Origin of the sequence: Photorhabdus khanii NC19 (genome assembly GCF_000517265.1) — a bacterium.
Classification (GTDB): domain Bacteria; phylum Pseudomonadota; class Gammaproteobacteria; order Enterobacterales; family Enterobacteriaceae; genus Photorhabdus; species Photorhabdus khanii.
Genome location: NZ_AYSJ01000011.1, coordinates 148785 through 206455, shown reverse-complemented (window position 1 = coordinate 206455; position 57671 = coordinate 148785). Strand labels below are relative to the sequence as shown.

Sequence of the window (57671 nt, the reverse complement as noted above, 5' to 3'; positions counted from 1 at the left end):
CCGTACTATCCGTACTAGTAGATCTCTGGATGGCTGGGTCTTTAAACCTATTATTCGGATTGTTGTCTGGTGGTGTCCAGAAAGCAACATTATGAATCCAATTGCAGGTGTCTTGCATTTCAATTGAGGGTACCCCGTTTTCCCACTTACTTTCCAATTCAAATTTCTCTTCGGGTTTACGCTCCCATGAAAATCCGGTCCCTAGGCAGTTTACTGTGTAAGTCAGGTCGTTCACGTTAGATTCCATAACATTTTTGTCTCCCTTGAACCAGTAGATGTCTGGATTGACAACGATAGCATCCGTATAGAGGGTCACTGTGGCTTTCCCTGGAGATCTATCTTTACGTTTGGCAACCATCTTACAGGTATACTTACCTGTAACCACATGTGGCACCTTGAAGAGTCTGTATTGTGCTCTAACCCAGAACATGCCGTCTTTTAGCATCATCTCTTTTCCTATCGGTTTTGGAAAATTATGATCTATTACTGTCGGAAAGACATTCAATAAGGTACTGGTACCCACTTCTGGGTAACGAATTGGCTTACCGTTGTTGTCTTTCCCATTTATCACCGGATTCCCGAGAGCTTTGATTGCCCAACTTGGGTTCCAATTGGGTGTAGCAGCGGCAAATACCGAGGTGGAAAAGAGCGCCCCTACAGACACGCACATCATCCATACCGGCCACTGGCGGTAATGTGCCGTTATCCGGCCAATATCCTGCTTCATTCTGTTGATGAATGTGTTACCCGCATTCATGGGATATTCAGATGGGGATAGCTCCCCAGTTGTTACGTGAGAAATTTTCATTTATTGCTGTAATCCCGTCCCGGTCAAATGACATCGACCTTTCAGAGATTCCCCTTTTTCCGGTTATTATTTTCTGCATCGGGTACCCGTGCAGGTCGTTACTACACGTTATCTGTCTTAATGACAGGTTTTGTTCAATTAGCCTCTGGACTCCGGCTCTTATTCACCTCCTGTTTATCGGAGGAAACCCAAGTCAAATACCACTTTGCACTGACTGTCCGCATTACCTTATGTTGCTTTCCGAGCCTTTATACCCGTCATCTTTCAAGTTGCCTCTTTGTTGGCTGCACTCACTCACCCCGGTCACATAGTTATCTATGCTCCCGGGGATTCGCTCCCTTGCCGCCGCGATGCATCTTGAAATCCATAGGGTATAGGTATATTTGCCTACCATTTTCTGCTATTACTATCGCCGCTAGATTTATTAGCAATTGCTGGCTGATACACATGGGATAATTCAATATGACTATTGTTTATTGAGTTGAGGCCGGAATGGAAAACTATCTCGGCCAATGTAACCTTGGGTATTTGTATCCCAAAAACTCAGAGGGTAGCGTGTAGAATAGCGATGTGCTGCTAAATCTACTGTTGTGTCAGTCTTTAGTATATTTTTAGTGGTTCATACTAAAAAATACTTAATAGGGCAATTAATCGTATTCACCGTATGCTTTAGTATCCTCGTCATTTCTGCCTCCCCAAGCGACTACACTACGGTCTGCTCGTAGGGCTGTGAAAGCAAAACTTGTTGAGTTTAGGCAGACAATATCCTTCATATTGCTCTCCTAATTAAGGTTATATTGGATTTACCTTTTACCCACAGGGGAACCTATGCCATAAAACCTATCCCTTGCGGGTTAAACTGAATTTCTACTGACATGAATAATATTAGACATTATTTAAGTAAAAATCTAATAGAAAAAAGTTATCGGCTGATAACCTTAGGTTAATGCTACACCTGATTGTTGGTAGTGGTTTTTAGATTATTTTCTACAGATAGATCACAAGAGTGGTAATAATGAGATTTAGGCAGAGGAATTTAGCGGGGATATACATCTTTATGACTATTATTACGTGAACGAGTAACTTAATTTGGTAATAACAGAGGGCAGGTAAGCTAATATTTCAAATTAATGAGACGCTGAAATCGGCTAATATAATGAAGGATCACCAGCTTGCCCGCGTTATCGGGGATGCGGGCTGGAATAGCTTCCTCATGAAACTGGAATACAAAGCCGCAGCGGCGGGACTCGTCGTTTCTGCCCATGGAGGCCAGCTAAATCCGTCATAAAGACGGTGGCGGCCTGAGAAGTGAGAAGCCTCACCGTTTTTTACGGCGGGGAGCAGTCACTGATTGACAATCAGCATTATTTCCCAAGGTGATCACACCACCATTTTGCAATATATAGCAATTGAAATAAAAATATTGTAAGAGTGGCATGAATAAGTAAGTCGATAATATGGATAAGTGTGAATGAGGCAAGTCAGGAGGAATTAATTTCCGAATAGTGATATTTAAATGATTTATGTAAAAACTGACCGTTACGGAAACGGATTATCTATTTTAATATATTTCATATTAATAAGAAACAGGGTAAATGATAGCTCAGTATATTTATCCGTATTCATTGAGTGCTCAACCGGGGATAACTCCCCGGTTGTTCTGTTAAAGATTTTTATTTATTGCTGCTACCTGCCTTCTCATTCCGGATAGGTTATCTGGGTTATTACAGGGATCTGGCTTCTCCAGGTTAGCTATTAGGTCTCAGGATGGCTGGGTCTTTAAACTGACCATTTGGATTGTTGTATGGTGGCGTCCAGAAAGCAACATCATAAATCCAATCGTTAGTGTCTTGCATTTTAATTGACGGTACCGCGTTTTCCCACTTACTTTCCCACTCAAATTTCTCTTCGGGTTTACGCTCCCATGAAAATCCGGTCCCTCGGCAGTTTGCTGAGTAAATCAGGTCGTTCACGCTAGATTCCATAACGTTTTTGTCTCCCTTGAACCTGTAGAATATATAATTTACAACGTTAGCATCCATCTTGAGGATTGCTGTGGCTTTCCCTGGACGTCCATCTTTACGTTTGGCAATCATCTGACAGATATACTTACCTGTGACCACATGTGGGACCTTGAAGATGCTGTTTTGTGCATTTATCCAGAACCTGCCTTGTTCCAGCGTCATATCGCCTCCTATCAGCTCTGGAAAATTATAATCTAGTACTGGCGGAAAGACATTGAATAAGGTACTGGTACGGAATTCTGGGTAACGAATTGGCTTACCCCTGTTGTCTTTCCCATTTATCACCGGATTCCCGAGAGCTTTGACTGCCCACACTGCGTTCCAAGGGGGTGTAGCAAGAGTATAATAATACTCTGATGGGGATAGCTCCCCGGTTGCCATATTAAAAATTTTCATTCTTTGTGATAACCCTGTCCCGGCCAGATTGTATTGGCCTTTTAAGGGCCCTCCTTTTTCAGATGATTATTCTCTGCATCGGGTCACCCGTGCAGGTTGTTATTACACGGTTTCGTTCATGTAAGAGTATTGCTGGAACTCATGTTTGAGGAGAAATCGTCTTGATTCATATTACTCTCCTAACTTACGGTTATATCGGATTTACCTTTACCTACAGGGAACCTATGCCATAAAATCTATCCCTTGCGGGTTAAGCTGAATTTCTATTGCTACGAAGACATAAATAAGATTAGCAATTATTTTTAAAAAAAGATAATAGGAAATAGTTATCGGCTGATAACTTCAGATTAATGCTAAATTAATTTTTTGGTAGTTGATTTCAGATTATTTTTTTATCTATAAGTGGTAAGGGTTGAAATTATGAGACTTGAGCTACAGAATTTAGGGAGGATGTACATCTTTATGACTATTACTATGTGAACGAATAACTTAATTTAGTAATAATTAATGGGAAGGCAGGAAATAAGGCGTTGTTAAGTTTTTGTCGTAATACCCGTTCTATGTGGTTTTTAATATTTATTTCCCAAGCTGCTTGGTTAAATTGTTGTTTTTTTAATCTTTATTTGAAAGTCGATTTTGGTGATAACCGAGGGCGGGTAAGTTGGTATTTTAAATTAATACATGACAGGCTGAGTTATTATCTTTGTTTCAGCCATTGGTTAATGGTTTACAATAACAAAACAATACTTAATAGATTGATTAACTGTTTGGATTAAGTTGTTTTGAAGCTAAAACGCAGTTCACAATTACACGCTTTGGCGTAGTTCAATAGTGTTTTAAGTGTTGGGCTTCCATTTCCTTTTTCAAGCCTGGAGATATTCGCTTCTTTCGTTCCCATACGCTGTGCAACTTGATTTTGCGTTAAACCAGCAGCGTGCCGTATTCGTAATAGAGTATTAATTAGCTCGAATTTTGGCTCTAGCGCATCATACTCAGCTTTTACATCTGAGTTAGCTAATGCTTTGGATTTTAGATGAAATGTCACCGGCGCAAGAGCGCACTTTTATGGCTATCTTTGATGCTCAACTGGCAAATGACGATGGTTCAGAGGCGCGTGCTCACCTCAATGCGGGTGAACCAATTTATTATGCAGAGTTTGACACTCCAGCAGGAATGGTTATTAAGGAATACCCAGGTGGCCGTAGGGAACTGGTTAGTTTTATGAGTGGTACAGAGCAGGTAGTTGAGGTTCTGGAAGCATGATGCATCGGCCTCAGCTCTGCACAGAAATTAAAAAAATCGTAATTGATAAATAACAAGCAATCATAGAGGTTAACATTGTATTTCGAATTGCTGAGGGTTATCTGGTAGTTGAATAGAGATAATTCGTTATTTGGGGATTTTAGGCATTTATTCTTCGAACCGCTTCGCAAAGTTATTATCTCTGCCTTGGACACTATCTCTTTATCCTCTATTTTGCCGTTATGCATGGATAGCCAGGGAGCACGGATGCTTAATTTATTGATATTGATTCTGTTCATTGTTTTCAGTTCACCGATAGTTGCGGCTGAAATTTTTGTTTCGAATACAGAAAAGAATTGCCCCGAATGGTCGCAGGACAAATTACAACGTGAAACTAAAAGCTTGATGCAACAGATGGCTCACTGGGATCAGCTCTATCGTCAGAAAGGGATCAGCGAGATCGATGATGAGGTTTATGATCAATTAATGGCGGAGCTGACTCATTGGCAATTCTGTCTGAAACAAGCACCCCATTCAGATTTTCCTGTGGAAGTTTTTCCCGATAATAAGCTTGTTCATCCGGTTGCTCATACCGGATTAAGTAAACTGAAAGACGAGCAGGAAATTAACCGATGGTTGCACGGTAGATTACCTGTCTGGTTACAGCCAAAGATTGATGGTGTAGCGGTAACATTGGTTTATCAGAACGGGAAACTCGTTTCATTAATCAGCCGGGGCAATGGTGCCGAAGGGGTAAATTGGACAGCAAAAAGCCGACATATTCCCGATATTCCGCAGAATATAGAAAATGCTCCACCTGATTTGGTATTGCAAGGAGAACTCTTTCTGCATAAAGAGGGGCATAGACAGCAATTATTGGGGAGTGATGGCGCTCGTAATCGGGTTGCGGGTTTGATGATGCGTAAGGACCATTCGTCAGAATTAAAGCAAGTCGGTGTATTTATCTGGAGTTGGCCGGATGGCCCTGCGGAGATGGAAAGTAAATTGCGCAAACTGGCAGATATGGGGTTTCCATTGGCGCTTCGCTACAGTCATAAAATAGAGGAACCAGAGCAGGTGCAGAAACTGCGGATGCACTATTTTGAACAACCCATGCCTTTTGCTACAGACGGTATCGTGCTGAAACAGGAAATTGAACCTAAAGGAAACCAGTGGCGGTCTGGATCTAACAGTTGGGCTGTGGCATGGAAACACCCTTTACGCCATCAGGTCACACAAGTCAGGGAAGTTAATTTTACTATTGGCAGAACGGGCAAAATCTCAGTGGTGCTTGGGCTGGATAAGGTGAAACTGGATGATCGGCAGATAAGTAGAGTCAATATTGGTTCTGTTCGTCGTTGGCGACAGTTGGATGTATTACCGGGGGATCGGGTGACGCTTACATTGGCAGGTCATGGTATCCCGAAATTAGCTCAGGTGGTATGGCGGATCAAAGAGCGTCAGGATATTCAGCCACCGGATAAGCAGCGTTATCATGCGCTGAGTTGTTTGACGTTAACGGTGGGTTGTGAACAACAATTTAATGCACGACTGAAATGGCTGGGTGAAAATCTGCAAATGACAGGTGTCAGTAGCGGCAGTTGGGCAATGTTGACCGAACAGAAGTTAGTCACTGATTTAACCGGTTGGTTAGCACTTTCAGTTCAACAAATTGCTGCCTTACCGGGAATTGGAGATAAACGAGCACAGGCTATTTATTCACAATTCAGCAAGGCAAAAAATCAGCCTTTTTCCTATTGGATGAAAGGGATTGGAGTGCCTTATATGGATAAGTTGCCTGACGATGTTGTTCACTGGCTGCAACTGGAGCAGAAATTAGCCGGAACACAGTTAAAACAGCAACTTACTACCGGGCAATTTAAAAAGTTGTCTGATTTTGTCAATGACACGCAGATTAAAGCAATCGCGGAAAAACTGTCAGTGGCAAGGATAACAGGTTTTGACCGGGAAAACGGGGTGGTGGTTAACCCCGCTGATATGGCTCAGTGATCGGAGTGTTCGTAATTAAAGACCGGTAATCCAAGACGGTAGCGAATAGCAACCAATCTTGCTGTCAGACCGGCGATCAGGGTAATCAGAACAATGCCGTTTTGCGGTAACGGTGTGTGCTGTAAGCCAATATATAACCAGGCGGCGGTAAAGGAGACACCCGCATAGATCTCTTTCTGGAAAACCAACGGAATGGTGTTACACAACATATCGCGTAACACGCCACCGAAAACACCGGTGATAACTGCCGCAATGGAAGCAATGATTGGGCCATAGTTCATATCCAACGCAATCTGTGCGCCAATAATGGAGAAGACAATCAAGCCAATGGCATCAAGGATCAGAAACAGGCGGCGTAAATGTTTCATCATCGGCGCAACCCAAGTGGTGATTACGGCGGCACAGGCAACGGTGACGATATATTCAGGGTGCTTAACCCAACCGAGGGGATAATGCCCTAGTAGTATATCTCGAACGGAGCCACCGCCAATCGCCGTTACGGAAGCAATAATAATCACGCCGAACATATCCATTTTACGGCGGCCGGAGGCTAAAGCCCCGGTCATCGCTTCAGCTGTAATACCAATGATATAAAGAACACTTAGTAACATAGAAATGAAATGTACGTAGCATAAAAAAGTAAGAGTAATGTCGAAGTGGTAAAGTCTCGACTGAAATTTTTTAGTTCCATCCATTTCGGATTAATATTATTTATCCGAAAAAACCTGATGCAAGGATAATAAAATGGCCTTTCAGGAACGGCAAATCACGTTAGATAACCGTAGCTACCAGCTTACTAATATTAATGTCTGGACACCAGACAGTCAGTGGTTAGTTTATGATGTGCGTCCTCATGGTGCTTCTTTTACTGGTTTAACGATAGAAAAAATTCATGTACAGAGTGGAAAAACAGACATTATCTATCAGGCAAAGGAGGGCGCTCATGTTGGCGTAGTGACAGTCAGCCCAACAGAACCTGTCCGATATGCGTTTATTCATGGGCCAGAATTCCCAGATGAGCAATGGCACTATGACTTTCATCACCGTCGGGGCGTAATTGTCAGTGAGGATTCTCCGGGAAAAGCGGTTACGCTGGATGCAATGGATATTACTGCCCCTTATACCCCGGGAGCGTTGCGCGGAGGCAGTCACGTTCATGTGTTCAGCCCAGATGGTAGCCGTCTGAGTTTTACTTATAATGACCATGTTATGTATGAGCTTGATCCGGCACTTGATTTGCGCAATATCGCCGTGTCTGTGCCCCTCAAGTCGGTTGAGTCACCTAAACATCATCCCCGTGAATATGATGGTAGTTATTTCTCCGTTGTCGTCAGTAGTACAACGCCTCAGCCGGAACCGGGTAGTGATGAGATTAACCGCGCCTATGAAGAGTGTTGGATAGGTTGGGCCGGATATCGTAGAGCTGATGGCAACCGGCAGCGCTGGGCGTTGGCATTTATTGGCGATACCCTTTCTGCAACAGGGGAGAAAGTACCGGAAGTCTATGTCGTTGATCTGCCTGAACGGGATGTTGATTATGCAATAGCCGGGGAAAAACCGTTGGAAGGCACGGAAACAACGTTACCCGCGCCGCCTGCGGGTGTAATGCAGCGTCGTCTGACATTTACTAGCCACAAACGTTGCCCGGGGGTGGTGAATAATCCGCGTCACTGGCTGCGTGTTTCACCGGATGGTGAACAGATTGCTTTTCTGATGAAAGATGATAATGGCATTGTGCAATTGTGGACAATATCGCCAAATGGTGGCGAGCCCCGTCAAATAACGCAGAATCATTGTGGTATTCAATCTGCTTTTAGTTGGGATCGGAGCGGTCAGTATGTTGCTTTTATTTGTGATAACAGTGTGATGCTGTGTGATGTGCGAAATAGCCAAATGCGGCGTTTGACAAAGCGTACAGAGAAAGCGCCTTCTGCGGATGCGGTTGTGATTTCACCGGATAGTCATCATATTGCCTTTATGCGTGCAGTCGATGGTTATATGCAAATTTTCCTGGTGGAAACCGGGATAAAATAAATACATTTGCTACCAGTTGGTTATCCTCTGGTGGCAATAAATAAACCAAAACGAATGATTAGTTAGCTTTAGTCTGATTTTGATTTTGCGCTTTGTCTATTTCCTCAATTCGCTCTTTTGGTGAACTTGCTGACTGATCCTCGTCGGATTTTATATAGTCATAAGGTAATAAAAGGGTATCTAATAGCGCAGAAAAAGGCAGATCAATCGCTAGCAGTGGTTTCATCACCCAGCCAGTGTCATCATCTTTTAGCATTTCAATATTCGCCTGAGCACCGGAATAATAACCACGGATAGGTCCTGAATGCGTCATGATGCTTGTACATCCGCTGATTAGCAGACATCCTAATGTGACGCAAAATAGAATTAATTTATTACTTTTCATCGGTTCAATTGATCTCGTATGGTCAAACAAACAGCCGGAATATTCCGCTTTTACTAAGTGACTCTGTTAGCCTATCGGATATTAGGATCTTAGTTAAGGGATTCGATATCAGTTACTATAATCACGATATGCAACATTGACCATAGCATTAATACCTGAGAATAGTGAATTTTTTGTGTCACACTTATTTTTTTATTCTTCTGATGAATAAGAAACGAATTAGGTCATCGTAATGATTTGTGTAGCCTATTTATTCAAACAATTTTTAATCTTAATAAGGCTAAGGTGATTTGGCTTTTTGTCTATCCATCATGGTTTTTCAAAAGGAATCGTCTTCCTTGCTGTGACAATAATCCCTTTTTGATAAAGGATGCAGGTTATGTGACAGTATTGCCGTACCACCGTCAGCATGCACCATGGGATTAAAGTCCAAATATAGTAATATGGAGTGAGCGGTTTTCTGGTAGGTTACGCTTGTTAAGAAATCTGTCCCATAATGGGACTATCATATTCCACATGAAGATAATCTCTGTTTCGATACTGAAAGCATTTTGGGAATCTACCTAACACTACCAATGATTCGGAAACTGAATAAGCAATTTGGCATATCGGCTGAAAGTCTCATTAATGCATAATGCACTTTTGCATTAGCTATCAGTAAACACACAAAAACCGGTCTATTCAAGCCATTAGATTGAGAACTTTCTGATTAAGATAGAGGCTGCTTAAGGAGAGCGGGTAGATAAGGAGTGTTTCTTTCTCTTCTTACGCACAAAGCATTCTGCAAATTCTGATAATAATCATGTAAAAAGTCCTCGTTGTCATTTTGCTCCCGCATTTCAATGCAGGAGCTTTTTTGTCTTCAATATCAGGCGACTTTCTGATGCGCCAGTTCAATCTCTTCCGCCAGAATTGCAATCCCTTTTTCGATACTTGCCGGATCAGGCACGTAGTTCATACGCATACATTCGTGAGCATGTGGCCAGTTTTGTTCCAGTCCTGGGAAGAAATAGTGGCCTGGAACCATCAGTACGCCGCGCTTTTTCAACCTGTGATAAAGCGTTTCTGTTGTTATTGGCAGGTTTTTAAACCACAGCCACAGAAAAATGGCACCTTCTGGTTTATGGATAAGACAAAGTTCTGGCGGCAGGTAACGACGAATAATATGAATGACGTCCTGAACCCGTTGTTGATAGAACGGGCGGATAACATCCTGTGACAGGCGAAGAAGATCATTGCGTCGGATCATTTCCAATGCCATTGCTGGGCCAACGCCGCCCGGTGCAAGGCTGATAATGCCGTTCATATTACTGACGGCGTTGATGATTTTATCGTTAGCGATAATAATCCCGCAGCGGGAGCCGGGCAGCCCTAATTTGGATAAACTCATGCACAGAATAATATTGGGATTCCACAATGGCGTCGCTTCGCTGAAAATAATACCAGGGAAGGGGACGCCATAAGCATTATCAATTAGCAGTGGGATTTGATGTTGTTGAGCCAGATGATCCAGCCGTTGTAACTCTTCATCAGTGATAACGTTACCGGTTGGGTTAGTTGGGCGAGAAACACAGATCAGACCAATATCGTCGGTAATATTGAGATGGTCAAAATCAACACGGTATTTGAACTGACCTGCCGGCAATAATTCAATATTGGGTTTATTGGCAACAAATAAGCCTTCATCCAGCCCTGAGTCGGAATAGCCAATATATTCCGGTGCCAGTGGAAATAGTACCTTACGGGTAGATCCATCTTCACTGCGCCCAGCCAGCAGGTTAAACAGATAGAAAAATGCGCTCTGGCTGCCATTGGTCAGGGCAATATTTTGTGTACCAATTTCCCAGCCAAGTTTTTCGCGCAGCATCTCTGCCAGCGCTCGAATTAGCGTATCTTTACCCTGGGGGCCATCATAGTTGCATAGTGTTTCCGTGAGTTGACCGCTTGCGGCCATCTCAGTCAGTAATTGCTGAAAATAGCCATCCATTTCCGGGATATGTGCCGGATTACCACCGCCCAGCATAATTGCTCCGGGTGTCCTCAACCCTTGATTAAGGTCATTCATCAGGCGGGTTATACCTGCGTCTTGTGTAAACTTGTTACCGAATTGAGAAAAAATCATAGCCGTGTTCGTTGTCGGTGTGTTATTTAAATTAGAAGAAATAACACCATACCCTTCGCATTATCGGGGTGCAATCTGGAAAATTATGACTATTAATTATTTAATATTGCATTTAATTTAACATTTAAAATAAAGAGCTAAATGTTTGGTTAATATCCAGCTTTATTATTGGCATTAATCTTGGGGCTATTGTAATTCACTGAATTTATTTTCTACATAAACAGTCAGTTATATGGTCATTGACCAAGCCTGTCGCCTGCATAAATGCATAGCAAGTGGTACTGCCGATAAATTTGAACCCTCTTTTTTTCAGTGCTTGTGATAACTCATCTGAAATATCTGTTTTTACCGGCACCTCTGTGATGGTTTTCCACTGATTAATAATCGGTTTGTTATCAACAAAACGCCAGATAAAGGTGCTGAATTCCTCACCCTGTTGTTGCATTTTAAGATATGCCCGCGCATTGTTGATAATGGCGTTAATTTTGGCGCGATTGCGGACAATTGCGGGATTGAGCATCAGTCGTGCCACATCATTTTCATCCATGACGGCAATTTTTACCGGATCAAACTGATGAAAACATTGGCGATAGCCTGCGCGTTTTTTCAGGATAGTCAGCCATGACAGCCCGGATTGCTGGCCTTCCAGACAGATCATTTCAAACAGCTTTTGGCTATCTTTTTGTGGTTTTCCCCATTCATTATCATGGTAAGTCAGATATTCAGGATCAGAGGTCACCCAATGACAGCGTGTTAATTCCATGATGATTATTCCCGATGTTGATGGTTAATAATTGACTGTACTTTAACTGTATATACATACAAGTAAAATAGCCAGATTAAGATTTTTTTATTTTAGGGTGGAATTGAGAGCGAATTCAGGGCTGTATATCTTAAGGTCAAAGGGTATACTGACCGACTTCCTTTCAAATTCATATGTATCGCGTGCGGATCCAACATGCAAAAGTTTGATACCAAGACCTTTCAGGGGCTGATCCTGACATTACAGGATTATTGGGCGCGTCAGGGCTGCACCATTGTCCAACCACTGGACATGGAAGTCGGCGCGGGTACTTCTCATCCAATTACTTGCCTGCGTGCACTTGGCCCGGAGCCAATTGCTGCGGCTTATGTGCAACCTTCCCGTCGTCCGACGGATGGCCGATACGGTGAAAACCCGAATCGCTTACAACATTATTATCAGTTTCAGGTCATTATTAAGCCGTCACCAGACAATATTCAGGAATTATATCTGGGTTCTCTGAAAGAGTTGGGGTTGGACCCGACGGTTCATGATATCCGTTTTGTTGAAGATAACTGGGAAAACCCGACATTGGGTGCCTGGGGTTTGGGCTGGGAAGTGTGGCTTAACGGCATGGAAGTGACTCAGTTCACTTACTTCCAGCAGGTAGGTGGCCTTGAGTGTAAGCCGGTAACCGGTGAGATTACTTACGGTCTTGAGCGTCTGGCGATGTATATCCAGGGCGTAGACAGTGTTTATGATCTGGTTTGGTGTGATGGTCCACTGGGTAGAACCACTTATGGTGATATTTATCATCAGAATGAAGTAGAACAATCTACTTATAACTTTGAGTATGCAGATGTCGATTTCCTGTTTAGCTGCTTTGAGCAATATGAAAAAGAAGCTCAGGATCTGCTGGCGCTGGAAACACCGCTGCCTCTGCCGGCTTATGAACGTATTCTCAAAGCGGGTCATACATTCAATCTGTTGGATGCCCGTAAAGCTATCTCGGTGACTGAGCGTCAGCGCTATATCCTGCGTATTCGCACCCTGACCAAAGCTGTTGCAGAAGCTTACTATGCCTCCCGCGAGGCGTTGGACTTCCCTATGTGTAAAAAGAATCAGAGCTAAGAGGCTGTCATGACTCAACAGACTTTCCTGGTGGAAATCGGCACAGAAGAGTTGCCGCCGAAGGCTCTTCGTTCACTGGCTGAAGCATTTGCGGCTAATTTTGCGGCAGAATTGGATAACGCTAATCTGGCTTATGGTGAAGTGAGCTGGTTTGCGGCCCCGCGCCGCCTGGCGCTGAAAGTTGCCAATCTGGATGAAGCGCAGGCTGACCGTGAAGTGGAAAAACGTGGCCCGGCAATTGCTCAGGCATTTGATGCAGAGGGTAAACCGACAAAAGCGGCTGAAGGTTGGGCTCGTGGTTGTGGTATTACAGCTTCTCAGGCTGAACGGTTGGTGACAGATAAAGGCGAATGGTTACTGTACCGTGCTCTGATTAAGGGCCGCAGTGTAAAAGAGTTGCTGGCGGCTATGGTCAGCCAGGCTCTGAGTAAGTTGCCGATACCTAAACTGATGCGTTGGAGCGATAAAGAGACTCAGTTTGTTCGCCCGGTGCATACCATCGCTATGTTGTTCGGTAATGAACTGATTGAAGGTGACATTCTGGGCATCAAATCTGCTCGTGTCATTCGTGGTCATCGTTTTATGGGTGAGTCTGAATTCACGATTGACAATGCGGAACAGTATCCAGCGATTTTGCAGCAACGCGGTAAAGTGATCGCGGATTATGAGACTCGTAAGGCGCTTATTAAGCAGGATGTGGAACAAGCCGCTGTTCAACTGGGTGGCATTGCGGATATTAGTGATAGCTTGTTGGAAGAAGTTACCTCTTTGGTTGAATGGCCGGTTGTGCTGACAGCGAAATTTGAAGAAAAATTCCTCGAAGTGCCAGCAGAAGCGTTGGTTTATACCATGAAAGGCGACCAGAAATACTTCCCGGTTTATGACAATGCTGGCAAGTTGATGGCAAATTTTATCTTTGTTGCCAACATTGAATCCTCTGATCCACAGCAAATCATTTCCGGTAATGAAAAAGTGGTTCGCCCGCGTCTGGCTGATGCGGAATTCTTCTTTAATACGGATCGTAAACAGCGTCTGGAAAATAATCTGCCACGTCTGGCAACGGTTCTGTTCCAGAAACAGCTTGGTACTTTGCGCGATAAGACGGATCGTATTCAGGCCCTGGCTGGCTGGGTTGCAGAGAAGATTGGCGCTGACGTTAATCATGCCGCTCGTGCGGGTTTGTTGTCTAAATGTGACCTGATGACCAATATGGTGTTCGAGTTCACCGATACTCAGGGTGTGATGGGAATGCATTACGCCCGTTATGACGGTGAAACAGAAGATGTCGCTCTGGCGCTGAATGAGCAGTATCAGCCGCGTTTTGCCGGTGATGAATTACCTTCTACAGGTGTTTCCTGTGCGTTAGCCATTGCGGACAAAATGGATACTCTGGCGGGTATTTTTGGCATTGGTCAGCATCCGAAAGGCGATAAAGATCCGTTTGCACTGCGTCGTGCTGCGCTGGGTGCTTTGCGTATTATCGTTGAGAAAAAACTGTCACTGGATTTGCAGGCATTGACAGAAGAAGCGGTTCGTCTATATGGCAACAAGCTGACCAATGCCAAAGTCACTGATGACGTGGTTGAGTTTATGCTTGGCCGTTTCCGTGCTTGGTATCAGGAGCAGGGTTACAGCATTGATACCATTCAGGCCGTGTTGGCGCGTCGTCCAACGCAACCGGCTGATTTCGATGCCCGTGTTAAAGCGGTGACTCACTTCCGTACATTGGATGAAGCGACAGCGCTGGCAGCCGCGAATAAGCGCGTTTCTAACATTCTGGCGAAGTCTGAAGAGACACTGAATGAGAAAGTGAGTGCCTCTGTGCTGAAAGCGCCGGAAGAGGTGAAACTGGCAACGTATCTGGTGGTTTTACAGGATAAGCTGGCACCTTTATTTGCTGAAGGGCGCTATCAGGAAGCGTTGGTTGAATTGGCCTCTCTGCGTGAAGTTGTCGATGCTTTCTTTGACAATGTCATGGTGATGGACGAAGACCAGCAGGTGCGCGTGAACCGCTTAACCCTGTTAAGTGAATTGCGTGATCTGTTCCTGAAAGTTGCGGATATTTCGTTACTGCAATAATGATCTGAAATAGCCAGTTCCGGCTGTTGTGGAATGAAATGGTTGGAACCTAATATCCCTTACATTGATTTTGTGGCTCAGTTGAGCCACACTTTATTTTTAAAGAATATGGCTGCAAATGCATTTGTTCGTGCAAGAATTGATGAGACATTAAAAGCAGAAGCTACTGAGGTTTTGGCTGGTATGGGGTTAACTGTATCCGATCTGGTACGCATCACTTTAACTAAGGTTGCAAAGGAAAAAGCATTGCCGTTTGAAATGCGAGTGCCTAATAAATTAACAGCCGAAACTTTGGCTAAGAGTGATCGCGGTGAAGATATCCATCAAGCAAAGGATGCTAATGATTTATTCGATCAACTTGGTATCTGATGCGTTAGAAGGTGGTTGGTGATGTTGTCAGATTTGAGCGAACAGGAAGACATTCTGATCTATTCGATGAATAAACTGTTCAAAACGTGTGAGAATCCAATATAGCTGCATTCCCGTTGTTTTTAACAGCAACTAATCCCTGATTATTAAAAAGGTATTGACGGCCTACAACGAGCGCAGTAAGATGCGCCTCGTTTTCGGCGAGTAGCGCAGCTTGGTAGCGCAACTGGTTTGGGACCAGTGGGTCGGAGGTTCGAATCCTCTCTCGCCGACCAGATAATAGTTTGGGGATGTTGAAGTAGCTCCGCGAACTTAAAGAAATTAGAAAATCCTTACAGCATTGCTGTAAGGATTTTTGCTATTCGGAAGCATTTACTCAACAACCACAGTTGTTTGGTACATCGGTTTGCATAACTTTAGTATCAACATCAAATTGTTGCGGTGTTCCACAGTTGAAAAGACCATAGTGCTTTTTCCCATCGCCAATTAAATCAAACAATGTATGGTAACGGCTTTTGGTCATCATCTTGGCAGTATTACCACATACCGGGGTGGCTCTGCCTGCCTCAAAAATATGCTCTTGATCAAGAACAAACTGATTTGAGGCATCCGGTAGATTACCTTTATAAATTGCGACTTGGCCATAGTCTTCGCAGCGGTCTTCCAGTTCTAATTTGAACAGTCTTAGCGTCATGGAACACAGTTTTGCACCGCCTAGTTTTGCTTCGATTTCCTTATTGTTTATGGGTCTCAAGTTGCTATTGATTACACGAACATCATTAAAACCGACCGTTCTTGCCAGCCGTATAAAATCCTCAAAGTACAAAACATCACCGATACATTCACCAACAACTTGCGGATCATCTTTCAATGATGGGTCCAGTCTTCTATCTGAAAAAATGTCAGAAAAGTAGATTTCTCCGCCAGGCTTGAGTAAGTGAGCCATACCAGCCAACACATCTGCCTTAGACATAGACAGATTGATGACACAGTTTGAGACGATAACGTCGATACTTTCAGGCGGTAAATCAAGTTCCTCCAGTGACTCGATATACCCTTGTTGAAAATGAATATTGGTGGATGGATAGCCAAATATCTGACGATGGTAGTCGACAAAACTCTGAGCGAACTTGATTTGTGCTGCTGTTGCATCAATGCCAATGACTTTACCTTCAGCACCTACGAGATGAGAAAGAATAAAGCAATCACGTCCACTACCACACCCTAAATCCAGAACTGTGGTTCCCTCCAATAAGGGAGGGAAAGGCGCACCACAACCATAAAAACGCATTTGTACCTCAGGGTGGATAAGTTTAAGAATTTCTTTGATTCTGCTTGAAGGAGCTTGGTCCGCAGTACATACATTCGTAGCGAGATCCTGTTTGTTGGACAGTGTTTCGCCATAATAGTGTTGTATGTCTTCAATCCGTTGTTTAAGCAATTGTTCGTTCATCTTTTTCTTCCTTAAACTAAACATCTTTGGGTGCTTGGTTTTCTTCTTTAGCGTCTTTGGTATTTTTCTTACAGCAATCAGATTTTTTTTCCTTTGAAATATCTTGAGCTTCGTCAGTCACCTCTTCAATCCGCATTGCACAACATGCGGAAGTTTCCTGTTTACTGAATAAACGGGCAATAAACCCTTTCTTCTCCGACATAACGGCCTCCTTTCAGGCAAATAATAGATTAGCGATATACCCTACCCCGATCGCGACACAGAAAATGGTCAGTACAAAAACCGCCACTAAACGGGGGCGGAAAATGGTATTGAGCAGAATAACTTCTGGAATGCTTGCCCCTGCGCCAGCAATAATCAGTGCTGTGACAGCGCCTATACTCATCCCCTGAGATTGCAATGCTAAACCGATAGGGATCAATGTTTCTGCACGAATATAGAGTGGGACGCCTACAGCTGCTGCAACGGGAATGGCGAATGGATTATCGGCTCCAGCAATATTGGCAATCCATTCTCCCGGTACTACACCGTAGATTAAGGAACCTATACCTGCACCGATAAGTAAATAAGGTAAAGAAGTTTTAAATAGGCTAAAGGCAGCACGACTGGCTCGATTTAGACGCGATTTTAAATCGTTTGGCCCAGGCGAGCTGTTATTACCGACTAAACGTACTTTCTTTACGTCTCGTTCTAAACCAAAGAACTGCCAGATTGCTCCCACCGCTACAGAGAGAATAAAAGCAGAAACACCATAAAATAGTGTGAATTTCCAACCAAGCAATGTCACCAGCAAACCCAGAATAACCGGATTGAGTATTGGTGAAGAGACAAGGAAAGACATAGTGGCGCCAAATGGCGCACCTGCATTAAGCAGACTCACGGTAACAGGAATGGTTGAGCAGGAGCAAAATGGTGTTACTGCCCCTAATCCTGCGCCAACGAGATTACCACGCAAACCACGTCCGGTAAGCAGACGCTGTACTGTACTGGCTGGTATGTACTCCTGCATCATTGCGACAATGAAACTCACAACCAAAAACAGAATGATCAACTCGGTACTTATGATGGTAAAAAATTTAAGTGTTTCGGAAAGAGAGTTTAGGTTCATTTTATATTCCTGATCAATGCATAGATGGATAATGTATATAGTTAAAAAAAACCGTCATTGCTGACGATTGATATGCGCAACGACTTCCATCCAGGCTTCTACAGCCACAGCAAAGGCTTCACGCCCTTTATCTGTTAATGTGTAGACTTTACGTCCACGACCAGAAACTGTTTCGTTGTGCACCGTTACATACCCGCCTTGCTCAAATTCACGTAGCACTGGGTAAATTGTACCTTCAGTGGGCGCACAGCAGCCTTGGGTTGAACATTCAACCTCACGGGCAATTTCGTAGCCATGCATAGGCCGTTGTCGTAGGACACTGAGAATGAAAAACTTGGACAAGCTCATCTTAATGATGCCATTCCAATACATTCGATCAGTGTAGTCCACTGCTGTTCGTCCAGCAGTCGCTGGGATTTTTTTAGATTTGTTCATAACGTCATCATATGCATTGAACATCAAGGTGTCAACAATGATAATTCCCCTGTTATTATAATTAAATTCATTCATAGCCCGAACAGCATCAAATTCCTGAATTTGGTCAGTGTTGATAATGAGTAAAATAAGGCTTTATAGTCACAGGTTTTATTAATCAGATATAAGTATATCGAGATATTTTGATATCTAATAATATCATTATAAAAAAATAACATTTATCCACTATCAATAGTATTTAATATATTCGTTGTTATATTGCCATTTATGAAGTTAATTTTATGATAAATAATGCTTAATTTGTTCATCTGAGAAATATATCTCATTCATTGAATTACTTGTTTGAAAAAACATAATAATAGTGTATGAATGTCTTCTTCTAAAAACATGAAATGGAATATAAATGTGAAACTAAGTGATATAGGTAATACAACTTTACTCGAGATTGATAAGTTAAAAATAAACGGTAATAGAGTATTTTCGAAGTGTGAATATCGGAACCCTACAGGAAGTCACAAAGACAGAACGTTCTTACATATTGTTAATACTCTTGAGAAGGAAGGTAAAATACAGCAAGGCATGACGCTAATTGACTGTTCGACAGGAAATGGTGGGGCAGCATTAGCATGGATAGGAAGAGAAAAAGGATATAAGATAAAAATATTCATGCCTGAAGGCATGACAGATGAGCGTAAAGAGCAGATAAGGTTTTATGGTGCAGAGATTTATGAGACACCTAAGGAACTATTTCTTAATGGAGCAGTTTCAGCAGCAAAAGATTACGCTAAAGATAAAGATGATGTCTTTTTCCTTGACCAGTCAGGCACAACGTTAAATAAGGAAGCCTGGAATGTCTGTGGAGAGGAAATCGTTAAGGAGTTAAGAGAAAATAATATTATCCCTGACTATTTTATTTGCTCAATAGGTACCGGCGGAACTTTCTCTGGTATTGCTGAAATTTTGAAAAGGGAATATAGCAATATAAAAACGATTGGTATTGAAGTAAGCAGTTCTGCCCCGCTATATGCAATGAGGAAAGGTATTCATTTTGAACATCATCATCATAATCTGATGGGGCTTGGTGCGGGTGTGCTATCGGTTAATACTGTTCCAGAGTTAGTTGATGAAGTGCATACAGTCGAAGGGGATGAAGCTTGGAATAGAATGAAAGCGTTTATATTAACTGATGATCTTGGCATAGGTCCTACGTGTGGTGCCAATTTATTGGTGTGTGAGAGAATGCTGCAAAAATTACATAATAAAGTATTGATCACTTTATTCTTTGACAGTGCTTGGAAATATAAGAGTCGTTGGGATGGTGTTTACCCTGAATATAAGGAATATTGAGCATGTTATTAAAAGACATTTATAAAAACGCGCGAGTGATTAATTCTGGAAAAACACTTACAACAGTCAATGAATTTACGGACCAGTTACCTGCGTTAAGACCTGAGGTTTTGATAGAAGTTGCTCATAAGATAATTCAATTAATGGATCTTGAAATAGACAAGATTGTCACAGAAGAGGACAAAGGTGCTCCGCTGGCAACCGCTATTTCTCTCTTTACGGGAATACCATTGGCAATGGCTAGATGGTATCCCTATTGTTTGGATGAGCTTAATCATAATGTTGTACAGATTAGTTCCGAGTATTTTGAAGGGAAAATGTATCTTAATGGCATAGAGCCAGGTGATCGCGTTGCTATTATAGATGATACTTTAAGTACAGGGGGCGCGGTAATATCTCTTATAGAATCGGTGCAAAAGAGTGGTGGTGAGGTTAAAGATGTTATATGTGCGGTAGAGAAAATCCAGAATAATGGCAAAATAAAAGTGAAAGATAAAACCGGCATAGAAGTGAAAACGATTATGAAAATTTATCTTGAGAATGAAAAAGTTACAGTTATTGAGTAAAATAAATATGAAAACAACCGTAATTAAAGATAAATTTGAAATAATAAAAGGAATTCAGAGTAAACAGTTTAATTTTTGGAGAAAGAGATCAATAGGTGATATATGTCTTCATATAATGGCGTAATATATGGGATTGTTTTTTGTCTCATAAGTGCCGCGTTTGATGTGTTTGTTGCGTATTTAACGCAATCGATAAACTCGGCTATTGTTATTTTTTATTGTTTTATGTCATCGACTTTGTTGTTTATGGCGATAAGTATCTTCAAGGGGATTGATGAATTAATATTAAAGGTCCGTAATAACACATTGTTAGTGTTAATTATTAATGTCTCAGTTTTATTAAATTGGGGAGGGTTAATAATTTCACTTCGTTTTCTTGAGCCTGCTATAGTTGGCGTGGCTTCAGTGGCTTGTGGTCCGGCAATAACTATCCTTCTCTCGTCTTTGATAGATAAAGATGAGGCGAAAACGGAAAAACTGGAAGTTGTCATATCCTGGTTGGTTTTAGTTGGGGTAGGCATTATGCTGGTAAATTCATTTTTGGGAAATAGTGGTTTATCATCGACTTCAATCCAGGATAGAATTATCGGCATTGTCAGTGTGATATTCAGTGCGGTGGGAACCGTATTATACACTATTTTTTCTAAGAAATTATTCAAGGAAAAATGGAAAACATATGAGATATTGTCTGTTAGAAATATTTTAATGGTTATACTTTCGTTTTGTTATATTTCACTATCCGATGTTTCTTTTGGTTTGAATATCGAAATGATTCTTCCGATGTTTATTCTGGTGATTATCGGGCACTTACTGCCAATCTATCTTATACAGAAAACAATTAATGCCATTAAACCGCTTCATGTTTCTTTACTATTATTGCTAATACCCGTATTTGTTATTTGTTTTCAATATCTTGATTCGCGTATAGCTTTTTCTATTGAAAGTCTGATTGCAGTTTTGGTTATAGTTTCTTTGTTAACCGTTCTTGGTATTAGTAAGATAAAAAAGACCAAAGGGTATAGTGAGGTATAAAATGAAAAAGGTTGCTATTGTAGATGGTTTTTCTTCTGGTAAGTTTATGGCGAAAGAACTTTATGAAAAGGGCTGTCGTCTCTTGCATATAGCCTCGAAATCAGATTTACATAGTTATTATTATAAAGGTTTCGATTATTCAATCTATAAAGAGCATTATGTTTATTACAATATAGTCGATACAGTAAACTTCCTTAAAGAACAGGGTGTTGAATTTATTATTGCAGGGAGTGAAAGTGGTGTTTCTCTTGCAGATAAACTTAATAATCATTTTGAATTAGATTATAAAAATGATTTTATTAAGACCTCTGCAAGGCGCAATAAGTATGAGATGATTGACACGCTGAGAAAATATGGAATTCCTGCGGCAGAACAAGGTAAATTCTCAGATTGGCATACTGCGGAGCAATGGATTAGAACTTTTGGTAATTTTCCTATCGTGCTTAAACCATTAGAGAGTGCAGGTTCTGATGGTGTTTATATCTGCGAAGATGAGCGTTCTGCCAAGGAGGCTTTTTATAAAATATTGGGGAAATCTAATAAACTTAATCTCTGTAATAACCATGTCTTAATACAGGAGTTTCTGAAAGGGACTGAATATGTCGTTAATATGGTGTCTCTTAATAGCAATCAATTAGTTACGGAAGTGGTAAAATATAAAAAGCGCAGGCTTGACACGGGTAGCATAATCTATGATATCGATGACATTATTGATTCCTCCCATCCAGAGTATGATGTTTTAGTTGAATATACCAAAAGAGTTGTACTTGCTTTAGGTATATTCAATGGTCCCAGCCATGCTGAGGTAATGTTAACACCTGATGGCCCCAAATTGGTTGAAATTGCGGCGAGAATGGACGGAATATTGCGACCTGCGATCGCCAAATTAACAACAGGTTTAGGGCAAATTAGTGCTTCTGCTATGTCTATCGCCGAACCGGAAAATTTTAATAAGGCTATACAAGCAGAAGATTATACCCTGATTAATCATTCCTATAATGTATGTTTGATTAACCATCGTCTTGGTATATTTACCGCAAATTCTTTTATAGAGGAATTAAAGAAATTATCTTCTTTCTATGAGGTTGTTTTTTATGTTGATGAAGGTGATGAAATTGAAATAACTAAAGATGTTTTTAGCCAACCCGGAACGGTTTATTTAATTCATCATGATAAGGATGTAATTAAACAAGATTACGAAAAAATCAGAAGAATTGAAGAATCTGGTGGGTATTTGAAAAATATTTAATTGTTGTGGATATGTTCATCTGGTTACACTTTTCAACGGCTATGCTTGATTATGGTATGGCCGTTGATCGGAAACGTAATTTGGGATATTAGCAGTTTGGAGCTCATCTGTTTGTCAGTGCATTATTTAATGATTTAATGAAATCAGCGGATATAAAATTAGATAAACGGGTAACCGATTTTTATTATTAAATAATGTTATTAGTATCATGCCTATTTAATTTACTTGTCCAGTGTTGGTTTTATTTAGCACACAGCATTTTATGCCATCTATCCTCTTTTCTATCGGAACAATCGTTTATTAATTAGTCGCATGGTCACAAATATTTCATATTGATCAATAGTTATTCATACTGCAACTATTGCCTTTTTATGGTCTTTTTGGCTACAAAATGTGCATCATGTCATGTTTTTGTGCTAATTTTGTTAATTATTGGTTTCTTTTGTGTTTTTCTGTTGTTTATGACATCTGTTGAGATCTTATTGACGCAGGGGACAACAGTTGCTTAATTGATAAGCCGAAAAATAACAAACAATACCCAAACAGTGTAGTTCCTGGCAGAAAATGCAGGTTCTGGCTGTACACAACAACATCACAAATGGAGTGCAAGAGAATGACAACTTCCTCTAGAAAAACAGGGTTATTAAAGCTGGGGATCAGCTTGGTTGCATTGGCAGTAACCGCCAGCGTTCAGGCAAAAACATTGGTTTACTGTTCTGAAGGTTCACCAGAAGGATTTAACCCACAATTGTTCACCACTGGCACCACTTATGATGCCAGCTCGATACCACTGTTTAACCGTTTGGTTGAGTTCAAAGCAGGTACGACTGAAATCATACCTGGATTGGCGGAGACGTGGGACGTCAGTGATGATAGCAAGACGTATACTTTTCATCTGAGAAAAGGCGTTAAATGGCACTCTAACAAAGAGTTTAAGCCAAGCCGTGATTTTAATGCCGACGATGTGATCTATTCTTTTATGCGTCAGAAAGATACAAATCACCCGTACTATAAAGTCTCAGGTGGCAGCTATGAGTATTTCACTGGTATGGGTATGAGTGAGATGATCGATAAGGTTGTAAAAGTAGACGATTATACTGTCCGGTTTGAGCTTAGCCGCCCGGAAGCCCCATTCCTGGCTGATATAGGGATGGACTTCGCTTCTATTCTGTCTGCGGAATATGCAGATAAAATGATGAAAGCCGGTACACCGCAGAACGTAGACCTGAACCCAATTGGTACGGGACCATTCCAGTTGCTGCAATATCAGAAAGATTCCCGCATTCTGTATAAAGCGTTCAAAGAGTACTGGGGGGATAAAGCAAAAGTTGACCGCTTGGTTTTCTCCATCACCCCTGATGCTTCTGTTCGTTATGCAAAACTACAGAAAAATGAATGTCAGATCATGCCATATCCAAATCCGGCTGATATTGCCCGTATGAAGCAGGATAAAGATATCGTCATGATGGAGCAGCCTGGTTTGAACGTTGGTTATGTTTCTTTCAACGTCACCAAAAAACCACTGGATAACGTTAAAGTTCGCCAGGCGTTGACGATGTCTGTAAATAAAGACGCTATTGTTGAGGCGGTTTATCAGGGCGCGGGTCAGAAAGCGAAAAACCTGATCCCGCCGACGATATGGAGTTACAACGATAGTATTAAAGACTATCCATACGATCCGGAAAAAGCGAAGCAGTTATTGAAAGAAGCCGGGTTGGAAAATGGCTTCACCATTGATCTGTGGGCAATGCCGGTACAGCGTCCGTATAACCCTAATGCGCGCCGTATGGCTGAAATGATCCAGGCTGACTGGGCGAAAATTGGTGTTAAGGCCAAAATTGTCAGCTACGAATGGGGGGAATACCTGAAACGGGCTAAAGACGGAGAGCATCAAACTGTGATGATGGGTTGGACTGGTGACAATGGTGATCCGGACAACTTCTTCGCAACCTTGTTTAGCTGTGCAGCTAAAGAACGGGGTTCCAACTACTCTAAATGGTGTTACAAGCCGTTTGAGGACATTATTCAGCCGGCGCGTGTGGCTTCTGATCACGCCAAACGTATCGAGCTTTATAAACAGGCACAGGTTGTGATGCACGAGCAGGTTCCGGCATTGATCATTGCTCACTCCGTTGTTTATGAACCCATCCGCAAAGAAGTTAAAGGTTATGTGGTCGAGCCATTGGGTAATAAACATCGCTTCGATAACGTGTCTCTTGAATAATCCTGTTTTTACTCGGCTGTGATATGCCATCTCCCTGATTTTTTTAGCGGAGATGGTGGTTTTTCCCAGCCAGTCATCGCTGGAGGAAAGCTAACAAGAAAAGTAGAGGCAAGGAATTCATTGAGTTGTGAGCGAAAGGGGGAAAGTCCTCTCCCTTATCAAGCCAAACGGCCTGAGAGCTGTAACCGGCATTTAAATAAAGAGAGTTCGGAATATGTTGCAGTTCATACTCCGACGTCTGGGGCTAGTTATCCCAACGTTTATTGGCATTACTTTGCTGACTTTTGCTTTTGTCCATATGATCCCCGGAGACCCGGTGACCATTATGGCCGGGGAACGTGGAATATCTGCTGAGCGCTATGCTCAGTTAATGGCTGAAATGGGGCTAGATAAGCCACTCTGGCAGCAATACTTTCATTATGTAAGTAATGTGTTACATGGTGATCTGGGTGTCTCCATGAAAAGTCGTATCTCTGTGTGGGAAGAATTTGTTCCCCGTTTCCAGGCAACCCTTGAACTGGGGATATGCGCCATGCTGTTCGCTATTGCGGTCGGTATTCCGGTTGGCGTGCTGGCGGCAGTAAAGCGTGGATCGGTTTTTGATCATACCGCGATAGGTCTTTCTCTGACCGGATACTCCATGCCGATCTTCTGGTGGGGGATCATGTTGATCATGCTGGTTTCTGTCCAGTTGGATCTGACACCGGTGTCCGGGAGGGTAAGTGACAGTATTTTCCTTGATGACAGTCATCCGCTGACGGGCTTTATGCTGATCGACACCCTGTTCTGGGGTGAAGAAGGTGATTTCAAAGATGCCGTGATGCATATGATCTTACCTGCCATTGTCCTGGGGACGATTCCTCTGGCAGTGATTGTCCGCATGACCCGCTCTTCTATGTTGGAAGTATTGGGTGAAGATTATATTCGTACTGCCCGCGCTAAAGGCTTGAGCCGCATCCGTGTGATTGTGGTTCATGCGTTGCGCAATGCGCTGCTGCCAGTTGTGACCGTTATCGGCTTGCAGGTGGGTATCATGCTGGCGGGGGCAATTCTGACTGAAACCATCTTCTCCTGGCCGGGGCTTGGACGCTGGCTGATCGATGCCCTTCAACGCCGGGATTACCCGGTGGTTCAGGGAGGGGTATTGCTGGTGGCGATCATGATTATCCTGGTTAACCTGGTGGTTGACGTGCTGTACGGCGTAGTTAACCCGCGTATCCGTCATAAGAAATAGGGAGCGCATTATGTCTCAAGTGACTGAGCCTGCAAACAATGCGCCTAAGATTATGACGCCGATGCAGGAGTTCTGGTATTACTTTAAGCGCAATAAGGGGTCGGTTGCCGGCCTGGTGTATATTGTGCTGATGTTGTTGATTGCCTTGTTAGCGGGGGTTCTCGCGCCGCATGGTGCGGCGGAGCAGTTCCGTGATTCCTTGCTGACTCCGCCGGTATGGCAGGAAGGGGGAAGCTGGCAGTTTATTCTTGGTACTGATGATGTCGGTCGTGATTTACTTTCGCGTCTGATGTATGGTGCCCGGCTTTCACTGCTGGTGGGATGCCTGGTTGTGGTGTTATCCCTATTAATGGGGGTTGTACTGGGGGTGCTGGCAGGTTATTTCGGTGGCGTGGTGGATATTATCATCATGCGTATCGTTGATATTATGCTGGCATTGCCAAGCCTGCTGTTGGCGTTGGTGCTGGTGGCGATATTTGGGCCGTCAATTGTCAATGCGTCTCTGGCGCTGACCTTTGTGGCTTTGCCCCATTACATCCGTTTAACTCGTGCTGCGGTGCTGGTGGAGGTTAACCGTGATTATGTCACGGCTTCACAAGTGGCGGGTGCGAGTTCCATGCGCCAGATGTTTATCAATATCCTGCCTAACTGCCTGGCACCGCTGATTGTGCAGGCTTCTTTAGGTTTTTCCAATGCCATTCTCGATATGGCTGCTTTGGGTTTTCTGGGAATGGGGGCGCAGCCACCCACGCCGGAATGGGGAACAATGTTGTCTGATGTATTGCAGTTTGCACAAAGTGCCTGGTGGGTGGTGACTTTCCCAGGTCTGGCGATTCTGTTGACAGTGTTGGCGTTTAACCTGATGGGTGACGGTTTGCGTGATGCGCTTGATCCTAAACTTAAGCAGTAGTGAGGTAGCGAAATGGCATTGTTAAATGTAGAAAAATTATCGGTTCACTTCGGTGAAGAAGATGCGCCATTCCGCGCTGTTGATCGCATCAGCTACCGTGTTGAGCAGGGGCAGGTTGTCGGGATTGTCGGAGAATCCGGTTCCGGTAAGTCAGTCAGTTCATTGGCAGTCATGGGGTTGATTGATTATCCGGGCCGGGTGATGGCTGACAAACTGGAATTTAACCAGCGTGATCTGACCAAAATCTCGGAGAAAGAGCGCCGCCAGCTGGTTGGTGCGGAAGTGGCAATGATCTTTCAGGATCCGATGACCAGCCTGAATCCCTGTTATACCGTTGGATATCAGATTATGGAGGCGCTGAAAGTGCATCAGGGTGGCAACCGTCGCACCCGCCGCCAGCGGGCGATTGATCTGCTGACATTGGTTGGTATTCCTGATCCTGCATCGCGTCTGGATATTTATCCGCACCAATTATCCGGTGGTATGAGCCAACGGGTGATGATTGCAATGGCCATTGCTTGCCGGCCAAAATTGCTGATTGCTGATGAACCAACAACGGCTTTGGATGTCACCATTCAAGCGCAGGTTATTGAACTGTTGCTGGAGTTGCAACAACGGGAAAATATGGCGCTGGTATTAATTACTCATGATCTGGCATTAGTCGCAGAAGCTGCCCATCATATTATCGTGATGTATGCCGGGCAGGTGGTGGAATCCGGTAAGGCATCAGAAATCTTCCGTGCGCCACGTCATCCGTATACTCAGGCGCTGCTCAGGGCATTACCTGAATTTGCTACGGATAAATCCCGTCTTGCCTCTTTGCCGGGCGTTGTACCGGGGAAATATGACCGGCCTATTGGTTGCCTGCTGAATCCGCGTTGTCCATATGCTAATGACCATTGCCGCCAGATGGAGCCGGAATTACGAACGGTAGGGGAACGTCAGGTGAAATGCCATACACCGCTGGATGATGCGGGGAGGCCGACAATATGAGTGAACATATTTATCAGGCGCGGGAAACATCAACGGTGCCGTTGTTAAAAGCGACAGAACTGAAAAAATATTACCCGATTAAAGGGGGATTATTTTCACCTGCTCGTACTGTAAAAGCATTGGATGGTATCTCTTTCGAACTGGAGAAAGGCAAAACGCTGGCAGTGGTTGGTGAATCGGGGTGTGGTAAATCCACATTGGGGCGATTGCTGACCATGATAGAAAAGCCAACTGACGGTGAACTTTATTATCAGGGGCAGGATCTGCTGGTGCCAAATAAAGATGCTGAAAAGTTGCGCCGCCAGAAAATCCAGATTGTGTTCCAGAATCCTTATGGTTCGCTCAACCCGCGTAAGAAAGTTGGGCAAATCCTGGAGGAACCTTTGCTGATCAATACCAAACTGAATACGCATGAGCGTAAAGAGAAAGTGTTGCAGATGATGGCGAAAGTCGGGTTGAAAACCGAACACTACAGCCGTTACCCGCATATGTTCTCTGGTGGTCAGCGCCAGCGAATCGCGATTGCCCGTGGTTTGATGTTGGACCCGGATGTGTTGATCGCGGATGAGCCGGTTTCTGCGCTGGATGTCTCGGTGCGGGCACAGGTGTTGAACCTGATGATGGATTTGCAGCAGGATTTAGGGTTGTCTTATGTGTTCATTTCCCATGACTTATCTGTGGTTGAGCATATCGCTGATGAAGTGATGGTGATGTACCTTGGCCGCTGTGTGGAAAAAGGCAATAAGGAGATGATTTTCAGTAATCCACGTCATCCGTATACACAGGCGCTGTTATCAGCAACGCCAAGACTAAATCCTGAATTACGCCGTGAACGGATAAAATTGACAGGTGAATTGCCAAGCCCGATGAATCCACCACCCGGTTGTGCGTTTGCGGCTCGTTGTCGTCGGGCATTTAGCACCTGTACGCAGTTTCAGCCAAAATTGAATCAATATGGTGAGCAACTGATTGCCTGTTTTGCCGTTGATCAGGATGAAAATGTTGCGGTGGAGTAATTGCTTGGTCAGCATGAGTTAAAACATTCTTGGTGATAATGGTGTAACCATTATCACCATTTAAATATTTACTTTTGTCTTTAGTCGTCACAGACAGCCATTAAAGGTAATTATTTCAGAAAAATAACGACTTGGATAAGTGAAACAGGGCTGTTAGCGATAAAATCAAGTATACTCAATTCCACTGATCACATGTTATAACTGCGATATCTCATAGGCATTGGTTTGAGTGAAAATGAAATTGCGCGTCAAACGTTCGTTAACCATTAAACAGATGGCCGCAGTGACCGGCGTCACGCTGGTGACCATTGCTATTTTTATTACTATTCAATTGTGTCATCTTATACAGCAACGTAAAGATGATTATATCAGTCAGCTTAATCATGCGGCAGTTCAGGTCCAGGTGCCTTTAACCGAAGCGCTGCTCAGTTCCGATCTCAGTAAAGCAAAAGAGTTACTGATAGGGCTACGTACTGCGGGTATTTTAGGGCGGGCAGATGTGGTGTTACCGGAGGATATCCGGGTGATACGATTGAGCTTTGCCACCCATCGTCCAATTCCCGAATTGGCTAAACGTATTTTTGGGATCCCTGTGGAGGTGAGTATTCCCCTCCATGCTTATGGTTCCGTGCCAATAGATGCTAAACCGCTGGGGCATTTGATTTTACAGGTGGATTCTAATCGGGTATATCGTTTTGCTATTAATGCGTTGGCACTGATGTTGACAACGTATTTATTGTTAGCGCTTATTCTGACTGTGTCGATAAGCTGGTGTATCAACCGGATTATTGTGCACCCATTGCGTAACATTGCGCGGGATCTTAATAACGATCAACCACCTGAGCCAATGATTTGCCCGAAAGGCCACCAGGATGATGAACTGGGTCTGTTGATCAGGGGATATAATCGTCAATTTGATAAACATAAACCTCCGTCATCATGAAACCATCCGGGGCGGTTTGAGGTCTAACCCTCAGTTATAATTCTGACAGGATTTCACCTGCTAAAACTCAGGTTTTTGCTTTTTCTGCCGTTGTTATTGGTCGAAGGGAACATATTCTGTCATCACTGGTTAAACCGCCGAAGGCTAAAACCAAGGATAGACATCTATAGGGGTTCACATGCAGGGTACGAAAATTCGTTATTTTATTGGTGGGATAATGCTGGTCATTGTGGGCCAGGTGCAGGCAGAAGCTTTGCAACCTGACCCTGCCTGGAAACAAGGCAAACTGGAAAACGGTTTTAACTGGCAAATTTTGCAGACGCCACAACGTCCTAACGACAGAATACAGTTGCGCCTTGTAGTGAAAACAGGTTCGCTGGCGGAAAAAACTCAGCAAACGGGTTATACCTGGTTGATTCCGAAAGTCGCGTTATTCAGCAGTAAAAGTTTGTCTTCCGCCAAACTGGAACAATTATGGAATAGTGCCGTCGATCCTAAATACCCGCTGCCTCCTGCAATTGTTTCATATGATTTCACGCTTTATAGCCTGAGTTTGCCGCATAATCGTCCTGAACTGTTAAAAAGTGCGTTGAGTTGGCTGGCTGACGCGGCGGGTAAAACGGTATTTACACCAGAGACACTACAACATGCCATGAAAATGGCGGGTACATCGGTAGCGACCTATCCTCAAGATATACAAGACCCGGTGTGGCGTAGACGTTTACAAGGTTCAACGTTGTTGGGGCATGATCCGGCACAGGCCACTGCTCAACCTATCGATTTGGATAAACTTAAACAATTTTACCGGCAGTGGTATACCCCTGACATGATGACGCTGTATATCGCGGGCCACGTGGATAGCCGAACTTTACTGGAAAATATCAACCAGGTGTTTTCATCATTGAAGGGTAAGCGCCATACTCCGGCAACGATCGCGGCGTTGTTACCTATGAAACCGGATACGCTAGGGATGATCAGTGACAAAAAGAAAGAAGATACCTTATCCTTGATTTGGGATCTCAACTGGCAGCCGATGAATGATTCACATGTGTTGAGCCGCTATTGGATCAGTGATATTACCCGTGAGGCACTTTATCGTTACCTGCAACTTGGGCTGGAGAGAAGAAATGATAAGGCGCTGAAACTGGGGCTGGATTGCAAAGTTCAGTATCAGCGTGCGAGTTGTGCTCTGAATCTCAACACGTCGGCAGGTAATTTAAAACCGGCGATGGAGTATCTGGCGGCTGAATTGGTAACACTCCGTGATAAGGGGTTGCCAAAGGCACAGTTTGATGAGCTGTATGCGCAGAAACAAGCCCAACTCAGCCAATTGTTTGCCATGTATGCCCATACCAGCACGGATATTCTGATTAATCAGCGTCTTTTGTCTCAACAAAGTAATGTTGTGGATATTGCTCCTGAACAGTATCAACGTCTGAGACAAGCATTTTTAGCTTCCCTGACACCTGAAATGCTTAACCATGAACTGAAACAGATCCTTTCACAAGAAGTCGCGTTTGTTCTGATTCAGCCGAAAGGGGAAGCAGAAGTGGATGTAAACCAGTTAAGAAATGGTTTTAATCAGATTATGTCGCTGGAGCCACATAAGATTGATACTCCGGCACAGGCACAGCCGCCGGTATTTAAGCCAGAAGAAAAGGCTTCTTAAGGCAGTAAAAAGGGTGGGGATACCGCTGACGGTTCCCCGGTTTTCAATCCGGCCCTCCGCGGTAATATGCACTTCACCCGCCGCGGCACCAATGTTGCCGGCATTACGTACCCCCACGCCGGTTTCAGTGCCCACCAGCATAATTTTATGCGCATACATACCGCCTAATGCCGCCACATCCAACGCAAACTCCGGGGGCTTTTCATTGCCGGTCGATTTTTTCTCAATCTGCGAGCATATAACGATAACTCAGTTCGGCCACTTCCTGCCGTGAACATCGCTAAAATTTGAGATTCAAACCAAAATACTGCTTTCAGGATGTAAAAATCTTTTGGGTACATAAAGATCATAATCATTAAAGCGACAATATTCCTCCAATTGCTGAGCAGACTTAACACCAACCTTTCTGTATATTTGTGCCGTATAGTGTTCAACAGTACGGTAGGAAATGTTTAATATTCTGCCAATTTGTTTACTGGTATTTTTATGTAAAGAGAGAAAAATGACATCCCATTCCCGTGGAGTAAATAAATGAGTAGGTGGTTGAAATATAATAGATGCAGGGAGTTTTCCATAAAATAGACGGGTTAATGAGAAATCCTGGGCTTCCCGTCCGTGGAAAATGATTCCGACACATTCGTTTTCATCATTATATAGTGGGTATTTTTCACAAAAATGAGATGATAAAAATTTATCTTTGCCAAACATATGTGTTTCAAGCGAACATACTGTTGTTTCGCTCTTCATTACACTTTGATCATGAAGAACAAATTCCTTTGCAAACTCAGCACCATCCCAAGGAAGTTCATAATCATATCGCCCTTCGTAATCAAATGAGTCTGGCAGATTTTCAAGATGTTTAAGTGCCAGATTGCCATAAATAAAGCATGAATTTTTATCTTTGATCCCCCAGGGCTCATTACTTTGCTGCATTGTGTTAATGATTTGAGGGGAAATGATTACTTTATTATTCATATCATCATTCCTTATTATGTTTAAATGACATTAATCAGCTTAATTCTCTACTACCAATAGTGACAAATCTTTCAGGGAAATAGAGATCAAGTTTATTTTCTTTACAGAAATCCTTTAGTTCTGCATGTAAGGACAAATTGAATTTTCGGTAAATTGACTGAATATGATTAACAACATCCTCTGTATTCATCATTAATGCTTCGCTGATACTTTCTTCATCCAGTAAGCGCAGAGTCAAAAAGAGCACTTCCCACTCAGTTTGCGTCAGTATATCGTTAGGCGGTGTGAATTCCTGCGTCACCGGAGATGTTCTTTCATAGTAGTAAGCCGTAGAAAAGTTTTGAATTTTGGACATGTGAAAAATAATCCCCATGCAATCCCCCTTTTCATCACAAAGGGGATATTTGTCACAAATATAGGTTTGCTTAGTTTTATTTTCTCCAAATGGATGAGTTTCCATTGAAGATACTTTTTGCATAGTTTGAATAACTTTTTGATCCTGACGGTAATATTCTTTTTCATATTCTGCAATAGATGAGGGTAATTCTCCTGCTGAAAGCCCCGTAATATCGAAATCTTCGGGCAAGTTGAGCAGTTGATAGAAAGCCGGATTAGCATAGATAAACCTTGATTGCAGATCTTTAACTCCACAAGGTTCATGACTTTTTTCCCACATATGAATTAATTTCTGATCGATATTATTTGACATAGTAACTCCTTAATTATGATTAAGTCATTATCTGAATGAATTGTTTTCTGGTTATACATAAAATAACTTAACTATATAATATAGTATAACAATTATCCAGCCAAAGACTGTATGTTCATTAATTTCATGATGGTATTATCAGTACTAAATAGCATAATAAAAAAATATTATTTTTATTGAAAGTTATTTAAGTGATTTATTTTACCAGTTAAAAATTGAACGCACATAACATTGCAATCTGTTAAGATGGATTGTTTTATAAAGATATGAGATATTATGTTGCTATATGTCACATAAAAATTTTTAAATTTGGTATCAAATCGGAACCTGGCGTGATCATTTAGAAGTTTTTCTTCTACACGTGAATTGAATAATCTTCAATAAGAAAAAAAACCGTTTCCTTTTCCCTGCTTGTTAACAACCATAGTTGCCCCTTCCTCAAATAAGTCATTTTGAGATATTGATATTGCAAATAGATCATCATCTTTATCTGTACATAAATATGGAATACGAGCCAATGAGCTAACTTTGTTGGTGTCATTCCTCGTAACTGAAGAGCTTCTTTTAAGACATTCGTTAAAGTATTTCATACGTTTACAGCATTTACAAAAATAACTAAACTTTTTAAACATTTTAGTATCCGCAAAAGAACATTCCTGAACATTTAACGTTCATTTATGACCTTTTTGTCGTTAGACATAACATTTTCCTATTCGGAGAATATTTGGCTGTACTTGGCGGGGTTTAATGTTTTTGTACAGCCATTTTTTAGCATTCCGCCCAATGCGGACTCAGGGAAAAAGCTGTAACAACATAAAAATATCAATCTGAAGAGAGTATGAATATAGCACCTTGAATAACCAAACTGAGGAGAGAAGAAAGAAATGATTGTAAAAATCGACTGGCACCCAGCGGATATTATTGCGGGACTTAAAAAACGGGGAACGTCATTATCTGCTGTTTCAAGAGAAGCGGGGCTCGCATCATCCACGTTAAGTAATGCCCTGCACCGGCCCTGGCCTAAGGGTGAACGACTCATTGCTACCGCTTTAGGCTGTGAGCCTTTCAAAATATGGCCAAGTAGATATTCTAAATAATAATGAAAAGAGATTAATTACCTGAAATTTATCTTATGTCTTGTGGAAAGTTTCAGGTAGGATAATAGAATAAAAGCAGAGCTATTAACGCCCTGCTTTGTTTTTGTTATCGCGCTCTGATTAAAATATATAATCAGGCCAATTCAGGATATTTATCATCGGAATGCCTTTTCTACATTAATCGTTAATTTTTTATCTTGTGTTGACATCCACCTATATTTCTACTAATTCCGTGGATACCTTTTTATTTTAATCATGTTACCTGAACCAAACCAGCAATTGCCTTTTCAAGGTATTCGCGGGGACAACCTAAATTTACTCTGATAAACCCTTCACCCTTATCACCAAAACTCCATCCCATTGAAACGACTATTTTGGCTTTTTGTAATAAGGCCCGTTGCAGGGTGTCATCATCCAAGCCCAAATCGCGACAATCCAGCCAGGCCAGATATGTACCTTCCGCTTTAGTCATTCGGCACCAGGGAACGGCAGACGTTAAAGCCTGCCCGAACCAGCAACGGTTTTCTGCCAGGTAATGTTGTAGTTCATCAAGCCATACATCCCCATGTTGATATGCGGCTGTAGCCGCAGTCATAGATAGCGCGTTGAATACATCCAGTCCATGAGCATCCAGCCGCGCTTTAAAGGCACGCCGAAGGCCGGGATCTGGAATGAGAAAGTTCGATATACGAAGTGATGAGAGTCCAAATGTTTTACTTGCTGAGGTGGCGGCAATGACGTTGCTATGCCATTCGTTCCCCAGATGCAGTATTGAGGTGAATTTCTCCCCAGGCAAAATTAAATCAGCCCAAATTTCATCGGAAATTACGGTCGTACCGTACCTTTTGCAGAGTATCAATAGCCGGAGTAGTTCGTCACTATTCCAGCATCTACCCGTAGGGTTATGTGGATTACATAACACTAGCAGAGGTGGTCTGTGTTGCTCCAACATCTGTTCCAGATGATCATAATTAATCTTATAACCGTCCAGACTTTCAAGAAGTGGGTTTTCAATCATCATTCTGCCGTTCATAGTAATAATTTTGGCGAATGAAGCATAATAGGGCCCTTGTACAACCACACCTTCCCCCGGTTTACTCAGCATCTGTATCAGTAAAGCCAGTCCAGGTATGACACCTTCTATTGACGTGAACCAGTCGTGGCACAAGGTCAATTTATGGTGCCTTGAAAACCAGTCTATTGCCGCCTGGTAATAGTGATCGTCGCGTTCGCTATAACCGAAGATGCCATGTTCAATTCGGGAGTAGAGTGTTTGCAGGACCGCTTCCGGGCATTGAAAATCGAAATCGGACACCCACATTGGAAGCAGGTCAGTTTTGTCTAAGTGCAAGTCACGACCTAAAAAGTCCCACTTAACAGAGCTTGTATTGTGGCGATCGATTATCTGGTTGAAATCAGGCGATTTCACGTTGGGTTTCCTTTTTATTCAGGGCATTTTCCGGTGTGACTCTTGCAATACCAAAACCGGTAAAGCCATAGATGAGAGCCAGGAAGACGGCAGCATAGCACTGGATAGCCCAAGGTAGCAGATCAAGCGTACTGACACCCAATGTAGTCGCCATATAAATACCGGCAGCAGTCCAGGGGATTAACGGTTCTATGACGGTACAGCCATCTTCTATTGTCCGTGACAGATTTTTATTATCCAGTCCCATACGATGATAGGCCCCTTTGAACAGCTCCGCCGGGATGAGGAGACCCAACTTTCCGTTGCAGGTTGCGCCCGTTACCAGAATAGTGGTTGCCAGGGTTGCAGCGATAAGTTGCCCTGTTGTGCGAACAACTTGTAGAAGTGAGTTGATGATGACGGTCAGGGCGCCAGTGAGTGCTAAAGCACCGGCGAACGCGAATGCACAAAATGCAAGCAGGATGGTACTCATCATCGAAGACATGCCCCCCCGATTGAGCAGACGTGGGACGTCGCTAACAACCCCGGTGATATTGTGTCTCTGATCAGAGAACATAGAGAGATTGAAACCCTCTATCAACACATTAAGGCCCTGTTTAAGGGTGAGTCCCTGGAGACCTATACCAAGCACAATAGCCAATGCACAGCCAGCCAGCATGACGGGTATCACCGGCCGTTTTGTTATTGCTCCCCACAAAACCAGTATTGGTGGCAAAATCATCAATAAATTGAAGTGATACAGGCTTTCAAGAGATTGAAGGATGTCTGTGACTTTTTCAGGTGTTGCTACGCTACCTGTTAAGCTTGTATGACCCGCAATAAAATAAACAATAGCGGCTAAAACAAAGCCGGGAATAGTGGTATACATCAAATGTTGAATATGACTGTAAAGATCGGTATCGGCGACGATGGCAGCGAAGTTAGTCGAGTCAGATAACGGTGAAATTTTATCACCGAAATACGCACCTGAAACAACCGCGCCCGCCGCTGCCGCCAGAGGCACATCGAGGCCAGCGGCGACGCCCATTAGCGCTACGCCAACTGTTCCGGCTGCCCCCCATGACGTACCGGTACAAACTGAGATAACGCTCGTGATAAAGAAAGCAGCAATAAGTATGTATTGAGGGCTAATCAGCTTTAACCCCCAATACACCATGTAAGGTATGGTTCCGCTGAACATCCAGGTCCCAATTAACCCGCCTACGCAAATCAGTATCATCATCACCGGCATTGCTTTAGCTAGCTTTGCCACAATAGCATCGATAATGTCATTCCAGCGATAGCCTTGCCAATATGCCAAGGTAGCTGCTATTCCTGCTGATATGAGCAATAGGGATTCGATGCGTAAATTCAATTGACCATACCCAATAACCAATAGTAAGAGCATTGCTGCGATTGGCAGTATGGCAAGTCCCAGATTAATCTTTTTCTTGTCATCCATATTTTAAAACTCCAGTTCCAGATGAATTATTGAAACAGAATAGAATAATGAATTTATTTTGAATGAGATGTGACAGATATTACTTGTTCTTTACTCTTATGTTTATGTGTGATGCTTTTTATTTCTCTATTAGAAAAACGGAATCTCTGATGACAAGTTCGGCTGAGAACATATTCATTTGTGGAGCTACTTCTTTTTTGGCATTGATCTGCAATGCCAGATTAGCGGCCCTCTGAGCCATTCGTTCTATTGGGTTGTGTATGGTAGTTAAGGGTGGATAGAGATATTGGGCCGGGACAATATCATCAAACCCAACAATCGACAGTTGTTCTGGTAATTTGATTTTCCGTTGATGTAGGGATCGCATCATACCGGCAGCCATAACGTCATTAAATGTTACCGCCGCAGTAAAGCCGATGCCGCTGTCTAAGAGCTTTTTTGTTGCCAGTTCCCCACCCTTTTCGTTGAATGGAACGCTAATAACCCAATTGCCAGGTACTGTGATACCCGCATTAGTCATTGCGGCATGATACCCTTCCAGGCGGAGCCTTCTATTATCGATTGGTAGATCTGCTGTTATACAAGCAATTTTTCGATGACCATTTTGAAGAAGATAGTGGGTAGCAGCCTGAGAAGCACTGACATTATCTAACCAAATGCACCGGTTGGCGATAGCAGGGAAATATCGATTAATAATCACTAATCCTGGCGTATGAGCGGCATAACGTAATACATCTGTATCGCTCATTCTACTAACATGAGCGACTATTGCTTCGCATCCCTGATTAATTAAAAAATCTAAGGCAGATCTCTCAAGTTCGGCTTGATATCCTCCACTACAAACCATCAGCTTGACCTCTTCCTTCCGGGCAATTTTTTCAACCCCTCGCGCCAAAAGGGAAAAAAAAGGATCAGCCAGATTGCCAGTGAGTAAACCCAACATGTTCCCGCATCGTTTTGCCAGTGCAAGTGCGGCAAAATTACGGTGATAATTGAGCTCACGCATGGCTTTTTCTACACGCTCACGGGTGCCTGGTTCGACATAAGCCGTACTATTGATGACGCGGCTTACAGTGGCTACGGATACTCCAGCTTGATATGCTACGTCTTTCATAGTAGTCATGCTTTCTCCTCAGCAGTTATGTAAAATAAATCATATCCCAATTAATAGAATAATATAGAGCACAGGCATCATTCTTAATCCAGCAAAAAATGGTTCATAGATTTAAAGTATTTTGGTGGAATATATAGATTATAATTATTTTTTTCGCAAAATAGTTTCAATTCAATAATTGATCCGATTGATAATTTCTCATAGATATCTTGGAAGTACTTTTCCACGGTACGGTATGAAATTTTCATTTCATAAGCAATACATTGATTACTGATGCCGCGGCAGAATAAAAAGATTATTATCCATTCTTTTTCTGTCAATATATTATTGGGGGGGTTAAGCTTAACAGATATAGTTGTATCATTTTTAATATAATGGTGGACTGAAAAATGGTTTATTTCTTTAATGTGACAAATTATTCCAATACAGTGATTCTTTTCATCCATTAACGGGTATTTTTCGCAAAAATAGGGCTTGAGTTGTTGGTTATTACTTTGAAGATAAGCCCCAATAGAGGATACTCGTTGCATAGATTGTAATACCTTACGGTCATGTTCTTCAAAAAGGTGAACAAGATGATTAAACGGTGTAGGTAATTCTTTGGCAGTATATCCTGTGACATTAAAGTGTTCAGGTAACTTACTTAGTTTAATAAATACTTTGTTTGCATATATAAAATGAAATTTCTTATCTTTTACAAACCATGATTCATGACTTCTATCCCACATATTTGTTAACTGAGGAGTAATTTGACTCATATATGACCTTCAATAATTATTGAATATAAGTAGAAAAGTCTTTCAACAATCAATAAGAACAGCTATTCGTTATATAGGGAATTACTCCCTCATAATTGGAAGTTATAGTATTGCTATGATTTCAATAGCATGAGTGGTCCCAGATTAAGATTGTTCTTAATCATAAAGTTCAAACTCCAGTTTCAAATTGTTTGTTACAATAGAGTAACAAATCCAGTTTAGGTGGAATGTGAGATAAGTTTGCTGTTCATGTAACCGGTTTCATGAAGTGTGAAAATGTGATTTATATATCAATTTTAGGTCTTGCTTATAACCGAGTAACGGCAATATTCCCTAATTTTTTAGGGTAATACTTCATTGACATCCTCCCCCACCTTCACTCTTCGTGACTCAGGAGGGGGCTCCCCGTTAGTGGGTAACTGCTGATCGCTCAGTGTCAGGTTCCTGCTTCAACGGACGGCCTGAATGCCCCCTTCCTCCACAGGCAAATACGGCATGCCCTGCCGCTAAAATATTACACGCACCGTTTACATCGGCATTCGTGGTGTATCCACATACCTGACACTCGAACTGACTTTGTGACTGGCGATTTTCTTTTGCTGTATGACCACAGCAAGCGCATCGCTGACGGGTATAGGTCGGCGCATTTCGTACCAGCCCTGATCCAGTATTGAACGATTTAAGCCTGATTTTGCACGGACGTGACGACCGGGCTGTTCTGCCTTACCTTTCGCAGACTTTGACATAGTGCTCACCTTCAAGTCTTCAATGACGATCATCGCGTGGTTTTTGCTGATAGTCGTGGTGACTTTGTGAAGGTAGTCTTTGCGAATGTTGGCTATACTGGCGTGCAGACGCAGTATCTTACGTTTCTGTTTCTGCCAGTTATTGCTGAATTTGACCTTGCGGCTTAACTGATACTGGCGCTTTGCCAGCTTTTTCTGATTTGTTTTAAAACTGTTAACCGGCTCGAATATCGTCCCGTCTGACAGGGTAGCAAGTTTGGTGACGCCGGCATCCAGGCCAATCATTGTGGTTGCCGGGTGAATCTGAGTCTCTGTTTCAATTTCTACCTGAAATGAGATGTACCAATGTCCAGCTCGTTGGCTGACGGTCACATTTTTTATCTTGCCCTGTACATCCTGCGATTGTCTGAATTTGTAGGCTTTCAGGATGAGCATCTGCATTCAGTGTGGAGTAATTTTATGCACTATCCTACTGAATATTCGGTTAATTTCAATGCAAAAATACAAAATCAACCGTTCAAGGCAGGCGGCTTTTCTTCTGCATGTTCATCTTGTTTTCGTCACCAGATACCGGAGGAAAATACTCGGGGATTTACACTACGCAGCCTTTCATCAGTATGCGGGGGAAATCTGTCGCGATTTTGGTGCAGAGTTGAAAGAAAGTTACGGTGAATCTGATCACGTCCATATGCTGATTGAATACCCGCCGACAGTTCGGTTCTCAGTGCTGGTCAACTCGCTGAAAGCGGTCACATCACGACGTTTGCGTAATGAGTTTCTGGATTTGCGTGGTGCATACGGCAAGCCAGTATTGTGGTCACGCTCTTATTTTGCCGGTTCGTGCGGAGGTGCTCCGTTGGAAGTGGTTAAACAATACATTCAGCATCAGCGTGGCTGATGTTGATACGGACTTTTCAAGCCCGTCCAAATTCCCCTCCCGCCTTATGTCGGCGGGAGTACCCTTTGGAGGAAAAGATGGGGATCCCTCAGGGGAATACCGCCCTTTATCATGCTCGGAAGACTATTTTTTAGCCTCGGCTCTGAGTTCAGTTACATTTTTACCGCCAATTCCCCAGTTATCAGTTTCAACTTCATCAATAATAACAAAGGTTGTTGCAGGATTTTTTCCCAATACATCGACCAGTAACTGGGTAGCTCCTTCAATTAATTGCTTTTTTTGCTCTGCTGTAGCACCTTCACGGGTAATTCTGATATTCACAAACGGCATAAACAGCTCCTTTTCATCGGTTATTATTGGCAGACTCACTCTGCCAGGGCACATTTATTCGGTATTTTTATCTTGATAATGATCCGCAGTGGCTATCCAGGCAGCGCAGAACAGCGTTAAGCGGGCAAAGAGATAGAAAAATGTCATCAGGCCGATAACAGAGCCAAAAGCCGCGCCGGAAGGGGAGCTGGCGAGGCGAGGCAGCGTCATGGTCATAATATATTTGATAACTTCAAAACCTATAGCTGCCATCAGTGTCCCTTTCAACAATGCTTTGCGTTCTGGCTGGTGGCGGGGTAGTACCCAGAATAGCCACAGGAAAAGCAGATAGTTCGCTGAAACAGAAATTGCCAGGCCAATCAGGAACCAGGATGGGTGCAGCCACTCAATGCCATCTAACCCTAATATCTTAACGATGGTTGCCTGAGCGGAGCCGGCGATAGAGGTCAGTGACAGTGTGATCACCAGAGCTAATAATAGCCCAATCAGAGAAATGGCATCACGAATATATTTAAAATAGATTTTCTCGTTATCTTCCTGATTCCCTACCCAGACAGGCTGGAACTGGGCGAGAATTGCCTGACGTAAATTGCTTACCCAGTTTACACCGGAATAAAGAGCAATCGCCAAACCGGTTAATCCCACGGTAGTTCGCTGTTTAATCGCAGTATCGACACTATTTTTCAGTGTATTGGCGAGTGTCGGATCACTAATACTGTTTGCGATACCATTGATTAGCCTTGCCAGTAAATCAGGATTAGAAGCCAGAATAAAACCCGCAATGGCGAAAGAGAGCATCAGGATGGGGATAAGAGATAAGAACGAAAAATAGGTGATTGCCGCCCCAAACTGATTACCCATCCGATCATTAAAGCGTAGCGTTGCCCGGATAAAGTGAGCGATGATAGGAATATTACGGATATAATTTCCTGCTCTGACGGTCAGAGAAATCGCTTTTTTACCGTGATGAATGCCTTTCTCCAAAGGAGTTCTGGATAACCTTTCCGGCTGATGTTCTGTTGTTTCCTGTTTTTCTACATCCTTTGGCATGTGCACCCTCAATGACTTCAAATAATTCACTGTCTTATAATGCCATTGTAAGATAATTATTAACAATTCATAAAAACTATGGAAAAGTATTGCTCTAATAAAATAAACCGTTATTTCCCGCTATTTATTGCATCTTAAATAAAAAGATCCCTCATTTGAAGGATCTTTTAGAGATGCATTAACTCATAACCGATTAATGCGATTTACGATTAATTATTTCACCATGAGTTACGCCATTTTCAGTCTCATTGCTATAAGTTTTCACCAAGGGTATTTTACCGGACAATACACCATCCTGAACTTCCTTGACAATTCCGCTAACAGAATCAGGCAATACTAAACTGCCACCTTTGCTGTTGTCATAACCTGTAACAGATTGTTGTTCCACATTTTGAGTATTAATAATGACATTGCCTTTCTCGCTACCAATCTGCCCACCAATCAGATGTGTATTGCCTTTTACATCCAGATTAACGTTCTGATTACCGGAAATTACCGATTGTTCACTGACAGTTTCCCGATCTTTAATATCGACATTACTTTTGAATTTACCTGTAACGCCATTAATCCCTTTAATATTATTAAGGCTATTAAACGCGGAGGTTAGTCTTTCTTGTAATCCTTTCTGCTGTGGTTCTTCTGTTGTGTTTTTCGATGGATCATCTTTCGATACATCGTCTTTAGATATTTCATCTTGAGGTGCATGATCCTTAGTCATTTCATCTTTGGGGATGTCATCACTTTTGACTTTAGATTCTTTCGCGTAATTAAGACCCGCATCAACACCAACATTCAGCCCATGTTCCGTGTCTTTACGGCTTTCAACCCGCAAATCACCACCAATGTTACCTGTTACTTGATCAGCACCTATTTGCGCACCGCTAACGGTCGTATCATCGCCACTGTTGATGACAACATTTTCGCCCTTGATGTGGCTATTACGCTGAGTTGTTGCTTGCAAGCGATCAACACCCACTTTGACTTCCCCGCCAACGTTCTGTTTTGTGGTGGTGGTTGTACTGTCATCTTCCGCTTTTTTGACTGAGTTTGAGTTACCACCGTTGCCTTTCAGGTTCAATTCCCAACCATCGTTGTTAACGCGATCCTGAACAGAGACCAGCTCAATATTGCCTTGTTTGGCCGTCAGATCGATCTGCTTGCCTGTCACTGCTGAGCCTTTCAGCGTCAGGTCACTGCCTGCATTCAGATTGACCCCTTGCTTACCGCTAATCTCACTTACCTGAGCTGTGGTGCTGTTTTTGCTATCCGTGTTGTAACCGCCGCCAAGACCGATATGAATATTCTTGCCTTCTGGAGAGGCTCCTCCTTTAGCAGAAGCTTCACCGTTATGACCGGTCGCTGTTTTCGTTGTGCTGCTGGTGGCATGATCAAAACGGATATCCCCTCCCGCATCTATATTGGTTTTGCCTGTTTTGGCATACAGAGATGTACCCTGATATTCAGCATCCCTCTCGACATGGATATTAATGTCATCTGTTGCAGTAATTTGGCTGGTGACTGCTTCGGTTGTGGAAGTATGGTTGTTTTGTGTGCCGCCTTTTCCCTTACCATTAGCAGAGATATCTTCACCGGTGGTGGTATAGACGCGCAGGTCCGCATTGCCGCTGGTTTCACTGTGGCTGCTTTCGTGGTGATTCTGTGCTGCTTCGCTGGTATGGTTGCCGGCTTTCAGCGAGACATTACCCTGGTTGGCGTGATATTGAGTGCCCTGATCATACAGTTCGCCATTGGTTTTAATAACGACATTGCTGGCCTGGACAGATGTCACGACAGAGTCGGACTTTTTGCTTGCTGTCTGAGTGCTACTGCCGTTGGCTGCAATATCCACTCCCAGATTGGGTGTGCCTTTCTTGGCGAATGTGCCATCCAGAGCTGATTTTGCGGGTTCTTTCACCGCTTTCTCAATCGGGCGGGTGACAGCGCTATAATCTATATTGACACCAATATCCGTGCCGACCTGTAGTTTACTATTGGAATTTGATTCAGTATTGGATGCAGCCAGATTGCTGACTTTGCCTGCCTCAGCAGTATAAGTGCCATTGACTTTATGGCTTGCACCTTCCTGAACTAATTCCCCGTTGGCTTTAATGTTCAAATCACCCGCGATCTTCGAACCGGAAACAACGGCGGTGGTGCGGGTATGATTGTTGTTATTACCTTCATAGCCACCATGAATACCGGAACCCACTTTATCGATTCCTCCGGTAAGATAGACACCAACGTGCTCTTTACTCTGAGATTTCTCTTCAGATTTTTTGTTATTCGCGGCTAACAGATGAACATTTGCGCCGGTGATTTTAGCATCACCTTTGGTTGTCATCAGATTGGAACCACTGAGGGTGACGTCTTTATCAGTATCAATAGTGATACTCCCTCCACTCAACGTAGAAGCTTGCTGTGTTGTCGTCTGATTTTTCTGACCGTTGCTGGTATGTTCAATACCCACGCCGGCGCGATACTGCTTATCTCCCTTTTGCTGGAATTGACTTTGCAGATCCAGAGAAGTGTTTTGCTTATCAACCTGTTTCTGTTCGCCATAAGAGAGTACCTTGATATGACCGGATGTATTCAGGCTAAGGGCACCGGCACTTTGCACCAGGCTGCCAACCACATTCAGATCTTCATCGCCGAGTAATTTGAGATCAGCCTCGGAAACTAACTCGCTGCCATGAGATTTCTGTTGATTGCTGCTGGTCCTTTGTGAACTATTGGTAATATTGAATACCGTACCTGTTCGCTCATCAATTTTCTGATTGAGATGACTGACAGCATTGTCGATAGTTAACTCGCCACTATTAGCATGTATAAAAGCACCTTGAACCGCTTTTACTTTGCTACCGGTAATCGATATACCCTTTTGGCCGGACAGCAATAAACTCCCGTTGGCAGTGAGTTCGGATGCATAGCTGGTTTCTTTCACCTCACTGTTGTCTTTATTAGCGCCACCACCGATACCGCCCCAATATTTCTTATCATCACGTACAACACGGCTATCAGCAATTTTCTGCACATTGATTTGCAGTTGTTTACCAGCTTCCAGTACCAGATTCTGGCCTGCGTGCGCTTTCGCGCCAAGAATTTCGGCTTGGGTTCCTGCTTTAATATTAAGATCAGTTCCTGCTCGTAATTCACTGGCAATCAGGCGCTGAGTCTGTTTACTCTCTTCCCAACTTCCCGTTTGCAATTTAGCCGTGTGATTTTTCTTGTAACCTTTTTCTGATGTTTTCTCTGTTTCAGTCAGACCAGCAATCTGTACATCTTTTTTTGCTGTAATAGCCAGTTTATCTTTGGCATCTATTTGGCTGCCAAAGACCTTAACGTCACCTGCAATGGCGTTTAAATTGACATTCTGCCGGGCTTTTATCGTATTCCCTGACTGATGTTGTTTTTCACTCTCCTGAGTAACCTCATGCCGCCAGGAATAACCCCGTTGGTTATTAACATTTTTAGTGGATTGAATTAACTGCTGCCCATCTAAAATCAGATTGGCGCCACTCAGATTAATATTGTCACCCACTATATCCGTGGCCGTCATCTGGTTATTGTTCTTGGCAACCAATGAAATATTTTTGCCTTCCAGTTTAGTGCGGGCCAGTGACTGGCTGCTTTTATTGTCATTGATATAAGAACTGCGGAAATAGCTTTGGTAATTATTACTACCGTCACGGCTATATGTTGATTCGCTGACTTTGCCTTTTACCTGAATATTGTTGCCCAGAAGCTCAACATCCCCACCTTGCAGGTGTGTGGCTTCTAAATTAAGGTTGCCGTGAGAATCAACAATAATCTTGTCACTCCCGGAAAGAGAGCCTTGCAGATTTACCCCGCTGCCTTTGGCGGTATTAAGCAAATGGATGCGCCCGGCTTGCATACTGCCAAGATAATAACTATCCAGCATCCCGGTTAATTTTTGCTGAGAATCGAGCACTTCTCCTGTGGCGGAGGTTTTATTTTCACCACTGATAGCATTAATCTCTTTTTCAGCGGTGACAGTTCCCCGGCTATCAATTTTAGGGGCAATAAGATCAAGAACCGCGTTGGCGATTAAGCCATCTGATTTAATTTTCAGACTATTCTGATTATCAAAAGTGCTGAAACCTTGCAAATTACCCTGTTCTACCAATGGATTACCAACGACCAGAGCAGCGCGGTTAGTATTGATAAAACCACATCCATTACAGGTGATGCCATTTGGGTTTGCCAGCACATAATCTGCTGCGATACCAAACACCTCGTGCTGACCTAATAACAGGGAAGGGTTCCTGCTGATAACTTGGCGGATTCGACTAATAAGTGCAATTTTTCAGAAAGGCGGTCAGTTGCTATAGTAGGCACCTTTCCCGCCACAGGAAAATGCACTATGGCCTATACACAACTGACCGAGACAGAAAGATATCAGATTTCCAGTTTAAAAAAAGCGGGTTTTTCACAGCGTTTCATTGCTGAGTCACTTAAGCGAAGCCCGTCGACCATCAGCAGAGAATTGAAGAGAAATCAAGAAGTCCAGACATACTGCCCTGAACAGGCTCATTTGAAGGTATTGGCTTGTCGTCATTTTGCTAAGAAAGCCGTGAAAATAACGCCGGAAGTAAAAAAATGGATAAAACGGTTAATTTGGAAAGACTTAAGTCCTGAACAGGTGGCTGATTATTTAAAGCAACATAAAGGGATATCTTTGCATCATGAGACAATTTATAGACTGATTTATAAAGATAAAATAGAGGGGGGTGATTTATGGCAACATCTGCGAATTGCCAGAAAACCCTATCGTAAACGTTATGGTAGCTATGAAAGAAGAGGCAAAATTAAAAATCGGGTCAGTATTGATGAACGCCCGGAAATTGTTGATAAAAAAGAACGTATTGGCGACTGGGAAGGAGATACGATAATAGGGCCAGGAAAAAAAAGTGTCTTATTAACATTGGTGTCCGCAAGACGCTGATACAATTATCGTNNAACTTGATAGCAAGCGAGCTTCAGAAGTCGAGAAAGCGGCAGTGAAAGTATTATCTCCGTTAAAACAAAAGGTTAAGACCATCACGTTCGATAACGGTCTGGAGTTCGCAGATCATGAAATCATCAGTGAAAAATTAGAAACCCAAATTTACTTTGCTCACCCTTATTCGCCTTGGGAAAGAGGGATCAATGAGAATATCAATGGGTTAATCAGACAATACTTTCCAAAGGGAACCGATTTTCATGAAATCTCTCATCAGGAAATCAATTTTGTGGTAAACCGATTAAATAATCGCCCCCGGAAAACACGGGGTGGGAAAACACCGAATGAATTATTTAAGGGAATACGAACATGTTTACTTCCAGATTAACGATGTTGTACTTATTATGTGAATCTACCGTTTATTATGTATATTAGGCAAGTTGATAAAGTAGAAATACTGGAAAACTATTTTGATAATTTTCCAGTAGGAAACTACAGTATACAAATATTAGCTATTAGTACTCAACATATGATCGTCTCGATAATAACCCAGGAGCTTTGTACCGTCATAAGCGGCAAAAAACCATGTATATCGTTCTACACCTGGCTTATGGGCCGTTGCTTGAAAATAACTATCTCGAGATTCAACAAAAATTGGCTTAGGTTCATCCTCTCCCGCATTAACTCCTGAAGGGATCATTGGAGTTTTTTTACCTGTTGGGTTCTGTGACCATATTTGTGATGGAATAGAGATGACATCTTCTCCTGAACTCAGTTTTTGGAACTTATACAATATAATAGAATAGTCGAAATTATTAGATACAGTTGTAGCCCTCCATCTAATATTTGCATTAACGGGAACAGTTATACGGGCACCAGATGAACTACTAAGTTTCATTCCATCTGCGGGAGTATAACTCGCTATATATACATACTCCTTGATTGTTATTGGATTTTTAGAGTCCAGAGAACCCTTAATCTGGTTATCATGAATAAACTCAACAATTGAATCAACATCAATAACAAAGGTAACATCGGCTATAACAGAGTTCCTGGCTGTGACAATATTGTTTTGATCTTGAATTACTTCACTCATTATAATACCTCTTTATATACTTAAATTATCTATTGGAAATTTCAAGGTTATTTTGATTGCTAGTTATTATTCTAATAATTTTATTTTTTTTAATAATTAACTATTAAGGCTGAAACATCCACTAGTATAAATCATAGTTTATACGGGAAAATTACTGATATATTTATCAGGGACTACGTTATATAGTTAAATATTTAGGTTAACTTATTGTTATAAAAAACAAAAACCAATCTTTAGATTAATATGTTGAGTAATTACTTAAGTAGTTTAATATGTTTCATATGAATATATTATATTTATATATATTTTTTTCTGGATTATTAAATTTTCAATTATATTGATATAGTTACTCTTGTTTACGAGTAGTACAAGTACATTGTGGCTTACCAGATACTTTGCCTCCGTATAACAGTAAATGATTATTTTCTTCATTAAGTGGAAGTTTTGCTACTATAATAAATACTATGATTCACTATCAATATTCTTAATTTTCAAGAGGACATTGAATGAATATTTATCGACCATATACCTCACCTTATAAATTTCATGAATTAGATATAGATGCTCATTTTGTGGCTGAAATTTGTGAAATTATTAATAAAATTTCGGGGTTTAGTTTATTTTCTCTTGTATTAAAGGCACGCTTTCCTATATCTAACCGTGAAGTGCATTTCTTTAATAATTATCATGAATCTTGGAGAGCTATTTATATAGAAAAAAAGTATTGGATGATTGATCCTGTTCTAAATTTCCGACCTGTTCCACCTGATTTTTCAAAAGTATGGGATTTGGATTTTTTTTCAGCGTTTAATGGGCAAGAACTTTGGTATGTGAATCAGAAATATGGGTTTCGTTCTGGGATCACCTTTGGGCTTCCTGCATTTTCAGGAACTTACGGGATATTTTCTGTTGCGGGGAAAGACGGGTATATTGATAACGAGACAATGTATAAATGCAGTGGAGAGATTTTAGGAGTATATATTAGGATAATAAGATATTTGACATCAAACGCAAAATATTTGCAATCGTTCTATATAGATGAGACTTCATTTTCAAATAGAGAATTAGAAATATTAAGGTATACCGCAGATGGGATGATATCAAGTGAAATTGCAGCAACTATCTGTGTAACTAAAGGGACAGTTGATTTTCACCTAATGAATATTGTGAGGAAACTTGGTTGTAGAAACAAATTTCAAGCAACAGCTAAAGCTGTATTACTTGGCTACATATAATTAATATCAATTGGAAACTATCTGGTGTTTATATTTTTTACTTTATAAATCAACCTGAACTATTAATATTATTATTCAAATGGATTGATAGGAGAACTTGTACAGAAAATGATTTTGCCTGTTATCTGATTAATATATGTATGATTCTGAGGTTGTTAATGACTGTTCAAATCGTTGTCATATGTCTGTTAAGCCAATAAAGGGTAAATGTTAGACTTTATTCTGAAATTTTTATCGACGATGGGTGATTTCACCCAATGATCCGTGGTGCTATTTATTAAACAATATTTAGCAATACCCGTTAAAGTCATTATGTTGGGGATGAGGACTTCCCTCAGCAGTCATGATGTTATTATGCTTCACAAACTGTTATCGGGCCGCAAGTTCAGTCGGTAAAAGATGAGCTTGATGCATTAATTTAAAGGAAAAAAATAATGTTTGACTTTGATACCCCTATTGATCGCCGCGGTACTTGGTGTATTCAATGGGACTATGTTGGAGATCTTTTTGGTGCTGACGATCTTCTCCCTTTTACTATCGCTGATATGGATTTTGCCACCGCGCCCTGTGTTATTCAGGCATTACAGAAACGTGTGGATCATGGCATATTAGGTTATAGCAGCTGGCAGCATGAAGAATTTCTTGGTGCTATACGTCATTGGTATCAGCAACAATTTAATTGTGAAATCAATACAAATTGGATGGTTTATGGCCCTTCTGTGATGTACATGGTTTCGCAGTTAATCCGAATTTGGTCTGAACCCGGTGAAGGTATTGTTGTCCATACTCCTGCTTACAATAAATTTTATAAAATTATTCAAGAGAACCAGCGGCAACTGCTTTCTTGCCCGTTTGAGAAACAAGGCAATGATTGGGTGTGTGATATGGATCAACTTGAAGCCTTGCTCGCTCAACCGGAAACAAAAATATTATTGCTGTGCAGTCCGCATAATCCAACTGGCAAAGTCTGGAGTTATTCTGAACTTAAAACAATGTCTGAATTGTGTAAGCGTTATAATGTCAGTGTCATCAGTGATGAAATTCATATGGATATACTCAGGGGAGAAACGAAACATATTCCCTGGAGTGAAGTTGCTACGACTCGCTGGGCATTAATCACTTCGGCATCTAAGACATTTAATCTTACTGCGCTGACGGGGGCTTATGGTTTTATTTATGATGATCATAGTCGTGCGGTATATTCCCATCAATTAATGCATTGTGATGGATTATCTTCTCCTGCTATTTTCTCGATATCAGCCCATATTGCGGCTTACCGGGAAGGGCAATCCTGGCTTGATGCACTACGCGATTACCTGAGTGGTAACTTGAATTATATTGCTCAGGAACTGAATGCAGCATTTCCACAATTGAACTGGCAGCCGCCACAGGCGACTTATTTGGCCTGGATAGACCTGCGTAATCTGCATATTGATGATGATAAATTGCAGCAGATACTTATCCATGAAGAGAAAGTTGCCATTATGCCGGGTAGAATTTATGGTGAAGCTGGTAATGGTTTCCTGCGTTTTAATGCAGGATGCCCCCGTAGCAAAGTTGAATTGGGTATCCGGAAATTAATCTCAGCGTTGAAAAAGCTTTGCTGAGAATGATTAATTCTGGCAAATAAACTGCTTCTATTATATTTACGGTCAGAGGATAAACAAATAAGGGCTGGGTTCTGTAATTAACGGAACTCAGCTTTACCTTTCATATCAGGAAAATACCAGACTGAGCAGTCAATTATCGACTTTCGGCAATGGCCCTAATTTCACACCTTCTGGATAGTATTTCCAACCATCACGAATACGGATGTTTTCATCCCAAGGCAGTTTATATTCACCGTTTGCCAGATCGCGCACCCAGGTCAAATAATTAGCTCTCTCTCCACCGGGTTTACCAACATAACCTCGACAACCGAGATTAAAAATACTGTTCTCTAACGCCCAGTTTTCACGAGCCTTATCTGCCAGACGCGGGAACAGTTCGGCGGTAACAATTTCCCAAGGGTTACGCTGCCCTTGTTGGATAATATTACCGTCATAATTACAAATTGTACCTTCGCCGAAATAATAAAAAACCTCATCGTAGCCTGCCAGATTAACCGATACGGTATACATTAAGTTCTGCCAGGCATTAGTGCGGTTAGTCCAGATCCACTGGTCGTTGACTTGAGTAGAATAACCGGAAATGCGGATAAAAACGTTACAGCCTTTATAGGCCGCTTCGCGCGCCAGCTCAGGAAACATACCATCATGACAAATACACACTGCCAGTTTTGCACCTTTAGGCCCCTCACAGACCGGCAAGCCCAGATTGCCTGGCATCCAGGGTTCAATTGGCACCCAAGGCTGCAACTTGCGGTAATGCAGCGTAATCTCACCGCTATTATTAATAATGATCGCCGTGTTATAAGGTGGCTGTGATGGATCTTCATTACGCTCCATTAACGAAAACACGCCCCAGATATCGTTGCGAATACAAGCCTGGCGAAAACTATCAACTTTTGGACTGTCCAGTGATAACAACATTTCATCATAGGTCCAGATTTTAGTATTCAGCCCTTGAGCAGAATATTCAGGAAATACAATTAAATCCAGATCAGGATAACCGGCCTTAGTTGAATCTATCGTTTTACAGATTTGCTGCACCTGAACCTGAATATCTTCAGGTCCCTTAATCACAGGAACAGGATATTGAATAGCCGCAATTAATAATGCTTCATCCCACGCACTTACACTCCCGGTACTGCCCATAATAGACCTCTGAATGAATAGTAATGATTAAGATTGAATGGCAAGTTTCATCGTTATACGGGCAAATAGAGTGCGGTTTTATCTTTATCCGCCGTTAAGCGATTTTACTAATGCATAATAGCGCCTCTTTTGATCACCAAAATGCGATCTGCAACATCAAATAAAAAAATTAATTACTTTGTAGTAAAAAATACTTTTACTAACATTAGTATGAGCTTGCCTTGGATGAGTCACTGATGAGAGAGTAAATGGACTAGTTAGTCGAATGGGGACATGTGGAAAGATGGGTTCAAAACATTGAGTATGTATTGATCGGCTTTATCCTAATAATTATATTCATTTTTGCTAATAGAAACTTGTACGAAAAAATAGCCTATCAATAGTTTCTGTATTTTTATTTAAATTTATGATGATAAATTAATTCCCTAATATGATCATATAAAAACAATATAGAATTACAGTGAAAGTAATTACACATGGCAGATTTGACTAATAAAAGCATTAACAAATAAAACTCATAAATAATTTCTGAATAAAAATGTACAAAAAATGGCCGACTTCATTTCGGTGAGCCATTCTTACTTCTATGACAACTTTTTTACTGATTTATAAAGAGCTAATTGGGCAAATTTTTCCTTCCCAATCGTGGAATCTGTCCGCGCTGTTGCTATAACCACTTTCGCCTGATTGTCCAGGCTCTCTATAAAACCATGATTACCGGCAGCCGGGGCAGAACTATTCGCTGCCTGGATTAAGGATGTAATCTATAAACTTCAATCTGCTCTGGCTTACTGTGGGTATGCGCTACGGTGCTTAGATCATCAGACGCCGGATATTTTAGCCGACATTCCGCACCCAATTCAGGAATAAAAAGACCCATACCATTGACCCAATATTTTCAACAGGTCACTTTGGTACGGTTGTATACCCGTTACCCTCCGATGCTCTTGAAATTCGAAGGTATTAATCCCTTCAAAGGTTAAAAATACCCAACGGGCGGTGGGCGATTGGGTCTGCCGGTTTTTCATATCCGGGTAAAATGCCGCATTTTGTTTCAATCCGCTGCGAATTTTATGCTCCAGCGCCGCATAAACCATTAAACTGCATGTCATCACCATCAATAAAGCTTCGATGCGTTCCGGTTTTTTCAGATACAGGGAAGCCACGGCAGGACTCCGGGCTTTTCAGAACCGGAAGCCCCGCTCAACCTTTTGCTGGGCTTTGTAATTGGCCAGGAAAGTTTCCATATCAAGGGCTTCCTCGTCCATGTCATTGGTGGCGAGAATTAACATCCCCACCTGGAGTCTGGCATCGGCAGCTTTATCCTGCTGGCTGTAAGCCCGGCCCGATAGCTGATAATGAATCTGAGCGCGTTGAGCTTTCGCCGGACGTCCACGCCCCTGATAAGTCACGATTTCCTTCCCCTCCGGAGCATCAACCCCAAGAAACTGGCAGACGGATTCAAAATAACGCAGGGCATGTAACGCATCTTCCTTGCAAGCAAACGCTTTTTTGCACAATTTTTCAAACAATTTCAGCTCTTTTTCCGTTAATTTCAGGGTGTTTTTCGCGAAAGNCTGTGCTTCACNTTGCGCGGCANCCGTACTGCTGANCAGTAGCCAGCGTCTGCGGGACCCCGCCATAATGGGATTCAATCCANCATCCCGNGTAACCTTCGGTAAAAGGCTGTAATTGGNGGGTATTCACGTTCCGCAGCTGCTGTTTAGCTTCCTTAACCGTCAACGGCACGCGGGTAATAAAGTGTTGTTTTTGTTGATGAAGAGAAGATATTGCCGCTTCACTATACAGCGCGGCATCCCCGACAAAATAGCGACTGTTTTGCGCTGCTCTCAGACAACTAATAGGGTGTTTTGTGACTTCTGTGTACGCTTAGGCATCGTTGGTATTCCCACTCATTGCCTGCATGTAAACCGGTATCCCCGCNNGATTTTCACAAATCAGNTCAAGGATAACCTGATTGAGGTCGGGGCGGTGGTCACGACTGTAACCCCGNGCCAGTTCAATGCGCNGAGTATCCTCATCGGGCGATGACTTGTACTCCCCATCCACGTGGAAACTCGTGATATCAAGATGCACAGAATCNGATTTTATCCCTAATTTATCAATAACCTGCTCAGCAAGCACCTGATAAACCTNCGATACGCCAGCCTCATATAAAGCATCCAGTGTACGGCCGANNACATCGTCATTGAGGTGCTCTGCGTCAATGCCGGGACCAATCAAGCGTCAATCGGCTATGCCNNANGCGCAGNCAAACATATGGAGTGTCCGGCTGTGAAATCCCAGCCCGTTGAGGATCATCGCAAGAAACGCCTCGCCGTGAGAAACAGTATGCTCTGCGTATTTTGGGATAATGGCATCAATCATACGGGGTAATCCGGCTTCATGGCAGAAAGCGGCGATAAGCCCCAGGTGATCAAGACGTTTAATGACAGGCTCAGGTATGGACATAGTGACTTTCCGGCAAATAAAAGTAATAGATCAAAATGCGCGATCGCCGTCAATCTTATTGGCGCTACAAAAATATAAAGCGTGCGTAAGATCACACTATTTTTAAATCAGGAATGAGGTGCGGAATGACGGATATATTCTTTTACTGAATATTTTTTTCAACTCACTATTAATGATTAATGATTAATGATTAATGATTAATGATTAATGATTTTCGATTAAATACAATTAACTATCCTTTTATAAAATAAACCACTTTCTTCATCCTCATATTGTCCACAGAATCGCGGGTTGATACGCGCTTTATCTGTTAATGGTGAAGAAGCGTATCAGATTAAGGATGCGATCGCTAAGCTTCAATCCGCTCTGGCTTACCGTGGGTATGCGCCCCGCTAGATCATAAAGAAGGCCGGAAGATCTTTCCGGCCTGTTTTTATAGTTGTGATTAGTTAGTTAATTCAAAGAACCATTCAATAAAAGAATTAAAGTCTTTCCATTGTGGTTTTAATTTCCCATCAGAAAAATCTTTCATTGCTTGTCCTAAACTCAATTCTAATATTTCACCTGTTTTCCTATTATAAAAAAAACCATACTCTCCCTCGAAACTATCTAAAGGAATATATTCCTCAGGTAGATTAAGAGACTTATGCATTCTTTTTACATCTAACATATAGTTAGAGTTAATTATGAACCAACAGATTTGATAAATTTCACGATTTCTACTGTAAAATGTTGGTCCATCTTCGGCGTGTAAATAGAACTGAGAAAAATCAGATTCCAGGTTAATATCTAGATTAATCAAAGCATTATGATATTCTTCGGTAATCTCTTCGTACCACCATCCTTGATTCTTAAGATGCTCTCTTACTTTGTCAGATAACATGTTTATATCCCACATTTTCTAGGTTTTCTAATCTTCAATTCAGCTTCGGCTCTGTTTCGCCAATATGCATCACGATCTATATTAAATTGATCTCGATTAACAGGGTTAATTGGATGTGCATTCGGCAAATGTGGATGAAGCGCTTTAGTTCCATAATATTTCCGATGAGTATCAGCCGAAAGTTCAAATAATGATCCTAATCCGTTTTGTTTGGAGTGATGTAAATTTATCTGTGAATATTTACCATTCTTAACAACAAAAGGACTTTTACCTTCTAATGCTAAATCAATATTTGTTTTTATTCCATTTCTTGTATTAACAGGCAGATCCCAATCAATAGCTTGCTGGTAAACAGTATGGGTATTTCCAGAAGGCGCGTTAAAAATAGATGGTGTAAAGAAACCACTTAGCCCCAGAGGGTCAATCCAGTTTGCCGGGTTATGGACATACGCATACGGATTCAGGCCCCCTGCCAGCCCAATCGGATCAGAGGTCTGGCTACGCTATGTCATCAGTCATATTGCGGACTGGCCTACAAACCAGGTGCATAAACTGCTGCCTTGGAAGGTCGATCTCACTTCTTAGCCACCATCAATATGGTCTGAATGCGCCGCTTACGGATAATACCTTCAGTTAAAACCCATCTTGTTGTTATCTGACAACGCAAGGTGAGATGACCGGAGCATTACAAAAAGCCGGAAGATCACGGGGATCTTTCCGGCTTTAATCTTAAATATAAGACATTAATCTTTTATATAAGAATTCAATAAAATTGCTTGCATACAATTTATGCTCTTCACCCAATGCAACATAAATAGCTTTCAATTCTCTGGTATCAAAGTAAAACTCTTCTCCAAAGTCTGTATTTGATACAACTAAACGCCCTTCATTCAGATAATTATTAGCTATTGTATTTTGGTATACTAAGTCACCACCTACAGCCTCTTCAAATGGAATGCAATATATACTGTATATTTCATCACCACATATATCGCCGCCCCCAAAATTTACTAAAAACCATTTATAATCATCAGGTAAGGTCAATGACAATGCGCTTTCTGCTTTTTCTATCCATTCAGTTGGAGGTGCATCATCTGTGTTACCCATATTTAATAGATCAGATGTTGACAATAGATCTAATAATTTCTCTCTATTCATTTAAAATCTCCAGCTCTGTTCATCCAATACTGTTCTCTCCATTTATTAAATGCAGCACGATCTATTCCTGAAGGAATGGTATTAGGATTTATACTCGCTTAACTTGAAGATGCAGGATTCAGAATCTGGAAGTTGTCATTAATACGGCGCGACAGCTTCCCGGCAAGTTCCGGTAATATTTCCGTAAAAAAGCGATGTATCGCCTGCCTGAACAAGGCCGCCGAGGCGAAGTAACGATTATTTCTGACTTGTTCATTCATCACTTTCCACAGCCTTTCTATCGGGTTCAGATTCGGGCTGTAGGGGGGTAAGTAATGAAGCTCGATATTCATCACATAAGCCCAGTCTTTCACCAACTCACTCCGGTGATAACCGGCTCCGTCAAGGATAATATGAACCTTCTGACTGACCGGATAGGTTTCACGCAGGGCAATGAAAAATTCTGCGATGTGATAACTGTCGATACGGTCATACTCGCGTACCACCGTTTTACCGATATCGGCCAGATTCAGGGCCCCCATCAGGTTCAGACGGGTACGGCTTCCTGTGGTTTTCACTACGGTTTTCTGGCCTTTACGCATCCAGCCATAAGCCAGTTTCGTCCCCTGCGTGGGATGGACGCCATCAATGAACAGGATGGGCTCATGGTCTGCCGCTCTGATTGACTGCGTAGTTTCTATGAAGGCCCGCTGCTGTTCCCCGTTGAACTTGTGTGGCACGCCGGTCGGTTTTTTATAACTGAATCCCTTGTGGTGCAGCCATTTATTCATGCCGGGAACGGTGTAACTGATATCCCACGCTTCTTTAACAAGGCGGATAACCGCCTGTGTGGTGGGCAGAAGATTCACGGGCAGATAAGCGATAAGTTCCTGCGGCTGTGTTTCGCTGAGGTGGCTCTGAGAGCCGCCATTGTCGGGCTTGAGTTTGCGGTGATTAAGGTAATCGCTGATATGACGATTAACGGTCGTTTCATGCCGGCCCAAGGCTTGAGCGATCATGACAGAACTCCAACCCTCACAGGCCACCAGGANCGNNGTTGNNGC

General features: G+C 42.3%; 46 protein-coding genes, 1 tRNA gene and 7 pseudogenes (1 of these 54 only partly in view). 25 read left to right on the top strand and 29 right to left on the bottom strand.

Annotation, left to right across the window (positions count from 1 at the left end):
• Positions 1 to 808, bottom strand: the 5' portion of a protein-coding gene (locus PTE_RS10765) for a hypothetical protein (protein WP_240000842.1). Its footprint begins 86 nt before the window's first position; 808 of the gene's 894 nt are visible here — the first part of the coding sequence; it begins with the start codon at positions 806 to 808; its stop codon lies off the left edge, out of view.
• Between the two features lie 1126 nt (positions 809 to 1934).
• On the opposite strand from PTE_RS10765, the pseudogene PTE_RS24995 reads away from it, so the two are divergent.
• Positions 1935 to 2057 (top strand): annotated as a pseudogene (locus tag PTE_RS24995) (RNA-guided endonuclease TnpB family protein); the annotation flags it as partial.
• Positions 2058 to 2556: 499 nt separating this feature from the next.
• Here PTE_RS24995 and PTE_RS10760 read toward each other — a convergent pair.
• Together PTE_RS10760 and PTE_RS10755 are read right to left on the bottom strand one after the other, a co-directional pair.
• Positions 2557 to 2994, bottom strand: coding sequence for a hypothetical protein (locus PTE_RS10760; protein ID WP_245219041.1), 438 nt, complete (start codon positions 2992 to 2994; stop codon positions 2557 to 2559).
• Positions 2995 to 4000: 1006 nt separating this feature from the next.
• Positions 4001 to 4273 (bottom strand): helix-turn-helix domain-containing protein, encoded by a 273-nt coding sequence (locus PTE_RS10755; RefSeq protein ID WP_036846162.1) that lies wholly within the window; start codon positions 4271 to 4273, stop codon positions 4001 to 4003.
• On the opposite strand from PTE_RS10755, the gene PTE_RS10750 reads away from it, so the two are divergent.
• Positions 4246 to 4491 carry a hypothetical protein gene (locus PTE_RS10750; protein WP_241826134.1) on the top strand — a complete coding sequence of 82 codons (246 nt, stop codon included), beginning with the start codon at positions 4246 to 4248 and terminating at the stop codon, positions 4489 to 4491. The two genes, PTE_RS10755 and PTE_RS10750, sit on opposite strands and share 28 nt — an antisense overlap.
• A 246-nt stretch (positions 4492 to 4737) precedes the next feature.
• A complete protein-coding gene (gene ligB, locus PTE_RS10745) occupies positions 4738 to 6480 on the top strand; it encodes an NAD-dependent DNA ligase LigB (protein WP_036846157.1) in 1743 nt (580 codons plus the stop codon).
• On the opposite strand, the gene PTE_RS10740 is transcribed toward ligB, so the two are convergent.
• The gene (locus tag PTE_RS10740; protein ID WP_036846155.1) at positions 6474 to 7091 is read right to left on the bottom strand and encodes a trimeric intracellular cation channel family protein; all 618 of its coding nucleotides are present in this window, start codon (positions 7089 to 7091) and stop codon (positions 6474 to 6476) included. The genes ligB and PTE_RS10740 overlap by 7 nt on opposite strands.
• Before the next feature lie 133 nt (positions 7092 to 7224).
• Here PTE_RS10740 and PTE_RS10735 point away from each other — a divergent pair, with 133 nt between their 5' ends.
• Positions 7225 to 8514, top strand: coding sequence for a YidR family protein (locus PTE_RS10735; RefSeq protein ID WP_036846152.1), 1290 nt, complete (start codon positions 7225 to 7227; stop codon positions 8512 to 8514).
• Between the two features lie 58 nt (positions 8515 to 8572).
• Here PTE_RS10735 and PTE_RS10730 read toward each other — a convergent pair whose 3' ends face one another.
• From PTE_RS10730 to PTE_RS10720, 3 genes are all read right to left on the bottom strand, one after another.
• A complete protein-coding gene (locus tag PTE_RS10730; RefSeq protein ID WP_051477356.1) occupies positions 8573 to 8899 on the bottom strand; it encodes a YceK/YidQ family lipoprotein in 327 nt (108 codons plus the stop codon).
• Positions 8900 to 9767: 868 nt separating this feature from the next.
• Positions 9768 to 11021 (bottom strand): valine--pyruvate transaminase, encoded by a 1254-nt coding sequence (locus PTE_RS10725; protein ID WP_036846149.1) that lies wholly within the window; start codon positions 11019 to 11021, stop codon positions 9768 to 9770.
• A 205-nt stretch (positions 11022 to 11226) separates the two neighbouring features.
• Positions 11227 to 11784, bottom strand: a complete 558-nt coding sequence (locus tag PTE_RS10720; protein WP_036846146.1) for a DNA-3-methyladenine glycosylase I — start codon at positions 11782 to 11784, stop codon at positions 11227 to 11229.
• A gap of 195 nt (positions 11785 to 11979) precedes the next feature.
• Here PTE_RS10720 and glyQ point away from each other — a divergent pair, with 195 nt between their 5' ends.
• From glyQ to PTE_RS10700, 4 genes are all read left to right on the top strand, one after another.
• Positions 11980 to 12894 carry a glycine--tRNA ligase subunit alpha gene (gene glyQ / locus PTE_RS10715; protein WP_036846143.1) on the top strand — a complete coding sequence of 305 codons (915 nt, stop codon included), beginning with the start codon at positions 11980 to 11982 and terminating at the stop codon, positions 12892 to 12894.
• 9 nt (positions 12895 to 12903) lie between these two features.
• Entirely contained in the window at positions 12904 to 14973 is a 2070-nt protein-coding gene (glyS, locus tag PTE_RS10710) for a glycine--tRNA ligase subunit beta (protein ID WP_036846140.1), read from the top strand.
• 108 nt (positions 14974 to 15081) lie between these two features.
• The gene (locus PTE_RS10705) at positions 15082 to 15342 is read left to right on the top strand and encodes a type II toxin-antitoxin system RelB/DinJ family antitoxin (protein ID WP_036846571.1); all 261 of its coding nucleotides are present in this window, start codon (positions 15082 to 15084) and stop codon (positions 15340 to 15342) included.
• Positions 15343 to 15540: 198 nt separating this feature from the next.
• Positions 15541 to 15617: transfer RNA gene (locus tag PTE_RS10700), tRNA-Pro, on the top strand.
• A 101-nt stretch (positions 15618 to 15718) separates the two neighbouring features.
• Here the strand turns inward: PTE_RS10700 and PTE_RS10695 are convergent.
• Genes PTE_RS10695 through PTE_RS10680 form a run of 4 tightly spaced genes read right to left on the bottom strand, consistent with a single transcriptional unit; the run spans position 15719 to position 18338 of the window.
• Positions 15719 to 16795 (bottom strand): methyltransferase domain-containing protein, encoded by a 1077-nt coding sequence (locus PTE_RS10695; protein ID WP_036846138.1) that lies wholly within the window; start codon positions 16793 to 16795, stop codon positions 15719 to 15721.
• A 16-nt stretch (positions 16796 to 16811) separates the two neighbouring features.
• The gene (locus PTE_RS10690; RefSeq protein ID WP_036846136.1) at positions 16812 to 16997 is read right to left on the bottom strand and encodes a hypothetical protein; all 186 of its coding nucleotides are present in this window, start codon (positions 16995 to 16997) and stop codon (positions 16812 to 16814) included.
• Between the two features lie 12 nt (positions 16998 to 17009).
• Positions 17010 to 17903, bottom strand: a complete 894-nt coding sequence (locus tag PTE_RS10685; RefSeq protein WP_036846134.1) for a permease — start codon at positions 17901 to 17903, stop codon at positions 17010 to 17012.
• 54 nt (positions 17904 to 17957) lie between these two features.
• On the bottom strand, positions 17958 to 18338 hold the full coding sequence (locus tag PTE_RS10680; protein WP_110742889.1) for a PadR family transcriptional regulator: 381 nt from the start codon (positions 18336 to 18338) through the stop codon (positions 17958 to 17960).
• A 405-nt stretch (positions 18339 to 18743) separates the two neighbouring features.
• On the opposite strand from PTE_RS10680, the gene PTE_RS10675 reads away from it, so the two are divergent.
• The 11 genes from PTE_RS10675 to PTE_RS10625 all read left to right on the top strand — a co-directional run bounded on the left by PTE_RS10675 (position 18744) and on the right by PTE_RS10625 (position 31521).
• Positions 18744 to 19685 carry a cysteine synthase family protein gene (locus PTE_RS10675; protein WP_081738203.1) on the top strand — a complete coding sequence of 314 codons (942 nt, stop codon included), beginning with the start codon at positions 18744 to 18746 and terminating at the stop codon, positions 19683 to 19685.
• Positions 19686 to 19687: 2 nt separating this feature from the next.
• Positions 19688 to 20251 (top strand): phosphoribosyltransferase family protein, encoded by a 564-nt coding sequence (locus tag PTE_RS10670; RefSeq protein WP_036846133.1) that lies wholly within the window; start codon positions 19688 to 19690, stop codon positions 20249 to 20251.
• Between the two features lie 102 nt (positions 20252 to 20353).
• A complete protein-coding gene (locus PTE_RS10665) occupies positions 20354 to 21283 on the top strand; it encodes an EamA family transporter (protein WP_036846131.1) in 930 nt (309 codons plus the stop codon).
• A 1-nt stretch (position 21284) separates the two neighbouring features.
• Positions 21285 to 22532, top strand: a complete 1248-nt coding sequence (locus PTE_RS10660; protein WP_036846129.1) for an ATP-grasp domain-containing protein — start codon at positions 21285 to 21287, stop codon at positions 22530 to 22532.
• A gap of 613 nt (positions 22533 to 23145) precedes the next feature.
• The gene (gene dppA / locus PTE_RS10655) at positions 23146 to 24756 is read left to right on the top strand and encodes a dipeptide ABC transporter periplasmic-binding protein DppA (protein WP_036846126.1); all 1611 of its coding nucleotides are present in this window, start codon (positions 23146 to 23148) and stop codon (positions 24754 to 24756) included.
• Positions 24757 to 24970: 214 nt separating this feature from the next.
• A complete protein-coding gene (dppB, locus tag PTE_RS10650) occupies positions 24971 to 25990 on the top strand; it encodes a dipeptide ABC transporter permease DppB (protein WP_036846124.1) in 1020 nt (339 codons plus the stop codon).
• Between the two features lie 10 nt (positions 25991 to 26000).
• A complete protein-coding gene (gene dppC, locus PTE_RS10645; protein ID WP_036846121.1) occupies positions 26001 to 26900 on the top strand; it encodes a dipeptide ABC transporter permease DppC in 900 nt (299 codons plus the stop codon).
• Between the two features lie 12 nt (positions 26901 to 26912).
• Positions 26913 to 27893: a dipeptide ABC transporter ATP-binding protein gene (gene dppD / locus PTE_RS10640; RefSeq protein ID WP_036846118.1), complete on the top strand. Its 981-nt coding sequence runs from the start codon at positions 26913 to 26915 to the stop codon at positions 27891 to 27893.
• Positions 27890 to 28909, top strand: coding sequence for a dipeptide ABC transporter ATP-binding subunit DppF (gene dppF / locus PTE_RS10635; RefSeq protein ID WP_036846115.1), 1020 nt, complete (start codon positions 27890 to 27892; stop codon positions 28907 to 28909). Before dppD ends, dppF begins: the two co-directional genes overlap by 4 nt.
• Positions 28910 to 29144: 235 nt before the next feature.
• Positions 29145 to 29852: a HAMP domain-containing protein gene (locus PTE_RS10630; RefSeq protein ID WP_036846112.1), complete on the top strand. Its 708-nt coding sequence runs from the start codon at positions 29145 to 29147 to the stop codon at positions 29850 to 29852.
• Between the two features lie 178 nt (positions 29853 to 30030).
• Positions 30031 to 31521 carry an insulinase family protein gene (locus PTE_RS10625; protein ID WP_036846109.1) on the top strand — a complete coding sequence of 497 codons (1491 nt, stop codon included), beginning with the start codon at positions 30031 to 30033 and terminating at the stop codon, positions 31519 to 31521.
• Positions 31522 to 31545: 24 nt separating this feature from the next.
• Here PTE_RS10625 and PTE_RS27245 read toward each other — a convergent pair.
• The 3 genes and pseudogenes from PTE_RS27245 to PTE_RS10615 form a co-directional block, all read right to left on the bottom strand.
• Positions 31546 to 31752: pseudogene (locus PTE_RS27245) on the bottom strand (hypothetical protein); the annotation flags it as partial.
• Between the two features lie 63 nt (positions 31753 to 31815).
• On the bottom strand, positions 31816 to 32496 hold the full coding sequence (locus PTE_RS10620) for a helix-turn-helix transcriptional regulator (RefSeq protein WP_036846106.1): 681 nt from the start codon (positions 32494 to 32496) through the stop codon (positions 31816 to 31818).
• Between the two features lie 34 nt (positions 32497 to 32530).
• On the bottom strand, positions 32531 to 33205 hold the full coding sequence (locus PTE_RS10615) for a helix-turn-helix transcriptional regulator (protein WP_036846104.1): 675 nt from the start codon (positions 33203 to 33205) through the stop codon (positions 32531 to 32533).
• Positions 33206 to 34089: 884 nt separating this feature from the next.
• Here PTE_RS10615 and PTE_RS10605 point away from each other — a divergent pair.
• Positions 34090 to 34302, top strand: coding sequence for a helix-turn-helix domain-containing protein (locus tag PTE_RS10605; RefSeq protein WP_207627001.1), 213 nt, complete (start codon positions 34090 to 34092; stop codon positions 34300 to 34302).
• Between the two features lie 253 nt (positions 34303 to 34555).
• Here the strand turns inward: PTE_RS10605 and PTE_RS10600 are convergent, their stop codons facing one another.
• The 5 genes and pseudogenes from PTE_RS10600 to PTE_RS26005 all read right to left on the bottom strand — a co-directional run.
• Positions 34556 to 35731: a MalY/PatB family protein gene (locus PTE_RS10600; RefSeq protein WP_036846098.1), complete on the bottom strand. Its 1176-nt coding sequence runs from the start codon at positions 35729 to 35731 to the stop codon at positions 34556 to 34558.
• A complete protein-coding gene (gene nhaC / locus PTE_RS10595; RefSeq protein WP_036846095.1) occupies positions 35718 to 37172 on the bottom strand; it encodes a Na+/H+ antiporter NhaC in 1455 nt (484 codons plus the stop codon). The genes PTE_RS10600 and nhaC overlap by 14 nt, the downstream gene beginning before the upstream one ends.
• A 118-nt stretch (positions 37173 to 37290) precedes the next feature.
• On the bottom strand, positions 37291 to 38295 hold the full coding sequence (locus PTE_RS10590) for a LacI family DNA-binding transcriptional regulator (protein WP_036846092.1): 1005 nt from the start codon (positions 38293 to 38295) through the stop codon (positions 37291 to 37293).
• 74 nt (positions 38296 to 38369) lie between these two features.
• The gene (locus PTE_RS10585) at positions 38370 to 39044 is read right to left on the bottom strand and encodes a helix-turn-helix transcriptional regulator (RefSeq protein ID WP_036846089.1); all 675 of its coding nucleotides are present in this window, start codon (positions 39042 to 39044) and stop codon (positions 38370 to 38372) included.
• A 408-nt stretch (positions 39045 to 39452) separates the two neighbouring features.
• Positions 39453 to 40204, bottom strand: a pseudogene (locus PTE_RS26005) (RNA-guided endonuclease InsQ/TnpB family protein); the annotation flags it as partial.
• A gap of 79 nt (positions 40205 to 40283) precedes the next feature.
• Between PTE_RS26005 and tnpA the strand changes: the two are divergent.
• Positions 40284 to 40688, top strand: a complete 405-nt coding sequence (tnpA, locus tag PTE_RS10575; RefSeq protein WP_036846086.1) for an IS200/IS605 family transposase — start codon at positions 40284 to 40286, stop codon at positions 40686 to 40688.
• A 123-nt stretch (positions 40689 to 40811) separates the two neighbouring features.
• Here tnpA and PTE_RS10570 read toward each other — a convergent pair whose 3' ends face one another.
• The 3 genes from PTE_RS10570 to PTE_RS10560 form a co-directional block, all read right to left on the bottom strand.
• Positions 40812 to 41018, bottom strand: coding sequence for a 2-hydroxymuconate tautomerase family protein (locus PTE_RS10570; RefSeq protein ID WP_036846083.1), 207 nt, complete (start codon positions 41016 to 41018; stop codon positions 40812 to 40814).
• A gap of 54 nt (positions 41019 to 41072) precedes the next feature.
• Positions 41073 to 42068, bottom strand: coding sequence for an inner membrane protein YhjD (gene yhjD / locus PTE_RS10565; RefSeq protein ID WP_036846072.1), 996 nt, complete (start codon positions 42066 to 42068; stop codon positions 41073 to 41075).
• Positions 42069 to 42261: 193 nt separating this feature from the next.
• Positions 42262 to 46359: a hemagglutinin repeat-containing protein gene (locus PTE_RS10560; protein WP_280739722.1), complete on the bottom strand. Its 4098-nt coding sequence runs from the start codon at positions 46357 to 46359 to the stop codon at positions 42262 to 42264.
• Positions 46360 to 46449: 90 nt separating this feature from the next.
• On the opposite strand from PTE_RS10560, the pseudogene PTE_RS10555 reads away from it, so the two are divergent.
• Positions 46450 to 47416: pseudogene (locus PTE_RS10555) on the top strand (IS30 family transposase).
• 120 nt (positions 47417 to 47536) lie between these two features.
• On the opposite strand, the gene PTE_RS10550 reads toward PTE_RS10555, so the two are convergent.
• Positions 47537 to 48124 carry an AidA/PixA family protein gene (locus PTE_RS10550; protein ID WP_036846070.1) on the bottom strand — a complete coding sequence of 196 codons (588 nt, stop codon included), beginning with the start codon at positions 48122 to 48124 and terminating at the stop codon, positions 47537 to 47539.
• 506 nt (positions 48125 to 48630) lie between these two features.
• Between PTE_RS10550 and PTE_RS10545 the strand changes: the two genes are divergently transcribed.
• Both PTE_RS10545 and PTE_RS10540 read left to right on the top strand, forming a co-directional pair.
• Positions 48631 to 49359 (top strand): LuxR family transcriptional regulator, encoded by a 729-nt coding sequence (locus tag PTE_RS10545; protein ID WP_036846067.1) that lies wholly within the window; start codon positions 48631 to 48633, stop codon positions 49357 to 49359.
• A 434-nt stretch (positions 49360 to 49793) separates the two neighbouring features.
• Complete coding sequence (locus tag PTE_RS10540) at positions 49794 to 50966, top strand: MalY/PatB family protein (RefSeq protein WP_036846065.1); 1173 nt, start codon at positions 49794 to 49796, stop codon at positions 50964 to 50966.
• A gap of 132 nt (positions 50967 to 51098) precedes the next feature.
• Here PTE_RS10540 and PTE_RS10535 read toward each other — a convergent pair whose 3' ends face one another.
• Positions 51099 to 52115, bottom strand: coding sequence for a formamidase (locus tag PTE_RS10535; protein WP_036846063.1), 1017 nt, complete (start codon positions 52113 to 52115; stop codon positions 51099 to 51101).
• An 860-nt stretch (positions 52116 to 52975) separates the two neighbouring features.
• A pseudogene (locus PTE_RS22810) lies at positions 52976 to 54587 on the bottom strand (IS1634 family transposase).
• 291 nt (positions 54588 to 54878) lie between these two features.
• Here PTE_RS22810 and PTE_RS27240 point away from each other — a divergent pair.
• Positions 54879 to 54983 (top strand): DUF7706 family protein, encoded by a 105-nt coding sequence (locus tag PTE_RS27240; RefSeq protein ID WP_422615327.1) that lies wholly within the window; start codon positions 54879 to 54881, stop codon positions 54981 to 54983.
• Between the two features lie 49 nt (positions 54984 to 55032).
• Here the strand turns inward: PTE_RS27240 and PTE_RS10515 are convergent, their stop codons facing one another.
• The 4 genes and pseudogenes from PTE_RS10515 to PTE_RS10505 form a co-directional block, all read right to left on the bottom strand.
• Positions 55033 to 55470, bottom strand: coding sequence for a hypothetical protein (locus PTE_RS10515; RefSeq protein WP_036846057.1), 438 nt, complete (start codon positions 55468 to 55470; stop codon positions 55033 to 55035).
• A gap of 2 nt (positions 55471 to 55472) precedes the next feature.
• Positions 55473 to 55964, bottom strand: a pseudogene (locus PTE_RS23650) (HNH/ENDO VII family nuclease); the annotation flags it as partial.
• 235 nt (positions 55965 to 56199) lie between these two features.
• The gene (locus tag PTE_RS10510) at positions 56200 to 56628 is read right to left on the bottom strand and encodes an SMI1/KNR4 family protein (RefSeq protein ID WP_036846054.1); all 429 of its coding nucleotides are present in this window, start codon (positions 56626 to 56628) and stop codon (positions 56200 to 56202) included.
• A gap of 98 nt (positions 56629 to 56726) precedes the next feature.
• A pseudogene (locus tag PTE_RS10505) lies at positions 56727 to 57656 on the bottom strand (IS630 family transposase); the annotation flags it as partial.
• Between the last annotated feature and the right edge of the window lie 15 nt (positions 57657 to 57671).

Coding starts and splice junctions, on each gene's coding strand:
- PTE_RS10760 (WP_245219041.1), bottom strand. CDS start 2,994: ATGACGCTGGAACAAGGCAGGTTCTGGATAAATGCACAAAACAGCATC.
- PTE_RS10750 (WP_241826134.1), top strand. CDS start 4,246: ATGCTTTGGATTTTAGATGAAATGTCACCGGCGCAAGAGCGCACTTTT.
- ligB (WP_036846157.1), top strand. CDS start 4,738: ATGCTTAATTTATTGATATTGATTCTGTTCATTGTTTTCAGTTCACCG.
- PTE_RS10740 (WP_036846155.1), bottom strand. CDS start 7,091: ATGTTACTAAGTGTTCTTTATATCATTGGTATTACAGCTGAAGCGATG.
- PTE_RS10735 (WP_036846152.1), top strand. CDS start 7,225: ATGGCCTTTCAGGAACGGCAAATCACGTTAGATAACCGTAGCTACCAG.
- PTE_RS10730 (WP_051477356.1), bottom strand. CDS start 8,899: ATGAAAAGTAATAAATTAATTCTATTTTGCGTCACATTAGGATGTCTG.
- PTE_RS10725 (WP_036846149.1), bottom strand. CDS start 11,021: ATGATTTTTTCTCAATTCGGTAACAAGTTTACACAAGACGCAGGTATA.
- PTE_RS10720 (WP_036846146.1), bottom strand. CDS start 11,784: ATGGAATTAACACGCTGTCATTGGGTGACCTCTGATCCTGAATATCTG.
- glyQ (WP_036846143.1), top strand. CDS start 11,980: ATGCAAAAGTTTGATACCAAGACCTTTCAGGGGCTGATCCTGACATTA.
- glyS (WP_036846140.1), top strand. CDS start 12,904: ATGACTCAACAGACTTTCCTGGTGGAAATCGGCACAGAAGAGTTGCCG.
- PTE_RS10705 (WP_036846571.1), top strand. CDS start 15,082: ATGGCTGCAAATGCATTTGTTCGTGCAAGAATTGATGAGACATTAAAA.
- PTE_RS10695 (WP_036846138.1), bottom strand. CDS start 16,795: ATGAACGAACAATTGCTTAAACAACGGATTGAAGACATACAACACTAT.
- PTE_RS10690 (WP_036846136.1), bottom strand. CDS start 16,997: ATGTCGGAGAAGAAAGGGTTTATTGCCCGTTTATTCAGTAAACAGGAA.
- PTE_RS10685 (WP_036846134.1), bottom strand. CDS start 17,903: ATGAACCTAAACTCTCTTTCCGAAACACTTAAATTTTTTACCATCATA.
- PTE_RS10680 (WP_110742889.1), bottom strand. CDS start 18,338: ATGAACAAATCTAAAAAAATCCCAGCGACTGCTGGACGAACAGCAGTG.
- PTE_RS10670 (WP_036846133.1), top strand. CDS start 19,688: ATGTTATTAAAAGACATTTATAAAAACGCGCGAGTGATTAATTCTGGA.
- PTE_RS10665 (WP_036846131.1), top strand. CDS start 20,354: ATGTCTTCATATAATGGCGTAATATATGGGATTGTTTTTTGTCTCATA.
- PTE_RS10660 (WP_036846129.1), top strand. CDS start 21,285: ATGAAAAAGGTTGCTATTGTAGATGGTTTTTCTTCTGGTAAGTTTATG.
- dppA (WP_036846126.1), top strand. CDS start 23,146: ATGACAACTTCCTCTAGAAAAACAGGGTTATTAAAGCTGGGGATCAGC.
- dppB (WP_036846124.1), top strand. CDS start 24,971: ATGTTGCAGTTCATACTCCGACGTCTGGGGCTAGTTATCCCAACGTTT.
- dppC (WP_036846121.1), top strand. CDS start 26,001: ATGTCTCAAGTGACTGAGCCTGCAAACAATGCGCCTAAGATTATGACG.
- dppD (WP_036846118.1), top strand. CDS start 26,913: ATGGCATTGTTAAATGTAGAAAAATTATCGGTTCACTTCGGTGAAGAA.
- dppF (WP_036846115.1), top strand. CDS start 27,890: ATGAGTGAACATATTTATCAGGCGCGGGAAACATCAACGGTGCCGTTG.
- PTE_RS10630 (WP_036846112.1), top strand. CDS start 29,145: ATGAAATTGCGCGTCAAACGTTCGTTAACCATTAAACAGATGGCCGCA.
- PTE_RS10625 (WP_036846109.1), top strand. CDS start 30,031: ATGCAGGGTACGAAAATTCGTTATTTTATTGGTGGGATAATGCTGGTC.
- PTE_RS10620 (WP_036846106.1), bottom strand. CDS start 32,496: ATGAATAATAAAGTAATCATTTCCCCTCAAATCATTAACACAATGCAG.
- PTE_RS10615 (WP_036846104.1), bottom strand. CDS start 33,205: ATGTCAAATAATATCGATCAGAAATTAATTCATATGTGGGAAAAAAGT.
- PTE_RS10605 (WP_207627001.1), top strand. CDS start 34,090: ATGATTGTAAAAATCGACTGGCACCCAGCGGATATTATTGCGGGACTT.
- nhaC (WP_036846095.1), bottom strand. CDS start 37,172: ATGGATGACAAGAAAAAGATTAATCTGGGACTTGCCATACTGCCAATC.
- PTE_RS10590 (WP_036846092.1), bottom strand. CDS start 38,295: ATGACTACTATGAAAGACGTAGCATATCAAGCTGGAGTATCCGTAGCC.
- PTE_RS10585 (WP_036846089.1), bottom strand. CDS start 39,044: ATGAGTCAAATTACTCCTCAGTTAACAAATATGTGGGATAGAAGTCAT.
- tnpA (WP_036846086.1), top strand. CDS start 40,284: ATGCAAAAATACAAAATCAACCGTTCAAGGCAGGCGGCTTTTCTTCTG.
- PTE_RS10570 (WP_036846083.1), bottom strand. CDS start 41,018: ATGCCGTTTGTGAATATCAGAATTACCCGTGAAGGTGCTACAGCAGAG.
- yhjD (WP_036846072.1), bottom strand. CDS start 42,068: ATGCCAAAGGATGTAGAAAAACAGGAAACAACAGAACATCAGCCGGAA.
- PTE_RS10550 (WP_036846070.1), bottom strand. CDS start 48,124: ATGAGTGAAGTAATTCAAGATCAAAACAATATTGTCACAGCCAGGAAC.
- PTE_RS10545 (WP_036846067.1), top strand. CDS start 48,631: ATGAATATTTATCGACCATATACCTCACCTTATAAATTTCATGAATTA.
- PTE_RS10540 (WP_036846065.1), top strand. CDS start 49,794: ATGTTTGACTTTGATACCCCTATTGATCGCCGCGGTACTTGGTGTATT.
- PTE_RS10535 (WP_036846063.1), bottom strand. CDS start 52,115: ATGGGCAGTACCGGGAGTGTAAGTGCGTGGGATGAAGCATTATTAATT.
- PTE_RS10515 (WP_036846057.1), bottom strand. CDS start 55,470: ATGTTATCTGACAAAGTAAGAGAGCATCTTAAGAATCAAGGATGGTGG.
- PTE_RS10510 (WP_036846054.1), bottom strand. CDS start 56,628: ATGAATAGAGAGAAATTATTAGATCTATTGTCAACATCTGATCTATTA.